The sequence below is a fragment of the Specibacter sp. NPDC057265 genome, assembly GCF_042668835.1.
Lineage (GTDB): Bacteria > Actinomycetota > Actinomycetes > Actinomycetales > Micrococcaceae > Specibacter.
The window spans coordinates 57,672-114,181 of record NZ_JBHUYE010000002.1; the positions used below are offsets into that span (position 1 = coordinate 57,672).

Annotated in this window: 54 protein-coding genes and 1 tRNA gene (2 of these 55 cut by a window edge); 12 read left to right on the forward strand and 43 right to left on the reverse strand. The window is 64.0% G+C overall.

From position 1 onward, the window contains the following. The 3 genes from ACFUCV_RS02210 to hisS form a co-directional block, all read right to left on the reverse strand. Positions 1–355: the 5' portion of a GNAT family N-acetyltransferase gene (locus tag ACFUCV_RS02210; protein WP_380811580.1), read on the reverse strand. The gene continues 251 nt to the left of window position 1, outside the view; only the first 355 of its 606 coding nucleotides appear in the window; its start codon is at positions 353–355; the stop codon falls past the left edge of the window. Positions 356–518: 163 nt separating this feature from the next. Further along, entirely contained in the window at positions 519–2,294 is a 1,776-nt protein-coding gene (aspS, locus tag ACFUCV_RS02215; protein ID WP_380811582.1) for an aspartate--tRNA ligase, read from the reverse strand. A 101-nt stretch (positions 2,295–2,395) separates the two neighbouring features. Next, entirely contained in the window at positions 2,396–3,742 is a 1,347-nt protein-coding gene (hisS, locus tag ACFUCV_RS02220) for a histidine--tRNA ligase (RefSeq protein ID WP_380811584.1), read from the reverse strand. Positions 3,743–3,989: 247 nt separating this feature from the next. Here hisS and ACFUCV_RS02225 point away from each other — a divergent pair, with 247 nt between their 5' ends. The 3 genes from ACFUCV_RS02225 to ACFUCV_RS02235 all read left to right on the forward strand — a co-directional run bounded on the left by ACFUCV_RS02225 (position 3,990) and on the right by ACFUCV_RS02235 (position 7,250). Next, the gene (locus tag ACFUCV_RS02225; protein WP_380811586.1) at positions 3,990–4,844 is read left to right on the forward strand and encodes a peptidylprolyl isomerase; all 855 of its coding nucleotides are present in this window, start codon (positions 3,990–3,992) and stop codon (positions 4,842–4,844) included. A gap of 119 nt (positions 4,845–4,963) precedes the next feature. Beyond that, positions 4,964–6,556, forward strand: a complete 1,593-nt coding sequence (locus ACFUCV_RS02230) for a DUF349 domain-containing protein (RefSeq protein ID WP_380811588.1) — start codon at positions 4,964–4,966, stop codon at positions 6,554–6,556. Positions 6,557–6,668: 112 nt separating this feature from the next. Next, the gene (locus ACFUCV_RS02235; RefSeq protein ID WP_380811590.1) at positions 6,669–7,250 is read left to right on the forward strand and encodes a hypothetical protein; all 582 of its coding nucleotides are present in this window, start codon (positions 6,669–6,671) and stop codon (positions 7,248–7,250) included. Positions 7,251–7,270: 20 nt separating this feature from the next. Here ACFUCV_RS02235 and ACFUCV_RS02240 read toward each other — a convergent pair whose 3' ends face one another. The 9 genes from ACFUCV_RS02240 to pdxT form a co-directional block, all read right to left on the reverse strand. Next, positions 7,271–9,640 (reverse strand): RelA/SpoT family protein, encoded by a 2,370-nt coding sequence (locus tag ACFUCV_RS02240; RefSeq protein ID WP_380811899.1) that lies wholly within the window; start codon positions 9,638–9,640, stop codon positions 7,271–7,273. A gap of 151 nt (positions 9,641–9,791) precedes the next feature. Beyond that, entirely contained in the window at positions 9,792–10,799 is a 1,008-nt protein-coding gene (gene secF, locus ACFUCV_RS02245) for a protein translocase subunit SecF (RefSeq protein ID WP_380811592.1), read from the reverse strand. Next, positions 10,799–12,580 (reverse strand): protein translocase subunit SecD, encoded by a 1,782-nt coding sequence (gene secD / locus ACFUCV_RS02250; protein WP_380811594.1) that lies wholly within the window; start codon positions 12,578–12,580, stop codon positions 10,799–10,801. Before secD ends, secF begins: the two co-directional genes overlap by 1 nt. Positions 12,581–12,674: 94 nt before the next feature. Continuing rightward, entirely contained in the window at positions 12,675–13,130 is a 456-nt protein-coding gene (gene yajC / locus ACFUCV_RS02255) for a preprotein translocase subunit YajC (protein ID WP_380811596.1), read from the reverse strand. Between the two features lie 157 nt (positions 13,131–13,287). Continuing rightward, on the reverse strand, positions 13,288–14,412 hold the full coding sequence (gene ruvB / locus ACFUCV_RS02260) for a Holliday junction branch migration DNA helicase RuvB (RefSeq protein WP_380811598.1): 1,125 nt from the start codon (positions 14,410–14,412) through the stop codon (positions 13,288–13,290). Between the two features lie 2 nt (positions 14,413–14,414). After that, positions 14,415–15,050 carry a Holliday junction branch migration protein RuvA gene (gene ruvA, locus ACFUCV_RS02265; protein ID WP_380811600.1) on the reverse strand — a complete coding sequence of 212 codons (636 nt, stop codon included), beginning with the start codon at positions 15,048–15,050 and terminating at the stop codon, positions 14,415–14,417. Between the two features lie 79 nt (positions 15,051–15,129). Continuing rightward, entirely contained in the window at positions 15,130–15,717 is a 588-nt protein-coding gene (ruvC, locus tag ACFUCV_RS02270) for a crossover junction endodeoxyribonuclease RuvC (RefSeq protein WP_380811901.1), read from the reverse strand. A gap of 3 nt (positions 15,718–15,720) precedes the next feature. Beyond that, positions 15,721–16,476 carry a YebC/PmpR family DNA-binding transcriptional regulator gene (locus ACFUCV_RS02275; RefSeq protein ID WP_380811602.1) on the reverse strand — a complete coding sequence of 252 codons (756 nt, stop codon included), beginning with the start codon at positions 16,474–16,476 and terminating at the stop codon, positions 15,721–15,723. A gap of 2 nt (positions 16,477–16,478) precedes the next feature. After that, positions 16,479–17,165: a pyridoxal 5'-phosphate synthase glutaminase subunit PdxT gene (gene pdxT, locus ACFUCV_RS02280; protein ID WP_380811604.1), complete on the reverse strand. Its 687-nt coding sequence runs from the start codon at positions 17,163–17,165 to the stop codon at positions 16,479–16,481. A gap of 132 nt (positions 17,166–17,297) precedes the next feature. Here pdxT and asnB point away from each other — a divergent pair, with 132 nt between their 5' ends. Further along, on the forward strand, positions 17,298–19,982 hold the full coding sequence (gene asnB, locus ACFUCV_RS02285; RefSeq protein ID WP_380811606.1) for an asparagine synthase (glutamine-hydrolyzing): 2,685 nt from the start codon (positions 17,298–17,300) through the stop codon (positions 19,980–19,982). Between the two features lie 90 nt (positions 19,983–20,072). Next, positions 20,073–20,765: a GNAT family N-acetyltransferase gene (locus tag ACFUCV_RS02290; RefSeq protein WP_380811608.1), complete on the forward strand. Its 693-nt coding sequence runs from the start codon at positions 20,073–20,075 to the stop codon at positions 20,763–20,765. A 43-nt stretch (positions 20,766–20,808) separates the two neighbouring features. Here ACFUCV_RS02290 and ACFUCV_RS02295 read toward each other — a convergent pair whose 3' ends face one another. The 7 genes from ACFUCV_RS02295 to ACFUCV_RS02325 all read right to left on the reverse strand — a co-directional run bounded on the left by ACFUCV_RS02295 (position 20,809) and on the right by ACFUCV_RS02325 (position 29,878). Next, complete coding sequence (locus ACFUCV_RS02295; RefSeq protein WP_380811610.1) at positions 20,809–21,711, reverse strand: dihydrodipicolinate synthase family protein; 903 nt, start codon at positions 21,709–21,711, stop codon at positions 20,809–20,811. A 42-nt stretch (positions 21,712–21,753) separates the two neighbouring features. Next, positions 21,754–22,656: a pyridoxal 5'-phosphate synthase lyase subunit PdxS gene (gene pdxS, locus ACFUCV_RS02300; RefSeq protein ID WP_380811612.1), complete on the reverse strand. Its 903-nt coding sequence runs from the start codon at positions 22,654–22,656 to the stop codon at positions 21,754–21,756. 101 nt (positions 22,657–22,757) lie between these two features. After that, the gene (pgsA, locus tag ACFUCV_RS02305) at positions 22,758–23,384 is read right to left on the reverse strand and encodes a phosphatidylinositol phosphate synthase (RefSeq protein ID WP_380811614.1); all 627 of its coding nucleotides are present in this window, start codon (positions 23,382–23,384) and stop codon (positions 22,758–22,760) included. 11 nt (positions 23,385–23,395) lie between these two features. Beyond that, positions 23,396–23,962, reverse strand: coding sequence for an HIT family protein (locus tag ACFUCV_RS02310; RefSeq protein WP_380811616.1), 567 nt, complete (start codon positions 23,960–23,962; stop codon positions 23,396–23,398). Beyond that, positions 23,959–25,971 (reverse strand): threonine--tRNA ligase, encoded by a 2,013-nt coding sequence (gene thrS / locus ACFUCV_RS02315; protein ID WP_380811618.1) that lies wholly within the window; start codon positions 25,969–25,971, stop codon positions 23,959–23,961. Before thrS ends, ACFUCV_RS02310 begins: the two co-directional genes overlap by 4 nt. A gap of 9 nt (positions 25,972–25,980) precedes the next feature. Then, positions 25,981–29,532 carry a DNA polymerase III subunit alpha gene (locus ACFUCV_RS02320; protein ID WP_380811620.1) on the reverse strand — a complete coding sequence of 1,184 codons (3,552 nt, stop codon included), beginning with the start codon at positions 29,530–29,532 and terminating at the stop codon, positions 25,981–25,983. Next, positions 29,525–29,878 (reverse strand): hypothetical protein, encoded by a 354-nt coding sequence (locus tag ACFUCV_RS02325; RefSeq protein WP_380811622.1) that lies wholly within the window; start codon positions 29,876–29,878, stop codon positions 29,525–29,527. Before ACFUCV_RS02325 ends, ACFUCV_RS02320 begins: the two co-directional genes overlap by 8 nt. Positions 29,879–30,153: 275 nt before the next feature. On the opposite strand from ACFUCV_RS02325, the gene ACFUCV_RS02330 reads away from it, so the two are divergent. Further along, complete coding sequence (locus ACFUCV_RS02330; protein ID WP_380811624.1) at positions 30,154–30,660, forward strand: GNAT family N-acetyltransferase; 507 nt, start codon at positions 30,154–30,156, stop codon at positions 30,658–30,660. A gap of 11 nt (positions 30,661–30,671) precedes the next feature. On the opposite strand, the gene ACFUCV_RS02335 is transcribed toward ACFUCV_RS02330, so the two are convergent. Further along, complete coding sequence (locus tag ACFUCV_RS02335) at positions 30,672–31,397, reverse strand: SOS response-associated peptidase (RefSeq protein WP_380811626.1); 726 nt, start codon at positions 31,395–31,397, stop codon at positions 30,672–30,674. A 129-nt stretch (positions 31,398–31,526) separates the two neighbouring features. Here ACFUCV_RS02335 and ACFUCV_RS02340 point away from each other — a divergent pair, with 129 nt between their 5' ends. From ACFUCV_RS02340 to ACFUCV_RS02350, 3 genes are all read left to right on the forward strand, one after another. Next, a complete protein-coding gene (locus ACFUCV_RS02340; RefSeq protein ID WP_380811628.1) occupies positions 31,527–31,784 on the forward strand; it encodes a mycoredoxin in 258 nt (85 codons plus the stop codon). A gap of 80 nt (positions 31,785–31,864) precedes the next feature. Then, the gene (locus ACFUCV_RS02345; RefSeq protein ID WP_380811630.1) at positions 31,865–32,953 is read left to right on the forward strand and encodes an S-(hydroxymethyl)mycothiol dehydrogenase; all 1,089 of its coding nucleotides are present in this window, start codon (positions 31,865–31,867) and stop codon (positions 32,951–32,953) included. Beyond that, a complete protein-coding gene (locus ACFUCV_RS02350) occupies positions 32,950–33,570 on the forward strand; it encodes an MBL fold metallo-hydrolase (RefSeq protein ID WP_380811632.1) in 621 nt (206 codons plus the stop codon). Before ACFUCV_RS02345 ends, ACFUCV_RS02350 begins: the two co-directional genes overlap by 4 nt. 81 nt (positions 33,571–33,651) lie before the next feature. Here ACFUCV_RS02350 and ACFUCV_RS02355 read toward each other — a convergent pair whose 3' ends face one another. Genes ACFUCV_RS02355 through ACFUCV_RS02365 form a run of 3 tightly spaced genes read right to left on the reverse strand, consistent with a single transcriptional unit; the run spans position 33,652 to position 35,165 of the window. After that, the gene (locus ACFUCV_RS02355) at positions 33,652–34,386 is read right to left on the reverse strand and encodes a biotin/lipoate A/B protein ligase family protein (RefSeq protein ID WP_380811634.1); all 735 of its coding nucleotides are present in this window, start codon (positions 34,384–34,386) and stop codon (positions 33,652–33,654) included. Next, complete coding sequence (locus ACFUCV_RS02360) at positions 34,383–34,580, reverse strand: hypothetical protein (protein ID WP_380811636.1); 198 nt, start codon at positions 34,578–34,580, stop codon at positions 34,383–34,385. The genes ACFUCV_RS02355 and ACFUCV_RS02360 overlap by 4 nt, the downstream gene beginning before the upstream one ends. A gap of 45 nt (positions 34,581–34,625) precedes the next feature. After that, the gene (locus ACFUCV_RS02365) at positions 34,626–35,165 is read right to left on the reverse strand and encodes a DedA family protein (protein ID WP_380811638.1); all 540 of its coding nucleotides are present in this window, start codon (positions 35,163–35,165) and stop codon (positions 34,626–34,628) included. Between the two features lie 231 nt (positions 35,166–35,396). Between ACFUCV_RS02365 and ACFUCV_RS02370 the strand changes: the two genes are divergently transcribed. Further along, positions 35,397–36,395, forward strand: coding sequence for an alpha/beta hydrolase (locus ACFUCV_RS02370; protein ID WP_380811640.1), 999 nt, complete (start codon positions 35,397–35,399; stop codon positions 36,393–36,395). Between the two features lie 53 nt (positions 36,396–36,448). Here ACFUCV_RS02370 and ACFUCV_RS02375 read toward each other — a convergent pair whose 3' ends face one another. The 6 genes from ACFUCV_RS02375 to nrdH form a co-directional block, all read right to left on the reverse strand. Continuing rightward, on the reverse strand, positions 36,449–36,991 hold the full coding sequence (locus ACFUCV_RS02375; protein WP_380811642.1) for an NUDIX domain-containing protein: 543 nt from the start codon (positions 36,989–36,991) through the stop codon (positions 36,449–36,451). Positions 36,992–37,096: 105 nt separating this feature from the next. Then, complete coding sequence (locus tag ACFUCV_RS02380; RefSeq protein WP_380811644.1) at positions 37,097–37,564, reverse strand: hypothetical protein; 468 nt, start codon at positions 37,562–37,564, stop codon at positions 37,097–37,099. Further along, positions 37,564–38,553, reverse strand: a complete 990-nt coding sequence (nrdF, locus tag ACFUCV_RS02385) for a class 1b ribonucleoside-diphosphate reductase subunit beta (protein WP_380811646.1) — start codon at positions 38,551–38,553, stop codon at positions 37,564–37,566. The genes ACFUCV_RS02380 and nrdF overlap by 1 nt, the downstream gene beginning before the upstream one ends. Before the next feature lie 134 nt (positions 38,554–38,687). Next, on the reverse strand, positions 38,688–40,808 hold the full coding sequence (nrdE, locus tag ACFUCV_RS02390) for a class 1b ribonucleoside-diphosphate reductase subunit alpha (protein ID WP_380811903.1): 2,121 nt from the start codon (positions 40,806–40,808) through the stop codon (positions 38,688–38,690). A 14-nt stretch (positions 40,809–40,822) separates the two neighbouring features. Beyond that, positions 40,823–41,299: a class Ib ribonucleoside-diphosphate reductase assembly flavoprotein NrdI gene (gene nrdI / locus ACFUCV_RS02395; RefSeq protein WP_380811648.1), complete on the reverse strand. Its 477-nt coding sequence runs from the start codon at positions 41,297–41,299 to the stop codon at positions 40,823–40,825. Between the two features lie 130 nt (positions 41,300–41,429). After that, a complete protein-coding gene (nrdH, locus tag ACFUCV_RS02400) occupies positions 41,430–41,678 on the reverse strand; it encodes a glutaredoxin-like protein NrdH (protein WP_380811650.1) in 249 nt (82 codons plus the stop codon). 426 nt (positions 41,679–42,104) lie between these two features. Here nrdH and ACFUCV_RS02405 point away from each other — a divergent pair, with 426 nt between their 5' ends. Continuing rightward, positions 42,105–43,037, forward strand: a complete 933-nt coding sequence (locus ACFUCV_RS02405) for a LysR family transcriptional regulator (protein WP_380811652.1) — start codon at positions 42,105–42,107, stop codon at positions 43,035–43,037. 9 nt (positions 43,038–43,046) lie between these two features. On the opposite strand, the gene ACFUCV_RS02410 is transcribed toward ACFUCV_RS02405, so the two are convergent. The 9 genes from ACFUCV_RS02410 to ACFUCV_RS02450 form a co-directional block, all read right to left on the reverse strand. Beyond that, positions 43,047–43,205 (reverse strand): hypothetical protein, encoded by a 159-nt coding sequence (locus ACFUCV_RS02410; protein ID WP_380811654.1) that lies wholly within the window; start codon positions 43,203–43,205, stop codon positions 43,047–43,049. Between the two features lie 258 nt (positions 43,206–43,463). After that, positions 43,464–45,779, reverse strand: a complete 2,316-nt coding sequence (metE, locus tag ACFUCV_RS02415; RefSeq protein WP_380811656.1) for a 5-methyltetrahydropteroyltriglutamate--homocysteine S-methyltransferase — start codon at positions 45,777–45,779, stop codon at positions 43,464–43,466. A gap of 52 nt (positions 45,780–45,831) precedes the next feature. Next, complete coding sequence (locus ACFUCV_RS02420) at positions 45,832–46,788, reverse strand: methylenetetrahydrofolate reductase (protein ID WP_380811658.1); 957 nt, start codon at positions 46,786–46,788, stop codon at positions 45,832–45,834. Between the two features lie 390 nt (positions 46,789–47,178). Beyond that, positions 47,179–47,904: a hypothetical protein gene (locus tag ACFUCV_RS02425; protein WP_380811660.1), complete on the reverse strand. Its 726-nt coding sequence runs from the start codon at positions 47,902–47,904 to the stop codon at positions 47,179–47,181. After that, the gene (locus ACFUCV_RS02430) at positions 47,901–48,896 is read right to left on the reverse strand and encodes a VWA domain-containing protein (protein WP_380811662.1); all 996 of its coding nucleotides are present in this window, start codon (positions 48,894–48,896) and stop codon (positions 47,901–47,903) included. The genes ACFUCV_RS02425 and ACFUCV_RS02430 overlap by 4 nt, the downstream gene beginning before the upstream one ends. Further along, positions 48,893–49,876 carry a VWA domain-containing protein gene (locus tag ACFUCV_RS02435; RefSeq protein WP_380811664.1) on the reverse strand — a complete coding sequence of 328 codons (984 nt, stop codon included), beginning with the start codon at positions 49,874–49,876 and terminating at the stop codon, positions 48,893–48,895. Before ACFUCV_RS02435 ends, ACFUCV_RS02430 begins: the two co-directional genes overlap by 4 nt. Continuing rightward, complete coding sequence (locus tag ACFUCV_RS02440; RefSeq protein ID WP_380811666.1) at positions 49,867–50,307, reverse strand: hypothetical protein; 441 nt, start codon at positions 50,305–50,307, stop codon at positions 49,867–49,869. The genes ACFUCV_RS02435 and ACFUCV_RS02440 overlap by 10 nt, the downstream gene beginning before the upstream one ends. A 19-nt stretch (positions 50,308–50,326) precedes the next feature. Then, positions 50,327–51,208: a DUF58 domain-containing protein gene (locus tag ACFUCV_RS02445; RefSeq protein WP_380811668.1), complete on the reverse strand. Its 882-nt coding sequence runs from the start codon at positions 51,206–51,208 to the stop codon at positions 50,327–50,329. Between the two features lie 5 nt (positions 51,209–51,213). Beyond that, the gene (locus tag ACFUCV_RS02450; RefSeq protein ID WP_380811905.1) at positions 51,214–52,221 is read right to left on the reverse strand and encodes an AAA family ATPase; all 1,008 of its coding nucleotides are present in this window, start codon (positions 52,219–52,221) and stop codon (positions 51,214–51,216) included. A 139-nt stretch (positions 52,222–52,360) separates the two neighbouring features. On the opposite strand from ACFUCV_RS02450, the gene ACFUCV_RS02455 reads away from it, so the two are divergent. Beyond that, the gene (locus ACFUCV_RS02455; protein ID WP_380811670.1) at positions 52,361–52,558 is read left to right on the forward strand and encodes a hypothetical protein; all 198 of its coding nucleotides are present in this window, start codon (positions 52,361–52,363) and stop codon (positions 52,556–52,558) included. 30 nt (positions 52,559–52,588) lie between these two features. On the opposite strand, the gene ACFUCV_RS02460 is transcribed toward ACFUCV_RS02455, so the two are convergent. The 5 genes from ACFUCV_RS02460 to ACFUCV_RS02480 form a co-directional block, all read right to left on the reverse strand. Continuing rightward, entirely contained in the window at positions 52,589–53,794 is a 1,206-nt protein-coding gene (locus tag ACFUCV_RS02460) for an ROK family transcriptional regulator (protein ID WP_380811907.1), read from the reverse strand. A 203-nt stretch (positions 53,795–53,997) separates the two neighbouring features. Then, positions 53,998–55,164: a class I SAM-dependent methyltransferase gene (locus ACFUCV_RS02465; protein ID WP_380811672.1), complete on the reverse strand. Its 1,167-nt coding sequence runs from the start codon at positions 55,162–55,164 to the stop codon at positions 53,998–54,000. Between the two features lie 36 nt (positions 55,165–55,200). Further along, positions 55,201–55,635 (reverse strand): YchJ family protein, encoded by a 435-nt coding sequence (locus ACFUCV_RS02470; protein WP_380811674.1) that lies wholly within the window; start codon positions 55,633–55,635, stop codon positions 55,201–55,203. Continuing rightward, positions 55,632–56,363 (reverse strand): FadR/GntR family transcriptional regulator, encoded by a 732-nt coding sequence (locus ACFUCV_RS02475; protein ID WP_380811676.1) that lies wholly within the window; start codon positions 56,361–56,363, stop codon positions 55,632–55,634. The genes ACFUCV_RS02470 and ACFUCV_RS02475 overlap by 4 nt, the downstream gene beginning before the upstream one ends. A gap of 130 nt (positions 56,364–56,493) precedes the next feature. After that, positions 56,494–56,510: transfer RNA gene (locus tag ACFUCV_RS02480), tRNA-Ala, on the reverse strand (it continues 59 nt past the right edge of the window).

A 56,510-nucleotide genomic window follows, 5' to 3' on the forward strand; every position in this document is an offset into this window, starting at 1 on the left:
CAACCCCGGCCACTGCAGCCAAGGCCCACCGTCCGGTGCCCACGGCCCGCCCGGAGGTGTCGAATGCCGTGGCATGGATGGCGGGTGCGCCCAATAAAATGCGCTCGGCAATGCTCCTTTCGGCGGGCCCTCCCCTGCCGTCCACACGCCACCACAACTCCAGCCAGGCAGGGGACGGCGCCGCGTCGAGGGTGATGTGAACGCCCGAGGCAACGGCGGCGCTCAGGGCAGCAGACAGGCCGTCCGGGCAGGCAAGGGGCAAAATCGAGTTGGCGCGCCGGGTGACGGAGCCTGCTGATCGGAGCTTCCAAGCATGCAGGGTTGCGCTGTCCAAGGCCGGCCACGCCGCATCCATGAGCCGCTCCAGAATCTGCAGGCGTGCTTGTTCCTGATGGTTGTCAGGACCTGCAAAACCGGGCGTTCCATTGGAGGGCAGGGTTGAAGTTTCGGTGCCCGAACGCGAAGAACCGGCCCTCCATTTTGGAGGGCCGGTTCTGCACTGCTTCCACGAAGGGTGCTTACTTGGCTTCGGGCTTGGCTTCGGGCTTGAAGTCCACCCCGGCTTCCTTGCGCTGTTGGGCGGTGATGGGCGCCGGAGCCGCCGTCAGCGGATCGTAGCCGCCGCCTGACTTCGGGAAGGCAATGACGTCGCGGATGGAGTCAACACCTGCCAGCAGGGACACGGCACGGTCCCAGCCAATGGCGATTCCGCCGTGCGGCGGGGCACCGAACTTGAAGCCCTCGAGCAGGAAGCCGAACTTCTCCTGCGCATCCTCAGGTGAGAGGCCCATGACCTCAAAGACCCGCTGCTGCACGTCACTGCGGTGGATACGGATGGAACCACCGCCAATTTCATTGCCATTGCAGACAATGTCGTAGGCGTAGGCCAGTGCCGATTCCGGATCCGTGTCGAAGGTGTCCATGAATTCGGGTTTGGGCGAAGTGAAGGCGTGGTGCACTGCCGTCCATTTGCCTGCGCCCACGGCCACGTCACCGGAGGCAACGGCGTCGGAGGCGGGTTCAAACATGGGGGCATCCACCACCCAGACGAATGCCCAGTCCTTGGGGTCGATCAGACCGGTGCGGTGGCCGATCTCCACACGGGCGGCACCCAACAGGGCACGGGAGCTGGCCACCTCGCCGGCGGCGAAGAAGATTGCGTCGCCGGGCTTGGCGCCCACGGCGTCAGCCAGGCCGGCACGCTCGGTGTCCGTGAGGTTCTTGGCCACCGGGCCGGTCAGCTCGCCCTCCGCCTTGAACAGGACGTAGGCCAGGCCTTTGGCGCCGCGCTGTTTGGCCCATTCCTGCCAGGCATCCAGCTGGCGGCGGGGCTGTGAGGCACCACCGGGCATGACCACCGCACCCACATAGGGTGCCTTGAAAACGCCGAATTCAGTGTCCTTGAAGAATTCGGTCAAGTCCGTCAGTTCCAGACCGAAACGCAGGTCGGGCTTGTCGGAGCCGTAGCGGGCCATGGCGTCGCGGTACGTCATGCGGCGGATGGGCAGCGGAATTTCGACGTCGATCAGCTTCCACAGCTCTGAGACGATCTTCTCGCCCAGGGCAATGATGTCGTCCTGGTCCACGAAGGAGGCCTCAATGTCCAACTGCGTGAATTCCGGCTGGCGGTCCGCGCGGAAGTCCTCGTCCCGGTAGCAGCGGGCAATCTGGTAGTACTTTTCAAAACCGCCCACCTGCAGCAGCTGCTTGAACAGCTGCGGGGACTGCGGCAGCGCGTACCAGGATCCGGGGGCCAGGCGTGCCGGCACCACGAAGTCGCGGGCACCTTCGGGGGTGGAACGGGTCAGCGTGGGGGTTTCAATTTCGGTGTAGCCCTGCTCGTGCAGCAGGTTCCGGGCCACCCGGTTGGCTTCCGAGCGCAGGCGCAGGTTGCGCTGCATGCCGGGGCGGCGCAGGTCCAGGTAGCGGTGCTTCAAGCGCGCTTCCTCCCCCACCTCCACGTGCTCGTCCACCTGGAACGGCAGCGGCGCCGCCTCGTTCAGCACGACGACGTCATCGGCCATGACTTCAATCTCACCTGTGGCGAGGGAGGGGTTTTCATTGCCCTCTGGGCGACGTGAGACGGTGCCGGTGATCTGCAGCACGAACTCGTTGCGCAGGGAGTGGAAGACCTCTTCCTCACGGACCACAATTTGCGCCACACCCGAGGCATCCCTCAGGTCCAAAAAGGCCACGCCGCCATGGTCGCGGCGGCGGGCAACCCATCCCGAGAGGGTGACGGTTTGGCCAATATGTTCAGCCCGCAGGGAGCCCAGGTCATGTGTGCGCAGCACAGCATTCCTTTCAATGGAGATTTTTCGGCCCACTGGGGGCCGCGTAAAGGGAGTCTGTCTAGAAGTTTACCGTGGGAGCCACGACGGTTATCACGGGCAACTTATGCCAGCAGGATCTGCGGAACCAGGTCCGCGGCCGGGGGCATCCAGGAACCAAGGTCGGCTGCGAGCTGTTCGCCCGAGCGAATGTCCTTCACCTGGTGCGCGCCGTCTTCGTCCGTGAACCACACAAAGGGGATGCCCCGCTTGTCGGCGTACTTGATCTGCTTGCCAAACTTGTCGGCTTTGGCCGCCACTTCCGTGGAAACGCCGCGGGCACGCAGGGCCGTTGCCACGTCCTGCGCCTCGGACCAGCTGTCTTCGTCGGTCAAGGTGACCAGCACCGCCGTGGGCACGCTGCGGGAGGCCTTGGCGAACTCCTGACTCAAAATGCGGGCCACCAGGCGGGTGACACCAATGGACAGTCCCACCCCTGGGAACTTCCGGTTGCCCTTGGCCGCCAGCGCATCGTAACGGCCGCCGGAACAGATGGAACCCAAGGCTTCATGGCCCACCAGAACCGTCTCGTAGACAGTTCCCGTGTAGTAGTCCAGGCCCCGGGCAATGGACAGATCGGCCACCACCGAGCCGGGGGCGCTCTTGACGGCGGCGGCAATGACCTGTTCCAGCTCGTTGAGGCCCTCTTCCAAGAGCTCATTGCTGACGCCCAGGGCGCGCACCGCTGCCACAAAGGAGGTGTCTTCCGTGCGGATGGATGCCAAAGACAAGGCCAGCGCAGCCTGCTCGTCGGTGGCGCCCAGCTCGTTCTTCAGCAACGTAGCCACAGCCGGCGCACCAATCTTTTCCAGCTTGTCGATGCTGCGCAGCACCCCGGCAGTGTCGGCGAGTCCTATGCCGCGGTAGAAGCCCTCGGCCAGTTTCCGGTTGTTCACGCGCAGCTTGAACGCCGGAATGGGCAGCGCGGACAGCGCCTGGACAATGACCAGCGCCAGTTCCACGTCGTAGCGGAAGGGCAGCACGCCGTCGCCCACCACGTCAATGTCCGCCTGCGTGAACTCGCGGGCACGGCCCTCCTGCGGACGTTCCCCGCGCCAGACCTTTTGGATCTGGTAGCGCCGGAAGGGGAAGGAAAGGTGGCCGGCATTTTCCACCACGTACCGGGCAAAGGGCACTGTGAGATCAAAGTGCAGGGCCAGGGCATTGGGGTCGTCCTTGGCAGCGGCGGCCGCGTTGCCGTCGTCGTCCTGCAGGCGGGAAAGTCCGTAGACTTCCTTGTCAATCTCGCCCTTGCGCAGCAACTGGCCCACCGTCTCCACGGCGCGCGTTTCAATGGAGCTGAAGCCATGCAGTTCAAAGGTTCGACGCAGCGTGTCCAGCACATGCTGTTCCACCAACCGCTCCTCGGGAAGCCATTCGGGGAAGCCGGACAAGGAGGCGTTGCGTGCCATGGGTGGTGCTCTCCTAACATTCACCGCCGGCCGGTTCAAGCGACGGGTGGGCGGTGGGACGGGTGGTTGAACAATGCTGCAAAGTTGGCCAGGTCATGCTCGCCGAGGTGCGCGTCCGCATGGGTAAACTGGCTCCGGCTGCCATTTTATAGGGCTTGGCGTCCCAACCCCCAACCGGTCCAGGGCAAAGTGTGGCAGACACCGCCCCCGCTGCGCGGACCATGCGCGCAGCCAAGACGCTTAAACAATGAGGAAAGAGACACAGTTGGTCAACAGCAACAAGCCCGGCCGCGAGGCAAAGCTGCGCGTTGCGCGCATGGAGGCAAACCAGTCACTGCAGCGCGAGCAGCTGCGCAGGCGCAAGCGCGACAACGATGTGGCGCTCATCGTCATGGTTGTTGCCCTGGCTGTTGCCACCGTGTTGGCCCTGACGGTTTTCCTGCCCAAGGACGACGGCGCGGCCGTCACCGACGCGGCCGCCACCGACGCTCCCACCAGCGCGGGCGCCACCGAAACGGCTGCCGGCGGCACGGCACCAGCCAGTGCCGGGCCGTCAACGCCCGCCGAAAGCAACAGCCCCACCGTGCCCGATGCCGCCACGGCAAAGGACCAGGTGTTTACCGGGACGCTTTCCCTGAATGGAAAAACGCTGGACGTGGAACTCGACGGTACCCGGGCGCCCCAGGCAGCAGCAGTGTTCAAGTCCCTGGCCGACAGCGGTTTCATGACGGGCAAAACGTGCCACCGTTTGGCAAACGCCCCCGGATTTGGCCTGCTGCAGTGCGGCTCGGCCAAGGGCGACGGCCAAGGCAACCCGGACTATCAGTGGGGACCGGTGGAGAACAGCCCAGCCGATGGCAAGTACCCGGCCGGAACCATTGCCGTGGCGCGGGCCAGCAGCACCTTCTCCAATGGCACCCAGTTCTTCATCACCTTTGAAGACACCACCCTGCCGCAGGAAACGGGGGGCTACACGATTGTTGGAAAGGTCACCGGAGGCCTCGACGCCGTCACCGCCATTGCGGCCGATGGCATTGAAGGCGGCAGCACAGACGGTGCACCCAAGACCAAGGTGACGATAGACTCGTTCCAGATCAACTAATTTCATGGCGGCCATCCCGGCACAGATCACAGTGTCCACGGGAACCTGCAACACGCGATCACGGCCGGATCCACCTCACAGCATTTACCCTTCTCCCCCGACGCGAAAGACTTTTAGCGGTGACATACAGTCAAGAATCCGACGAAACACTTGCCTCAACCCAGCCGGACGGCGCTGCTGCCGAACAGGACGCTGCCGTAGCTGCGGCTGACCCGGCGCAGGCCCCCGGGCCGGAGGCAGCCAACGAAGCGCCCGCCGCGGAGCTGGAAGCCGCCCCCGCGACGCCCGCTTCCGAGGAGCCCGCCGCCGGCGCGGAGCAGGCAGCAAAGCCGGATGCCGGTGCCGCACCGGCGCCGAAGGCTCCTGCAGGGGCCCCCTCGCCGGCCGCTTTTGCAGCCCGCCCCAAGGGCCCGGCCACCGCGCCGGCTCCGGCTCCGGTTCCGGCCCCCGTGGCGGTGAACCTGGCTGAAGCTGCGAAGTTTGGCCGCGCCGAAGAGGACGGTCACGTCTTTTTGCTGCTCGATGGCGAAGAATTCCCGGTGGGCCAATACCCCGGTGCCAGCAAGGATGAGGCCCTGGCCTACTTTGCCCGCAAATTCGAAGACATCCTGGCCCAGATTGCGCTGTTGGAGGCCCGTGTGGAAGCCAAGGCGCCCACTGCCGACATGACCAAGACCGTGGCGCACCTGCGCGCACAGTTGGCTGAGCGCACTTCCGTCGGTGACGTCAACGCCGCCCTGGCCCGCCTGTCGGCGCTGGAGGAGAACATCAAGGCCCTCACCGCAGCCGAACGGTCCGCGCACGAGGCCGCACGCGGCGTCGAACTTGCCGCCCGCGAGGCCATTGTTGCCGAAGCCGAGGCCATTGCCGCCGGTGATCCGGCCACAATCCAGTGGAAAATCAGCAGCGCCCGCATGAATGAACTTTTCGAGTCCTGGAAGCAGGCACAAAAGTCCGGCATGCGTCTGGGCCGGGCCACCGAGGAGGGGCTGTGGAAGCGGTTCCGCAGCGCGCGCACCATCTTTGACCGTCACCGCCGCGCGTACTTCTCCCAGCTGGACAATGTCAATGCAGCCGCCAAGGCCGCCAAGGAGGCTTTGATTGAAGCCGCCGAGGAATTGGCCACCTCAACCGAGTGGGGCTGGGCGGCCGGGGAATACCGCCGCCTCATGGACCAGTGGAAAGCCTCCCCACGCGCCAGCCGCAAGGACGACGACGCCCTCTGGGCACGCTTCCGCGGCGCGCAGGACAAATTCTTTGCCGCCCGCCAGGAAGCCAACAATGCCCTCGATGAGGAATTTGGCGCCAACCTGCTGGTGAAGGAGGAGCTCATCAAGGAGGCGCAGGCCCTGCTGCCCATCAAGGACCTCACCGCCGCCAAGAAGACGCTGGCCAACATCCGCGACCGCTGGGAGGAAGCCGGCAAGGTCCCCCGCAATGACATGCAGCGGGTGGAAGCTGCCCTGCGGAAGGTCGAGGACGCCGTCCGCGCCGCCGACGAGGACAATTGGCGTCGGAGCGACCCGGAAGCCAAGGCCCGCACCAGCAGCGCCCTCAGCCAGCTGGAAGCGACCATTGCCGGACTCAGGGAAGACCTCGCCAAAGCGGAAAAGGCTGGCGACGCCCGTAAAACCGCCAAGGCGTCGGAGGCCCTGCAAGCCCGGGAACTGTGGCTGGAGCAAATCCAGAAGGCTGCAGCAGACTTCTCCTAGCCTTTCTGCGGAGCGTGTGCCGCTCCTCTTCGGCCAAGGCCCCTGCACCGGGTTGTCCACAATTCGGTGCAGGGGCCTTTTGCGTGCCCGGGCCAGGGTGCAGGCTTGTTCCATGACAGCCCCCACGCCCCCGGCACAGCAGCAGCTGCTGGTGCCGGATGCGAGGTTCAGCCTGGCGGAGCTGCATGCCATGAAGCTCGACGGCGTGCTGCGCCACCTCGACGGCACGGTCTTTGTGCCCGCCGGGATGCCTGAGACCGTGGAGCTGCGGGCGGCCGCGCTGGCGGTGCAGGTGCCGGCAAGCCTGGCACGGCGGGCCATTGTGGCTCAGCTGTCCGCCGCCTGGGTCTACGGCTGCGCGCCGCCGCCGAGTCCCCTGGCCCTGTTTTTGATGCCCGGAGGCAAAAGCGCCCAACTGCCCCCGTTTAGCGGCTGTTCCCTGCGGGAGCTCCAGCTGGCCGCCCACGATGTGTGGGAACTTGCCGGCTGCTGCGTCACCAGCCCCGTGCGCACGGCAGTGGATGTGGCCCGGAGCGCACCACTGCCGCTGGCCGGGCAGGTCTTGGCAGCCCTGATGGGGCATGAAGAGCTGGACTGCGGCAGGGACCGGGTGCTGGCGGCCCTGCTTGCGATGCGGCACGTGCCCGGCCGGACGCGTGCGCTGGAACTTGTCCGGCAGCCCGGTGGCGCATGAGGAGCCAGACGGCCCGGGCCCTAAGCCCGGCGATGGGAGCCGGTGGAACGGTAGACGTCAAAGACCCCGTCAATGCGCCGGATGGCGTTCAGGACGTGGTCGAGGTACTTTGGATCCCCCATTTCAAAGGCAAACTTCGAAATGGCCATGCGGTCGCGGGAGGTGTTGACGCTGGCAGCCAAAATGTTGACATGGGTTTCCGCCAGCACCCGTGTCACGTCCGAAAGCAGGCTCTTGCGGTCAAGCGCCTCGACCTGGATCTCCACCAGGAACACCCCGGACTGGGTGGGCGCCCATTCCACGTCCACCAGGCGTCCGGGTTCGCTTTCCATGTGCTTGAAATTGGGGCAGTCCTGGCGGTGCACTGAAATTCCGGAGCCCTTGGTGACAAAGCCGGAGATCGGGTCTGGGGGCACCGGGGTGCAGCACCTGGCCAGTTTCACCAGCACGTCCCCCATGCCATGGACAATGACGCCGGATTCGGAAATCCTCGAGCGGGCATTGGAGAGGTGGGTGTCGGCCGGAACCGCTGTGTCTTCGAGGTCGTCGCTGACGCCCAGGACGTCCCGAAGCTTTTCCACCACCGACTGGGCCGAGGTGTGACCATCGCCCACGGCGGCATAAAGCCCGGCAATATCCACGTAATGAAAGTGTTCCGTCACGGCCAGCAGGCCGTCATGGGTCATCATCTTCTGCAGCGGCAGGTTTTGCTTGCGCATTGCCTTGGTCAGCAGATCCTTGCCCTTTTCAATGGACTCGTCGCGGCGTTCCTTGGTGAACCACTGGCGGATCTTGTTCCGGGCGCGGGCGCTCTTGACGAAGTTCTGCCAGTCCTGGCTGGGGCCCGCCCCTTCAGCCTTGTTGGTGAAGATTTCCACGGTGTCCCCGTGGGAGAGTTCACTGTTCAGGGGCACCAGCTTCCCATTGACACGTGCGCCAATGGTGCGGTTGCCCACCTCGGTATGCACCGAGTACGCAAAGTCGACCGGTGTGGCCCCTTCGGGAAGGGCAATGATTTTGCCCTTGGGAGTGTAGACGTACACTTCCTTGGAGTTCATCTCATAGCGCAGGGAATCCAGGAACTCATTGGAATCACTGGTTTCCTGCTGCCAGTCCAGCAGTGACCGCAACCAGTTCATGTCCTCCTGGACGCCCACGGGGTTCTTGTTCCCGGACTTGTACTTCCAGTGCGCGGCCACGCCGTACTCGGCCCGCCGGTGCATTTCCAGGGTGCGGATCTGGATTTCAACCAACTTGCCGCCGGGGCCCACCACAGTGGTGTGCAGCGACTGGTACATGTTGAACTTGGGCAGCGCAATGTAATCCTTGAAACGGCCCACCAGCGGGCTCCACAGGGAATGGATCTGCCCCAGTGCCGCGTAACAGTCACCCACGGTGTCCACCACCACCCGCACACCAATCAAGTCATTGATGTCATCGAAGTCCTTGTTGCGGACCACCATTTTTTGATAGATGGAGTAGTAGTGTTTGGGCCTGCCGGTGATGTCGGCCTTGATCTTGGAGGTGCGCAGCACCTCGGCAATGTCGCGCCGGATGATGCTCAGCTGCTTCTCGCGCTCCGGTGACCTGTCCTGCACCATGCGGACAATTTCCTCGTACACCTTCGGATACAAGGCCGCGAAGGACAGTTCCTCAAGCTCCCACTTCACCGCGTTCATGCCCAGGCGGTGCGCCAGCGGGGCAAAGATGTCAAGTGTTTCCCGCGCCTTTTTACCCGAGGACGCCGCCGAGACAAAGCGCCAGGTGCGGGCGTTGTGCAGCCTGTCGGCCAGCTTTATGACCAGCACCCGGATGTCCTGGGCCATGGCAATAACCATTTTTCGGACGGTCTCCGCCTGGGCTGCGTCCCCGAATTCCACCTTGTCCAGCTTGGTGACGCCATCGACCAGGACCCGGATTTCGGCGCTGAAGTCACGCTCCAGCTCGGCAAGGGTATAGGCGGTGTCCTCCACCGTGTCATGCAGCAGGGCGGCGGCAAGGGTGCTGCCGGACATTCCCATCTCGGCAAGAATGGTGGCCACGGCCACCGGGTGGGTGATGTAGGGGTCCCCGCTTTTCCGCTTTTGACCCTCGTGATACTTTTCCGCCACCACGAAGGCGCGCTGGATCAAATCAAAGTCTTCTTTGGGGTTGCGTGCGCGGACAATGCGCAGCAGCGGCTCGAGGATGGGCGAATGGCTCTCCGTCGACCAGCCTGTCAGGCGGGCCAGGCGCGAGCGTGTGCGTTCGCGCCGGCCCGGGAACGTGGGCCGGGGATCCTGCGTTTGCACCTCGGTTTGCGCGGGACTGGCCACGGATTGCCCTGTCCCGCCGCCCGCAGACCCACGGGAGGTTGATTCACCAGCCACCGCACTGCCTCCCTCACGCATTCGAAAGTTCATGCACCCCTACTCGGAGCATTAAACAAGTCTAAGGTGGCGGCGGCAAGTTTTTGACCATAAGGAAGGCCGGGACAAGATGTCATGCATCCCATCCCGGCCCGTCCCATCAGGGCGCTGCCCGGCCACGGCCGGGCAGCTGTCAGCCGGCGTCGACCTTTTCGGTGGCAGCTGCGGCCGCGCGCTGCTGCTGGACCTTCCTGGCCTGTTTGGCCAGTTCCGGTTCACGCTCGCGCAGCCAGGAGTACAGGGGCGCGGCCACGAAGATGGTGGAGAAGGTGCTCACGATGATCCCAATGAACAAGGCCAGTGACAAGTCGCGCAGCGTTCCGGCACCCAGCAACAGGGCACCAATGAACAAAACCGAACCCACGGGGATGATGCCCACCATCATGGTGTTGATGGAGCGCACCAGCGTCTGGTTCACGGCAAGGTTGACCTCCTCCGCAAAACTGCGGCGGGTGGATTTGGTGATGTCGGAGGTGTTTTCCCTGACCTTGTCGAACACCACCACCGTGTCATACAGGCAGTAGCTGAGGATGGTCAAAAAGCCAATGATGGCAGACGGCGTCACTTCAAAGTTGGACGCGCCATAAATGCCGGCCGTCACAATCATGACCACCAGCAGACCCACCACCGCGGCAATGGACATGCGCCAGGTACGGAAATACAGGGCCATAAGCACCGTGGCCAGGACAACAAACACAATGAAGCCAATGATGGCCTGGCGTGAGACGTCCTGCCCCCAGTTGGGGCCCACAAAAGTGGAGGTCACATTGTCATCCGAGACCGCGTAGGCGTCCTGCAGGGATTCCTTGACAGCAATGGTCTGATCGTCGCTGAGACGTTCCGTCTGGACCTGCATGGTGTCACCGGCAATGTTCGTCACCACCGCTTCGGTGCCCGGTGCCGCCGCATTGACCGCTTCCTGGCCAATGGCCACGTTGGTGTCGGCCACCTGCGAAATGGTGAACTGTGAACCTCCCCGGAAGTCAATGCCAAAGTTGAAGCCGCCGCCAAGAAGGGGCAGCAGGATGGACAGCACCACGGCAACGAAGGTGATGCTGAACCAGATCCTGCGCTTGCCCACGAACTCGTAGGAGCGTTCGCCGGTGTACAGCTCGTTTCCAAATGTAGCGAAGCTCTTCATTACTTGCTCTCCTTGGAGTCGTCGCCGGAATCGGAGCGCGCGGCCTTGGCACCGGGGCCGCCGGCCATGGCCTTTTCCGCGCTGGCACGCTGGGCTGCCAAACGACGCTCGGCAATGGTCTGGCGACGCTCGGCTTCGCCGGCGGCACGGGAGTTTTTAAGCTGGAGGACCTGCGCGGTTTCCTCGGGGGTGCGCATGCGTCCGGCACCGCGGTACAGGGGCACAACACCCAAGGTGGCGGGGTCAAGTCCGGAGAAGCGGTGCCCCTCGCCGAAGAACTTGGTCCGTGCCAGCACCTGCAGGGCGGGGTGGGTGAACATGAAGACCACGATCAGGTCGGCCACGGCCGTCAACCCGAGGGTGAACGCAAAGCCTTTGACGCTGCCAACGGAGACAAAGTACAGCACCAGGGAGGCCAGCACGTTGACGGCCTTGGAAGCCAAAATGGTGCGCTTGGCCCGGGCCCAGCCGTTTTCGACGGCGGCCACGAGCCCGCGGCCATCACGAAGCTCGTCCCTGACCCGTTCAAAGTAGACAATGAAGGAGTCGGCGGTCTGGCCAATGGCCACAATGATGCCTGCCACGCCGGCCAACGACAGGCGGTAGTTTTCCACCCAGCCCAACAGCACAATTGCCAGGTAGGTCAAGACACCCGCAATGACCAGGGAAAAGATGGTGACCAGACCCAGGGCGCGGTACTGGAAGAGTGAATAAACCACCACCAGCAGCAGACCTATGAGACCTGCCAGGATACCCATTTCCAGCTGCTGCAGGCCCAAGGTGGCAGAGATCTGGATTTCACTTTGGATTTCAAAGCTGATGGGCAGCGAACCGAATTTGAGCTGATCCGCCAACGCCTTCGCGCTGGCTTCGGTGAAGTTGCCGGTGATGGAGGATTGGCCGTCGGTGATGACCGCCTGGGACCGTGGAGCCGAAACCACGCTGTCGTCCAAGACAATCGCGAACTGCGACTGCGGGTCGTTGGGGTTGGCCAGGTACTTGCCATTGAGCCGCTGGGTGACGGACTTGAAGGCTTCGGCACCTTCGGGCTTGACCAGTTCCAGCTGCACCGACCATTCATTGGTCGTGGCTCCCTGCGCGCCTGACATGAGGCCGTAGGACGCAGTGCTGATCCACTTGCCGGGAATTTCAACCGGTCCCAGAATGTATTTCACACCCGTATCCGGTTCACAGCTGACCAGCGGCTTCTCCGGGTCGGAGGTGGTGGGGCGGTCCGTGAGCGGGGCGATGCAGCTGGTGGCCTCAAACTGCTTCAAAAGCGCAGCATCCACCCAGTTGGGGTCGCTGGCATCCACGGGTTCGGCGGTGGGGACCGGGAGCTGGTCCTCGGGTGTGCGTTCAGCTTCAGCAACCGCTCCTGCCGGAACCTGGGTGGTGAGGATCACGGGGCGGAAGTTCATGTTGGCCGAGGCCTTGATGAGGTTGCGTTCCTCCTCACTGGGGCTGCCGGGCATGCTGACCACCACGTTTTTGCCGCCTTCGGTGGCAATTTGGGCTTCAGCAACACCAGAGCCGTCAACGCGCTGCCTGATGATGGAGACAGCCTGCTCCAATTGCTCGGCCGCAATTTGACCGGAACCCTCCACCTTGGGTGCCAGAATCATCTGCGTGCCACCCTCAAGGTCAAGACCAAGCTTCGGCGCCCAGGTGGTTGCGCCGGAAAGCACGCCGCCACCCACTGCCAAAGTGCAAGCAATGATGAGCGCCGCCAGCCACAGCAAAGTTCGCCGGGCCGTGGACGTGGGACCTGTTCGTGCCATCAAGGGATCCTTCTATAGGTCATGGGTGTAGTGAACATGGCAATGCTGCTGTGCCGGCAAGAATGCGGCCCAGCAGCAGCCAACCCGAATGAGGCTAGTTGTCTTTATTGTTTTCTTTTTTCAAGCGTTCGAGGGATTCCGCGGCGGTTTCGCTCTCGTGGGGGCGCTTCTCCAGTCCCAGTGCCAGCGAGGAGGCATCGTTGGGGACCGTGGCGTCAGGGACCGTGGCGTCGACTTCAGACGGTTCGATGATCTTGGCCACTGTCTGGCGGTGGACAGTGGCGGTGGTGCCCGGGGAGATTTCCAAAACGATCTTGTTCTCCTCCTCGTCAATGGAGATGACCTTGCCGAACAAGCCGAAGTTGGTCATCATTTCCACTCCGGGGGCCAACTGTGAACGGCGCTCCTGGGCAGCAGCCTTGGCCTTTTTCTGCTTGCGCAACATCATGAATATGAGCACGGCAAACAAGGCGAAGAGGACAATGTTGGCGCCGCTGAAGAGCCCTGTCGGGGCTGGTGTTTCGGCGGCTAGAATACTGCTGAAGAGCACAGCTGAGGTTCCATTCTTTAAGTAAAAATTGAAGGGTCTCGGCGCGGTTGAAACGTGCCGGACGTCATACCAGTCTAAAGGGTAAAGCTGGACGCTGGCAGTAAAACATCACCAAAGGCGCAGAAGAGTGCTGCCGGAACCTCAACGGACCCGCAAACTAGCTGTCCAAACCCTCGGCATCCAATGGCAGCATGGCGGCAGCCACGGCATTGCCGGGCATCTTCAAACCCAAGTGCTCCCACGCAGCCGGCAAGGCAATGCGGCCCCGCGGCGTGCGTCCCAGCAGGCCCTCGCGAACCAGGAACGGCTCGGCAACCGTCTCCACGGTCTCGCTCTCCTCCCCCACGGCAATCGCCAGGGTGGAGAGCCCCACCGGTCCGCCATTGAACTTGTTGATCAGCGCATCCAGCACAGACCTGTCCAGACGGTCCAAACCCCGGGCATCCACTTCATACATGTCCAGGGCCGCCGAGGCCGCGCCGGCGTCAATGACTTCCAGCCCATGCACCAGCGCCCAGTCACGGACCCGCCGCAGCAGGCGGTTGGCTATGCGGGGCGTGCCCCGGGACCTGCCCGCTATCTGGGCAAAACCGGCGCTGCTGAGCTTGAGGTCCATCATGCCGGCGGAACGGCGCAAAACCAGCTCCAACTCGGCCACGGAATAAAACTCCAAATGACCGGTGAAGCCGAACCTGTCCCGCAGCGGACCGGGAAGCAGGCCCGCGCGGGTGGTGGCCCCCACCAGAGTGAACGCGGGCAGCTCCAAGGGGATGGCTGTGGCCCCGGCCCCCTTGCCCACAATGATGTCCACCCGGAAATCCTCCATGGCCATGTACAGCATTTCCTCCGCGGGCCGCGACATGCGGTGGATTTCATCCAGGAACAACACCTCACCTTCGGTGAGTGAGGACAGAATGGCCGCAAGGTCCCCGGCATGCTGGATTGCCGGGCCGGAGCTGATGCGCAGGGGGGCGTTCATTTCCGCCGCCACAATCATGGCCAGCGTGGTCTTGCCCAGCCCAGGAGGACCCGACATGAGAACGTGGTCGGCGCTGCGGCCACGGATTTTGGATGCAGCCAGCACCAGGGCCAACTGCTTGCGGACCCGCTCCTGTCCCACGAAGTCGGACAGGTTCCGCGGCCGCAGGGCGGCCTCCAGCTCGCGTTCCTCCGGTTCGCCCACGGGTGCGGCCAGTTCGCTGGCCCCCCGGGGAGCTGCCGGGCCCCGCCCCACACTGATTTGTCCGGGCAGCAGTGTCGGGGATTGGTCGTCGTCAGCCATTTTTACCTCAGTCCGCTCTTTTGGCGGGTGGAGTCCTGCCCCAGCCAGCGCAGCGTGGCCCGCAGCACCGCGGGCACGTTGCCGCCTTCTTCCAGCTCGGGCTCGGTGGCCAAGGTGGCCTCAATGGCCTTGTTGGCATCCCTTTCATTCCAGCCCAGGCTGGTCATGGCTGCCACCACCTGGTCCTTCCACTCCATGGGGGCCGCGGCGGCGGGGGCGCCAGTCTGCGGCGCGGACAGCGGATGCAGCTTGCCCTTTAGTTCCAAGACGATGCGGCCGGCGACCTTGGGCCCCACGCCCGGGACCTTGGTGAAGGCCTTGCCGTCGCCGTTGGCCACCCCCGCGGCAATGCTTTCCGGTTCCAGCACCGACAAGATGGCCAGCGCCAGACGTGGTCCGATGCCGCTGACGGAGGTCAGGATGTCAAAAATTTCCCGCTCCCGCTCCTCGGCAAAACCGTAGAGCGTCATGGAATCCTCACGAACCACCATGGCCGTGACGAGGCTGGTTTCCTCCCCCAGGTGCAGCCGGCCCAGGGTCTTGGGGGTGGCAATGACCAGCATGCCCACCCCATTGACGTCAATGACGGCATGGGAGAGCGAAAGCGAGGCGACGGGGCCGCGGACAAAACTAATCATGCAAGTGCTCCTGTTGAGGTTCCGGACTCTGGGCCAGTCATTGCTGCTACCCAGTGTAGTCGAACATAGTTACGAGCCACTAGTTCCATTTGGCGTCCGGATTTTCCTTGTTCTTGCGGGTTTTGGACTTGGTCTCCGCATCCCGCCACAGCCGCTGGGCCGCTGTGGCGCCTGCCCCGTCAGGGGCAAAGGTGTTGCCGCTGCGCCAGGCGTGGGCAATGGCCAGGGCCAGCGCGTCGGCGGCGTCGGCCGGCCGGGGCGGCGCATCCAGGCCCAGGATCCGCACCACCATGGCCGTGACATTCTCCTTGCCGGCCCGGCCATTGCCCGTCACGGCAGCCTTCACCTCGGAGGGCGTGTGCAGGGCCACGGGAATCCCGCGCCGCGCAGCCGCCACCATGACCACCCCGGAAACCTGGGCCACACCCATGACGGTGCTGAGGTTGGTCTGGGCAAAAACACGCTCAAGGGCCAGCACATCGGGTTTAAAGGCATCCAGCCACTGGTCCACGGCGTCGGCAATGACCAGCAGCCGGGCGTCCAGACCGAGCTCGTGGGAGCTGCCCACCACGCCCACGCCCACCAGGGTGGCCGATCGGTTGGCGGCAACATCCACCACGCCCAGCCCGCAACGGGTCAGTCCGGGGTCGACTCCCAGAACACGCAGTTCCTAGTCCTCTTCAAGTGCCGCAAGAACCTCGGGGCTCATGTCGGCGTTGGAGTAGATGTTCTGGACGTCGTCGAGGTCCTCCAGCGCATCGTAAAGCTTCATGAACTTGCGGGCATTGTCCACATCCAGTTCAACCTGCATGGACGGAACAAAACCCGCCTCGTCGCTTTCGTACTCAATGCCGGCCTCGGCCAGCGCGGCGCGGACGGCGGGCAGGTCCTGGGGCTCGCAAATGACCTCAAAGTTCTCGCCGCTGCCCTTGACTTCCTCGGCGCCGGCGTCGAGGACGGCCATGAGCAGATCGTCTTCGCTGAGGCCGTTCCGGGGCAGGACCACAATTCCCTTGCGCGTGAACATGTAGGCCACCGAACCCGGATCCCCCATGTTGCCGCCATTGCGGCCCACGGCCAGGCGGACCTCGGACGCTGCACGGTTCTTGTTGTCGGTGAGGCACTCAATGAGGATTGCCGAACCCTGCGGACCGTAGCCTTCATACATGATGGTCTGGTAGTCCACGGCGTCGCCGAGCAGTCCCGCGCCGCGCTTGATGGCACGTTCAATATTGTCGGCGGGAACGGAGGTCTTCTTGGCCTTGCTCACAGCCAGTTCAAGGGCCGGGTTGCCCTGCAGGTCGGCGCCGCCGCCGCGGGCCGCTACTTCAATGGTTTTAATGAGCTTGGCGAAGGACTTGGCCCGGCGGCTGTCGAGAATAGCTTTTTTGTGCTTGGTGGTTGCCCATTTGGAGTGGCCTGACATGGTTACGCTTCTCCTTCAATCATGCGGATGAACAGCTCGTGGATGCGGCGCTCCCCCGTCACTTCCGGATGGAAGGAGGTGGCCAGCAAATGCCGCGAACGAACGGCAACGGCACGAACAACTGGTTCAATCCTAGCGTTTTGTCCGTTCTGCGGCAGGCTCACGGTGGCCAGGACCTGAACATCAGGTCCAACACGTTCCACCCAGGGCGCCCGAATGAACACTGCGTGCAGAGGTTTTTCCTGCCCGCCGGCGGGGGCGAGGCCGCGAAAATCAAGGGCCGTTTCAAAGGAGTCCACCTGGCGGCCAAAGGCGTTGCGGCGCACCGTGATGTCCAAACCCCCCAGGGTCTGCTGCGGCGTGCCGGCCAAATCCGTGGCCGGATCCACCAGCTCGGAGGCCAGCATGATCATTCCCGCGCAGCTGCCATAGACCGGCAGCCCGGCGGCAATGCGCTCCTGCAGCGGTTCCCGCAGGCCAAAGCTGCGGCTGAGTTTGTCCATGGTGGTGGATTCACCGCCGGGAATCACCAGACCATCAAGGTGCTCCAGTTCGCCGGGGCGGCGCACGGGCACGGCCCGGGCCCCGCTGGACTGCAGGGCACGAAGATGCTCCTGGACATCGCCCTGCAGGGCAAGCACCCCCACCAAGGGTCCGGAAGCACGGGAAGCGGAGGCATTAAAATTCACTTTCACATCATAGGTGGGCTGCATCTCACACCGTTAACTTCCGGCTCCCACCGGGCGGCGTGAATGGGGAAAGGCCCCTGAGCAAGTAGCATGGTCGGCAGGACTGACGTACTAAAGATGAGGTAAGCAAGTATGTGCGGAATCGCCGGATACTACGGTTACGGGGCTGACGAAGCCCTGTTGCAGCAGATGAATGCGTGCATAGAGCACCGCGGCCCGGATGGTTCGGGCATATACATGCAGGACGGTGTGGGACTGGCGCATCGCCGCCTGTCCATCATTGACGTTGCCCATGGCCAGGAGCCCATGTACAGCGCCGACGGCAAAATCGTCCTCATCTACAACGGCGAGGTCTACAACTACCTCGATCTGCGCGAAGAACTCATCTCCCTGGGCCGCACTTTCGCCACGGAATCCGACACCGAAGTGGTGCTGCAGTCCTACGAAGAGTGGGGCGACGCCGCTTTTGACAAGTTCAATGGCATGTTTGGCCTGGCCATCCATGACAGCGTCAACAACCGCCTGGTGCTGGCCCGTGACCACTTTGGCATCAAACCGCTGTACTACGCCACCGGCGGCACCGCCGCGGCACCCACCTTGCTGTTTGGCTCCGAAATCAAGCCGCTGCTGGCAGCGGACAAGTTTGAACGCCGCGTTGATGAGCGCATCCTGTACCGCTACCTGCAGTTCCGCATCCATGACGAGGAATCGGCCACCTTCTTCGCCGGGGTCCATAAGCTCATGCCCGGTGAGAAGCTCGTGGTGAACACCGTGGACACCGCCGCCGGTCCTGCCGGAACCGCCGTCATCAGCGCCTACACCCGCCTGAAGGAGGAACTGGCCGAGCTGGCAAGGGTAAAGACGCCTTATTCCAAGGCCGTCATTGAGGAGTACCGCCAGCGTTTCACCGAGGGCGTGCGCCTGCGCCTGCAGTCCGAAGTTCCCGTGGGAACCGCGCTCTCAGGCGGGCTGGATTCCTCGGCAGTGGTGGCCACCATCAACAAGCTGATGGCCGAAAAAGCGGCGGCGACCGATTCTTTGGGCGCCAAGCAGCAAACCTTCTCGGCAGTGTTCCCCAATTCGCTCAACGATGAGGAAAAGTACGCGGACGCCGTGCTGGCCCGCTGCGAGGGCAACGTCATCAGCCACAAGATCCGGCCGCAGGCCGCCGAGTTCGTGGCGGACCTGGAGGACTTTGTGCGCACCATGGAGGAGCCCATCATTTCCTCCGGACCGTACGCCCAGTACCAGGTGATGCGTGAAGCATCCAAGCACGTCACGGTGCTGCTGGACGGCCAGGGCGCCGATGAAATGATGGCCGGCTACATCCCCTATTACTTTGCCTACCTGCGCCAGCTGAAAAAGGACGGCCAGAAGGTAAAACTGGCCAAGGAGCTGGTTTCCAGCTCCGACATCCTCTTCCGTCTGGCCCGCTTCCGCATCCAGGGCGCGTTGACACTGAAAAAGGCCCCCGGCATCACGCCGTTGCTGAAAAAGGACTTCACGTCCGCGCACAAGTCGGAGAAATTCTCCAACATTGCCGACAACCTGAAGCTGCGCCTCATTGACGACCTGTTCCACAAGTCCCTGCCGGCCGTGCTGCGCTACGAGGACAAGAACACCATGCGCTTCTCCCTGGAAGGCCGCGTGCCGTTCTTGGACAAGGAGGTGGTGAAGTTCCTGTTCAGCCTTGATGACGAGTCCATCATCAAGGGCGGCTGGAACAAGCGCATCCTGCGCGACGCGACCCGCGAGCTGCTGCCGGAAATGATCAGCAACCGGCGCAACAAGATTGGCTTCACCACCCCGGAGGCGGAATGGTTTGGGCTGATGAAGGAAAAGATCTACGAGATCTTCCTCTCCTCCTCCTTTGGTGCCCGGCCCTACTGGGACCAGAATGCCGTGCTGTACGCCTTCGAGGAGTACCTGAGCGGCAAGAGCGCCGGCTCCACCATGGTGTTCTGGCGCTTGATCAACACCGAGCTGTGGCTGCGTGAATTCTTTGACGAGCCAGAGGTCAGGGCCGGCATCGAAGGCAAGAGCGACTACATCCCCAACGCCGGCAAGTCCCTGGCCATCACCGTTCCGGGCGGCGCCGGCACCTTCCTTCGCTACCCGCTGCGCACGGAGGTCTTTTACAAGGAAACCGATTTTGACCCCACGGTGATGAAGTACGTCAAGCGTTACTTTGACGGCCTGCCCGCCGCCGGCGGCGACCATGCCGAAGCCACAGCCAACACGCCCTGGTACTTGTTCGTCTCGGAGAAAATTGTGGCCATGACCCAGGGCCGCTCCATCCCGGTCTGGGACATCAAGGTCTCCGCCGCTGCCCGCATTTTCAGCAAGTTTGTCACCCGCAATCCCGGCGGCATTGGCCTGGCCAGCCCCTGGTCCATGCAGTTGGCCATTGACGAGGTGGGCCTGCCAAAGATCATGTACGCCTCCGCGCGCAGCGTCCTGGGCAAACTGCAGGGCAAGTCGGGCGTATTTTATGAGGTGGTGGGACACAACATCAACGCCATTGACGGCGCCGCGGGCTACCAGGTGGGCACCTCCACCCACTCGGTGAAGTACGCGCCCATTGATCCCGACGGTGTCGCTGCCCGCCTCAGCGCCCTGGTCAAGGCCACCGTGCCGGCCGAATACGCCGCCACCTTTGCCGGCACCGCCATCATGGACGCCAACGATCTGGGCGTGGTGGCCCTGGGCCATGACACGGCGTTGACCAAGACGGTGTTGGAGGACATTTTCCGCGACAACCCGCAGGGCCAGACCACCGAGACCACCCCGATGTCCGTGGTCTTCACACAAAAGTAGTTCCCCCAGCCAGAACGACGACGGGTGCGCGCGCCTCCGTCGTCGTTCTGGGTTAAGAAAACCGCGCCTTTTTCAAACGGAAGATACTTCATGGTCACCCTCGCCGATTGCCAACGCACACAACATGCTTGGTTCCGGGCACTGGCTGAGGCGACGGGCGGGCGCTCGTTTTCCACGCATCGCATGGACTGGGTGTGGCTGCCAGGCACCCGCCAGATGCTCTGCCTTTTCCCCACCGACATCACGGAGTCGGGGCTGGCCCCGGCGCTGGCAGAGGCGGAGCGCCGGGGCGCTGAAAGCGTGGGCGTGTGGATGAACGCCTCGGTGCGGGCGGGAATTTTGCCGCAGTGGCGTTTTGAACGCGGTTGGCAGCCGTGGTGGATGACCCGTGCGCTGGATGTGGAGACTGTGGCGGCGGCCAGCGAATCGGACGATGCCAGGATCAACGTCAGCCCGGCGGTGGAAAACCAGGTCTGGTTTGCTGCCGCGCACCACGGCCAGGAGGCGGTGGGCAGCGCCTACGCGTACTGCCCACCGGAACAAGGCAGCAAACATTTGGCCGGCATCTTTGACCTTTACGTCAATGCCGAGCACCGGCGCACCGGCATGGGCACCGCCATGGTGAACAAGCTTTCCGAAGCGGCCTTCAACGCAGGTGCCGAGCACCTGCTGCTGCACGCCACCCCGGATGGGCAGCGGCTGTTCCGCAACCTTGGCTTTGAGCTCATTGGCAAGGGCCAGACCTGGTGGTTCCACCTCCCGGCGCAAAACCTGGCGCAGTAAAACACCGGCGCCCTGAGGCACCGCCACGAGGCACCGTCACGCGTCAGCGCGGGCGGCCGGCCGCGGGCTGGCCAGGCCAGGCATCGAGTGCCTGCCGCAACCGGGCCACATCCCCAGCGCCTGCGGCACCAAAAGGTCCGCGGGGCATGGCCGTGGAAATGCCCAGCTCACGGGCCACGGCGTGCAGCGCACCAATTCCGTGGGGTGTCTGCGCCACTTCCCGGGCAAGCTGGAGCAGACGCTCCCGGCTCCCTTCCGGAGACGCGGCCGAATGCGCGGCCGCCCAGAGCCGCGCAAACTCATGGGGCAGCAGCGCCGCCAGCCCGCTGTGCCACGCGTCTACCTGCGGCAGAGCGCTGATCAGGTGCACATCCGAGCTCAGGCCCAGGGAGAAGTCTTCCCCCACGGCCTCGCGCAGCTGCGCCAGGCGCAGCGGAACATTGTCCCGGCGCATGGAATCCTTGACGGCGGCCACGCGGGTTTGCGCGGCCAAAAATGCCAGCGTCCCCGGGGTGACGTCGTAGTGGGTCTGCACGGGCTTGTTGTAAAAGCACAGCGGCAGTTCCGTGGCGTCGCTGAGGCGTTCAAACAGCTCCCTGACCTCCGCCTCGGTCAACGGCAGGTAGGAAAAAGGGGCCAGCACCAGGCCCGCCGCGCCCGCCGCTTCCGCCTGGCGGGCCAGTTCCAGCACCTCCCGCGTGCCCGCCGCCGAGACGGCCGCATACACCGGGGTGTGCCCCGCCGCCGTCACTGCCGCCGCCACCACCGCACCGCGTTCCTGGGCGCTGAACGTCACCCCGGCACCCGAGCTGGCCAAAACCGCCACCCCGGAGACAGCTGCCTCAACGCAGGAGCTGACCAGGCGGGCCAGGGAAGCCAGGTCCAGTTCACCCCCGTTGCTCAGGGGCGTAATGGGATAAGCCACAAGGCCGGTAAATGGGGGCATGGGGAGAAGTCCTTCTCGGTGCGGCGGCGGTGGGGAGGTCAGTTACCAGCCGCGTTCGGCCAGTCGGTGCGGTTCGGGAATGTCTGCGACATTGATGCCCACCATTGCCTCTCCCAAGCCGCGGGAGACTTCGGCAATGACCGCGGGATCGTCGTGGAAGGTGGTGGCCTTGACCACGGCGGCGGCGCGCTGGGCGGGGTTGCCGGATTTAAAGATGCCCGAACCCACAAAAACGCCGTCGGCACCCAACTGCATCATCATGGCGGCGTCGGCCGGGGTGGCAATGCCGCCGGCGGTGAACAACACCACGGGAAGCCTGCCCGCCTGCGCCACTTCCTTGACCAGCTCGTAGGGTGCGGCCAGTTCCTTGGCGGCCACATACAGCTCGTCGGCGGGAAGTGCCGCCAGCTGGGCAATCTGGGTGCGGATTTTGCGCATGTGGCCGGTGGCGTTGGAGACATCTCCGGTGCCGGCCTCGCCCTTGGAACGGATCATGGCGGCACCTTCGTTGATGCGGCGCAGGGCCTCCCCCAGGTTGGTGGCGCCGCAGACGAAGGGAACCTTGAAGTTCCACTTGTCAATGTGGTGCTCGTAGTCGGCCGGGGTCAGCACCTCCGACTCGTCTACATAGTCAACACCGAGGGATTCCAAAACCTGGGCTTCCACAAAGTGGCCAATGCGGGCCTTGGCCATCACGGGGATGGAGACGGCGGCAATGATGGCATCAATCATGTCCGGATCGCTGGCACGGGAAACGCCGCCCTGTGCGCGGATGTCGGCCGGGACCCTTTCCAGTGCCATGACGGCCACGGCGCCGGCGTCCTCGGCAATCCTGGCCTGCTCCACGTTGACCACGTCCATGATGACGCCGCCCTTGAGCATGTCAGCCATGCCGCGCTTGACCCTGCTGCTGCCGGTTACGGGTGTTACCTCAGATGTTGACACAAAAAACCCCTCTGCAAAGGAACAATGGAATACACCCGCCACTGTGTTTGCGCGGGGTATGGCGAGTCTATTCCGGGCCCTTCCAGGCAGATAAATGAGTGTTACTGCCCCATGTGCGCCACCGCGTCATGGGCCTGGCGGCGGACGGTGCCCACGCGTTGAAACACCGTGATGAGGCTGGCCAGGGCCAGCAGGACCAGCACCACCGCCAGCACCACCTCCGGCAGGCCGAGCCCCACCAGTCCGGTCGCCACCAGGACGACCACGAGCCGGTCGGAGCGTTCGGCAATGCCCACATTGGCAGTCATTCCCAGGCCCTCGGCACGGGCCTTGGCGTAGGAGACTATGGAGCCCAGAACCAGGCACAGCAGGGCCATGACGGCAATGAAGTGATTGTCTCCGCCGGTGTAAAACCACACCACAATGCCTGCGAAGACGGCGCCGTCGCCCACCCGGTCCAGGGTGGAGTCCAGGAACGCGCCCCAGTTGCCTTTGCGCCCGATCATCCGGGCCATGAGCCCGTCGATGATGTCGGAGAAGACAAAGACGGTGACAACCACCGTGCCCCAGAACAGCTCCCCCAGCGGATAGCCGATGAGGGCGCCGGCGGCCACGCCCAGCGTGCCGATGACAGTGACGGCGTCGGGGGAAACCTTCATCCTGACCAGCAGGGCGGCCACCGGGGTGAAGATGGCGGCAAACAGCGCCCGGGCATATTTGTTCAGCATGGGAAGCCTTCTTAGACGCTGTCCCATGCGGCAGAAACCTGCGCACGGACATCGTCGAGGGTTTGGGTGATGGCTTTGGTTCCGGCAATGATGGGCATGAAGTTCCCGTCCCCGCCCCAGCGCGGCACCACGTGCTGGTGCAGGTGGGCGGCAATGCCGGCGCCGCCGGTCATGCCCTGGTTCATGCCCAGGTTGAACCCGGACGGGTTGGCGACCTTCCGCAGCACCCGCATGGCCTGCTGCGACAGCTCGGCGAACTCGGCCGTTTCCGCCACCGTCAGATCGCTGTAGTCGGGCACGTGCCGGTAGGGGCACACCAGCAGGTGGCCGGGGTTGTACGGATAGAGGTTCAGCACCACAAACGCCAGTTTCCCGCGGAAAACAATCAGGGATTCGGCGTCGCTGCGGTCAGGTGCCGCACAAAACGGGCAGTTGTGGGTGCCTGTGACCTTCTCCTGGCCGCCCTTGACGTAGGCCATCCGGTGGGGCGTCCACAGCCGTTGGAAGGCGTCAGGAACTCCGGGGAGTTCAAAATCATCAACATCAACGGGCTGGGGCGCCCCACCGGATTCACTCATGCCGCGCGGTTCCTGACGGCTTCGACAATGCGGCGGACGGCTTCATCCACCGGCACTGCATTGTCCTGGCTGCCGTCCCGGAATCTAAAGGACACGGCGTTGGCTTCGGCGTCGTCCCCGCCGGCAATCAGCACGAACGGGACCTTGTCCTTGCTGGCGGTGCGGATCTTCTTCGGGAACCTGTCGCTGGACATGTCCACCTCCGCCCGGATGCCCTGCTCCTTGAGCTTGGCGACCACGTCGAACATGTAGTCGTTGAACGCCTCCGCCACGGGGATGGCCACCACCTGCACGGGTGAAAGCCAGGCCGGGAAGGCGCCTGCGTAGTGCTCGGTCAACACGCCCATGAAGCGTTCCACGGAACCAAACAGTGCCCTGTGGATCATGACCGGGCGCTGGCGGGTGCCGTCGGCGGCCTGGAATTCCAGCTCAAAACGCTCGGGCAGGTTGAAGTCCAGCTGAATGGTGGACATTTGCCAGGTGCGGCCCAGGGCATCCTTGGCCTGCACGGAGATCTTCGGACCGTAGAACGCGGCGCCGCCGGGATCGGCCACAAGTTCCAGGCCGGAGGCCGTGGCCACTTCTTCCAAGGTCCTGGTGGCTTCCTCCCAAATCTCGTCCGAGCCCACAAACTTTTCCGGATCCTTCGTGGAGAGCTCCAGGTAAAAGTCCTCCAGGCCGTAATCCTTGAGCAGGGACAGGACAAAGTTCAACGTCTCGGTGAGCTCATCCTTCATCTGCTCCTTGGTGCAGTAAATGTGCGCATCGTCCTGGGTCATGCCGCGCACGCGGGTCAGGCCGTGGACCACGCCCGACTTTTCGTAGCGGTAGACGGAACCGAATTCAAACAGGCGCAGCGGCAGTTCCCGGTAGGAGCGTCCGCGGGAGCGGAAGATCAAATTGTGCATGGGGCAGTTCATGGGCTTGAGGTAGTAGTCCTGCCCGGGCTTGCGCACCGTGCCGTCCCCGTTCAGCTCCGCATCAACGTGCATGGGCGGGAACATGCCGTCCTTGTACCAGTCAAGGTGCCCGGAAACCTCATACAAATTGGCCTTGGTGATGTGCGGGGTGTAGACGAACTCGTAACCGGCCTCGACGTGGCGCTTGCGGGAGTAGTCCTCCATCTCCTTGCGGATGATCCCGCCCTTGGGGTGGAACACCGGCAGGCCCGAGCCCAGCTCGTCGGGGAAGGAGAACAGGTCAAGTTCCACGCCCAGCTTGCGGTGGTCGCGGCGTTCGGCCTCGGCAATGCGCTCCTGGTAGGCCTTCAGGGCCTCCTTGGTGGGCCAGGCCGTGCCATAGATGCGCTGCAGCTGCTGGTTGTTTTGATTGCCCAACCAGTAGGCGGCGGAGGTGCGCGTCAAGGCGAAGGCGTTGGAGATCAGCTTGGTGTTCTGCAGGTGCGGGCCGCGGCACAGATCGCACCAGAGCTCTTCGCCGCTCTTGCGGTCAACGTTGGCGTAGATGGTGATTTCCCCGGCACCCACCTCCACGTTCACGCCCTCGGCGGCGGTGGCGGCGTCGTCGTTCTTCTTGCCCAGGAGCTCCAGCTTGTAGGGCTCCTGGGCCATGGCGGCGCGGGCCTCATCTTCGGAGACCACGCGGCGGACGAACTTTTGGTTTTGGTTGACGATCTTGAGCATCATCTTCTCAAGCGTCTTCAGATCCTCGGGGGTGAAGGGCTCGGCAACGTCAAAGTCAAAGTAGAAGCCGTCGGTGATGTAGGGGCCAATGCCCAGCTTAGCGTCGGGGCGCAGCGCCTGCACGGCCTGGGCCATGACGTGGGCGGTGGAGTGGCGCAGCACATTGAGGCCGTCCGGGGAATCAATGGTGACGGCTTCCACGGATTCACCGCCGCTCAGTTCAGCCGAGAGGTCCTTCAGGGCACCCTCCACACGCATCAGCGCAACCTCGCGGCGTTCAAAGAACAGTTCCGCGCCGGTGGTGCCGGTGGCCACCTCAGCCGCAACGCCGTCGACCTTGATGGTGATAAGTGAATCCACTGGCACGTTTAACTCCTAGGTATTGATCTGTCCGGCCCCATGTTTAAGCAACATACGGGGGTTGCTGTGGGCCTCCTTGATGGTATCGGTTTGCGCGGGCCCCAACCAACCCGGTTCCGGGGTCCGCGGCAGGGGCAGTCCGGCGGTGTCCTGCAGGTCCCACGCCTCCAGGGCCTGCACCGTCATGCCGCGCGGACCGGTCCGGCGGGTCAGCCCCCTGATCAAGAGCATCCGGGTGCCAAAAAGCAGCGGCCCGGATTTTTCCTGCGCCTGGGTAAAGAAGGTGGCATCCACGCAGCCGGTGCCGTCATCGACGCTGATGAACACCACCCGCTTTCCGCTGCGCATGGGCGGGGTCTGCGTGGCCACCCGCACCCCCGCCACCAGCACTTCGGTGTTGTTGCGCAGGCCCAGCAGCTCACTGGCCCGGCGCACGCCCAGGCTGTTCAGCAGCGGAACGTAACTGTCCATCAGGTGGGCGCTGACATCCATGGACAGCAGGTCCAGCTCGGTGCCCAGGGTCTGCGCCAGATCATCCTCCGGGTGGGTGGCTGCGAGCGCACCGAGTTCCAGATCCTCCATGGGCAGGGCCAGCTGCCCGGCGATGGGTTCACTGCGCCGCCCCTGTTTGGCCACGGGCAGGCTGTTGACATGGGCCACCAGGTCGGCGCGGTTGGCGGTGTTCCCCGTAAGGTTTTGGGCATTGCGGTGCAGTGAGTCCAAGGCGCCGAGCTGTGCGAGCCGTTTGAGGGTGGGCCGGCTGAGCCTGGCACGGTCCCGCACATCGGCCAGGGAGGCATAGGGCTGTCCGGCCAGGATGCGTTTGAGCTCGGTTTTGGACAGTCCATAGACTCCGGCCAGGCTCAGCCGGACCCCGGTGGCGCCGGTGGGTGTGCGTTCGGCGAGGTATTGGCCGCTGCTGGCGTTGATGTCCAGGGGCAGGATGGGGATGCCCATGCGCCGCGCCTCGGCAACGAGCAGCCGGCGCGGGTACATGCCGGGATCGTGTTCCCACAATCCGGCCATGAACTCGGCCGGATGATGGGCCTTAAGCCATGCGGACTGATAGGTGGGCACGGCAAAGGCGGCGCCGTGGGCCTTGCAGAAACCAAAGCTGCCGAACGCTGCCAGGGTTTCCCAGACCGTGTCAATCACGGCCGCACTGTAGTTCCTGGCGGCGGCGTGGTCCCTGAAGTAGGCCTCCACTGCGCCCTGCCCGGTGGGATGGCCCAGCCGGCGGCGGAACTCATCGGCCTTGGACAGGCTGCAGCCGGTCATGGTGCTGAAGGTGTGCAGCACTTGTTCGTGGAACACCGTCACCCCGTGTGTTTGGGCCAATACCGGGATCAGATCCGGGTGGGCGTAGTGCGGCTTGGCGAAACCGGCGCGGCTTTCCAGGTAGGGCTTGACCATGTTGGACTGCATGGGTCCGGGCCTGAACAGGGAAATGTCAATGACCAGATCGCTGAACCTTTCCGGGGCCATTTTTCCCACGAGTTCCCGCTGTCCCGGGGATTCAATTTGAAAACATCCCAGTGTGTGGGTGCTGCGGATCAGTTCAAAGGTGGGTTCGTCATCCAGCGGGATGGCGTCCAGGTCAATGGCGCCGTTGTCCGCGATGAAGGGCGCGTCCCGGGGGTGCCCGCCCCGGGCTGCCACCTCCGCCTTGGTGGGGCTGAGCCGGATGACCTCGCGCACGGCATGGGCCATGGCGCTTTGCATGCGCACCCCGAGCACATCGAGTTTAAGCATCCCCATGGCGTCCATGTCGTGCTTGTCGAACTGGCTCATGGGCAGGCCCAGTCCGCTGGGCTGCACGGGGGTGCGCGCCAACAAGGTGGAATCCCCCAGGATCACCCCGCAGGGGTGCATGGAGATGTGCCGCGGGAGCCTGTCCAGGCGTTCGGTGAGATCCACCAGCAAATCCAGCTGGCCGCCCCTGCGCCCGGCCCGCCCGTCTCCGGCGTCGCCGCTGAACCCGGCCCCGGCGTCGCCGGTGTCCCCGCTGAACCCGTCCCCAACATCACCGCGGGAACTGCGCACCTGGGCGGCAAAGTCGCGCAGTTCAGGCTTTTCCGCCAACGCCTCCCGGAAGGACCCGGCCGAGAACCGCCACAGCTGCTTGGCGATCCTGTCGATTTCCTCCGGCTCCATGCCCAGGGCCAGACCGGCGTCGCGCACGGCACCGCGGGCACGGTAACTGTTTTGCATGCTCATGAGCGTCACCCGCTGGGGCCCGAACCTGTCAAAGATGCGCCTGTACACGTTGTGGCGTTCGGCACTTTCAACATCCACGTCAATGTCGGGCAGCGTGGATCTGTCCAGGGACAAAAAGCGCTCAAAGAGCAGTTCGTTGGCCACCGGGTCCACGGCGCTGATGCCCAGGAGGTAATTGACCAACGACGACGCCCCGGAACCCCTCGCCGCGCGGCGCACGCCCATGCCCTTGATCATGTCCGAGACCTCGGCCACCGTCAGAAAGTAGGAGTCAAACCCCAGGCTGCCAATGGTGGCAAGTTCGGTGTCCAAGCGGTGGCGCACCCGCCCCCGTTCGTTCCCTGACAGGTGGCCAAAACGCTGGCTGAACCCCGATTCGGTGCGTTGGCGCAGTTCCCTGCCGGGGGGCTGCGTCAATCCCAGGACATCCAGCTCGGGCGTGCGGGGTGTGCCCCAGCCCAGGTCAGCGGCAGGGTCCAGGCGGCATTTGTCGGCAACCGCGGCGGTGTTGGCCCACAGCTGGCCCAATTCAGCTGCGCCATATCCGCCCTGGCGCACAATTTCCTGCGCCACCAGCTCCATGCGGGCGGCGCCCTTGAGCCATGCCTGCGCCGTGGGCTGCATCTCGTGGAGCTGTTTCAACGGGGCAATGTTGCGGGCGGCATCCAAAACGTCGGCGGTGGCCGCGTCCTCCTCGTGGGCATAGCGCACGGCGTTGCTCAGCACCGCCGGGACATTGAACTCCTGCGCCAATTTCAGCATGCGCACCGCGTGGGCTGTGCTGAGGGGATCGCCCGGGGCGCTGAGGTGGCTGACCAGCTCCACCACCAGGGATCCCGGGGGCATGATGCGCCGCCAGGCAATGAAGCGGGTCCGCGGCACCAGGTACCGGCGGCCACCCAACTCCCGCGCCACCGGGGAAAAGGGCCCCAGCAGCACCGTCAGGGCGTTGCTCCCCGTCCCGGGATCAACCACGGCGGCGGCCAGTTCCTCCAGCGTCACCCCCACCTGGGTGCGGGTGTGGGCCAGGGACACCAGCCGGCACAGAGCCGCGTAACCCGCCGCCGGGGCTGGAAAACCGCTCCCGTGGGCCAGGACCACCACCCGGCCGCTGGCAACCAGGCCCTGGGGGCCTTCCTCCACAATGGCAACATTGACACCCACAATCGGATCAATGCCCGCCTCCATGCAGGCTTTGACGTGTTTAACCATCCCGTACAGGCCGTCCCTGTCCGCAATGGCGAGCGCATCCCCGTCCACCGCCGCGGCCTGGGCCAGTTCCGCAGGCCACGACACGCCGTAGTGGGCGCTGTACGCCGAAGAACTATGCAAATGGACAAACTTAGGCACTGTCTTGATCCTTATAGACATCATCGACGGCGTCATGGATCTTGATCACGCGCCACTGGTTGCTGGGGCGCTGCTGCACCACATCCAGGGTCAGCCCGGGCGGCGCCCCCTGGCTGCCGCGTGCAGGGGGCCCCTCCGGGGTGATCTGCAGCCGCCATATCCGGATGTCCACCTTGCCGATGCCTTCCCCCGGAGGCATGCGCACTTCCCGCTCCCACCAGGGTTGGCGTTCATACCAGCACAGCGGATCCGGGGCCACAGTCCACCACTGTCCACGCCACAGCAGCTGTTGCGGAGTTCCCACCGGGGAACACTGCACCGTGACGCCTTCCGTGAACATTCCCATGGGTGCCACCTTCCTCGCCGCGGTCCGGAAGGAGGAACCATGATGCACGTTCCGATCCAAACGGTTGTATTAGTACATATATTCTAATGGGATTAAGTGTACGCTCAACCTCACGCGGAAAGAACCGCGCCCGGGAAAATGGGCCGTGGAAACGTTACAAGTTTCGTACAAAGCTGCAGCTAAATGGCTGCGCCCTGCCTTGGGGGATAGCATGGCCTAAAGGTCATCCGCCCAGCGGCGCTGCCTGAAAAACTTCGAACTTTAAGGAGCGTTCCATGACTGACATGGTCACCCTCATCGCCAAAACCTCCCCTCTGGAACGGGACCTGAAGATCGCCTACCGCAATGTTCAGGATTCCGATGTGGCACGTCTGGGCGAACTGTATTTCACCGCCTACGACGCCGGCGTTGCCGGTGACACCTTGGAAGCGGCCATGGCTGACATGCAGGACTCCCTGGCGGGCAAATATGGTCCATTCATGCCCGAGGCGTCCCATGTGGCCCTGGATGAGGCGGGCAACATTGTGGCCGCGGCGCTCGTGGTGGAACATGCGGCGGGGGCCGACACTCCAAAAGGTCCCTTCATTTTTGAACTGGTCACCGACCGGGGGCACCGCAGAAAGGGCATCGCCGAGGACTTGGTGCTGGCCACCTTGGATTCCTTATTCAATGAAGGCAGGGAGATGCTGGCGCTGCGGGTCAAGGAGACCAACTCAGCAGCCCTGGCCTTGTACCTGTCCCTGGACTTCCGCCGCTGGTCCCCGGAGGAACTGGACGACTAAACACCTGGTTTTCAGGGCGCCACGGCCGCAATCAATTCGGGGCCGTTGTTGCGGACATTTCCCACCGCTGCAGCCACCGGATCCAAAACCCACGCTGCGGCCAGTTCCCATGCCTGGTCCAACGCCGCATCAAGCAGCGGCCCCGGGGTTTTGTTTTCCGGGTCCAGCCATTGCCCAAGCCCCTCGCCGCTAAGGGGCACGGGCAGCCGGTCGTGCAGGCTGGCCAGCTCCCCCGAGGGGGGTGAGGCCATGGTGAGAATGGAGCAGGAGAGCAGCCACTGGTCGTCGGCGCCGTCGTCCTTGCCCGGATCCTTCCACCACTCATACAGGCCGGCAAAGGTGATCAGTTCCCCTCCGGGGGTGTGCACAAAGTACGGCTGCTTGCTTTTGCCGTCAGGAAGTTTCTTCCATTCGTAATAACCCTCCACAGGCACCGCGCAGCGCCGGGATTTGATGGCGGCCCTGAAAGTGGGCTTTTCCAGCACCGTCTCGCTGCGGGCATTGAAGGCGCGCACGCCCACCGCGGGGTCCTTGGCCCAGCCAGGCACCAGCCCCCACTTGGCCACGTGGATCTGACGGTGCACGGCGCCGTCAATGATCCGCTCCAGGACAATGGGCACATCGGTGGTGGGCGCCACATTCCACGAGGCCCGCAGTTCCAGGGAGGCGTCGGCCTCCGCTTCAAGTTCAGCCACCAGGTCGCCGGCGGCCCGGGCCATGACATAACGTCCGCACATGCAATCCATGGTTGCACATGTACGGGAATATGCACCCCTGCCGTGGACGTTATCCACCATTAAAGGCACGGCAGGCAATGCCGCCTGGGTTTTTTAAGACAGTTCAGCCAAGCACAAGGAGCATTTACCGTGGATTTCACCCCCGACGCCGGCACCATCACCATGTTTTCCACCACCTGGTGCGGCTACTGCAAGCGCCTGAAGAAGCAGCTTGACGCCGCCGGCATTGGCTATGCGGAAATCAACATTGAAGAGGTTGCCGGCACGGCCGAACTGGTGGAAAGCCTGAACAACGGCAACCAAACAGTCCCCACCGTGCTGTTCCCCGACGGAACCGCGGCCACCAACCCGTCCTTGAACGATGTCAAGGAACGCCTGGCCGTCTAACTTCCCAGCAGCCGTGTACCCTGTCAGGAACCCCATGTGTCCGACGGGGACACGGCCATTTTTTTACAAGGAGCTTGTTCATGGTTCACAAAGTCGTTGGTGCAGTGGTTCTGAGCAAGAACGCACCGGTCACCCTCGAAACCATTTTGGTGCCCAATCCCGGCCCCGGCGAGGTGCTGGTGGACATCCTCACCAGCGGCGTCTGCCACACCGATCTGCACTACAAGCAGGGCGGCATCAGTGATGATTTCCCCTTCCTGCTGGGCCATGAGGCCACGGGCGTGGTCCACACCGTTGGTGAAGGCGTCAGCAATGTGGCTCCCGGCGATCGCGTCATCCTGAACTGGCGCGCGGTCTGCGGCATCTGCCGCGCCTGCGCCAAGGGCCAGCCCCAGTATTGTTTTGACACCGCCAACGCCACCCAAAAAATGACCCTCGAAGACGGCACGGAACTCTCCCCCGCCCTGGGCATTGGCGCGTTCATTGAAAAGACCCTCGTCGCCGCCGGCCAGTGCACCAAGGTCGACGCCGATGCCGACCCCGCCGCCGTCGGCCTGCTGGGCTGTGGGGTCATGGCCGGCATTGGTGCCGCCATCAACACCGGCGGCGTCAAGCGCGGCGATTCCGTGGCGGTCATTGGCTGCGGCGGGGTGGGCGCTGCAGCCATTGCCGGCGCCGTCCTGGCCGGGGCCACCACTGTCATTGCCGTGGACCGCGATCCGCAGAAGCTGGTGGCCGCCAAGGCGTTGGGCGCCACCCACACGGTGGACTCTTCCCAGGCGGACGCCGTGGAAGCCATCCAAAACCTCACTGGCGGCTTCGGTGCCGATGTGGTCATTGACGCCGTGGGGCGTCCCGAGACGTACAAGCAGGCCTTCTACGCCCGCGACCTGGCCGGCACGGTGGTTCTGGTGGGGGTGCCCACCCCGGAGATGACCCTGGAACTGCCGTTGCTGGACGTCTTTGGCCGCGGCGGCTCCCTGAAGTCCTCCTGGTATGGAGACTGCCTGCCGTCCCGGGACTTCCCCATGCTGGTGGAACTGTACAGGCAGGGCAAGCTGGACCTGGACGCCTTTGTCAGCGAACGCATCACCATCAATGACATTGAGGCCGCGTTCACGAAGATGGGCCAAGGATCGGTGCTGCGTTCGGTGGTGGAATTCGCATGAGCGCGCGCATTGAACGCCTCATCACTTCCGGCACCTTCTCCCTGGACGGGGGCACCTGGGAGGTGGAGAACAATGTGTGGCTTGTGGGCAATGACGAAGAGTGCCTGATCATTGACGCCCCGCATGATGCCGGGGCCATCATTGCCGCGGTCAAGGGGCGCAAGGTGCTGGCCCTGCTGCTCACGCACGCCCATGACGACCACATCAAGGCCGCCCGCCAAGTGGCTGCCGCCACCGGCGCGCCCATCCACCTGCACCCTGCGGACACCATGTTGTGGGAGGCCGTGTACCAGGACTCGGCGCCGGATCATGAAGTGCACGACGGGGACATCTTCAGTGTTGCCGGCACGCAATTGACAGCGCTGCACACCCCGGGCCACTCCCCCGGCTCCACCTGCTATTACGCGCCGGATCTGGCCACTGTCTTTACCGGGGACACCTTGTTCAACGGGGGTCCGGGAGCCACGGGGCGCTCCTACAGCGACCACCCCACCATTGTGCGCTCCATTGCGGAGAAGCTCATGACGCTGCCCGGCGACACCGTGGTCAACACCGGCCACGGCGATTCCACGACCGTGGCCGCCGAGGCCCCGGGAATTGCCGCTGCCCAGCAGTAAGGCCCCACGGCCCCGTAGCCAAAGAGCAGCTGATGCAAGGATCCTTGCCGCAGCTGCTCTTTGGCTGGGCCGGGTGGCCGGCTAGGGATCGATCAGCTCCGTGTGCTGTGCATAGGCTGCCAGGACCGCCGCTTCCACGGCGTCAACTGTGATGCCCGGAAGCAGGTCCTCGGCTGCGCCGGCCGTGGCTGGATCCCACGCCAGGCCAAGGGCTGCATAGCTGTCGGTGAGGACCTTGCGGATCGGCGCGGACCCTTCCACAACAATGACCGAGCTGAACAGCCAGGCTCCCGCCACCACGCGCTGGGCAGTGCCAATGAGCTTGATGCGGGCCTCCTGGGGCGCACCGGAGCCCGTGGGGCCGCGGCCGTAAACACTGAATTCGCCCGGACAGTACTCCCCGGGGATCTCCCCCACACCGGCATCCACGCCCAACGAGCCCAGGGCGCCGGCAAACAGCCCGCCAAAGAAGCCAAAGCGCTCCTTGGCCCCTGCGATGGCGTCCTCGGCAGGCTGGATGTGGTCAACCACCAGGGTGCCCCGATGATAGGCCGCGGCCCTGCCACCGGCACGCCGCACGGCCGGCACATAGCCGTTGTCCCGTGAGGCTTGTTCGGCGGCAGCGAAGCCGGCCAGGCGGGTGTCACGTTGACCAAAGGCCACTGTGGGTTCGGGACGGTAAAGGCGCAACATGGCGTTCCGCTGTCCCGTTTTGACCTGGTTCAACAATTCCAGCGCAAAGTTAAGGTCAGCTTCGGCGCCTTGATTGACCCATTGCCTGTGGACTTCCAGCGGGCTCGCCAGCACCACGCTCACGGGGCGGCCGTGAGGGGTTGAGCCGTGGGGATCTGTGCCAGGGGTCCAACGGATCCCTGGGCACGTGCGGGCGGCGGGGGGATCAACCCCGGCAGACGCACGGCGGCGGACGCTGCCCGCGCGTCCAGTGTGCGGCCACGGTGGCGACGGGACGCTTTGGCGGCGGCGGTGGTGCTTGTGGTGGTCTCCGGCATGGCTAAGACTCTACCGGCTGCAGCGGCCGGCGCCCCACCATCCCGTCAGGCTCCGGGCACCACGGGATGGACGGTTTCCTGCCCCATGACGGGGCAGTCCGCCAAGGCGCTCCGGTCAAGCCTGCGGCTGCGGGAGACGCGGAACAGGTGCAGGGCCAAAGCTGCGGCCGCTGCCAGCAAAAGCAGTGCCAGCAGGGCCAGCGGCGAGCCGGCGGCGGCTGAAAGTGCGGCGTCAAAGGCGGCCAGTCCAATGGTGGCGTAAATGCCGGCCCAGGCCAAGGAGCCAACAACAGTGGCGGGAATGTAGCGGCGCAGGGGCATCCGGCCCAGCCCGGCTGACATGTTCACAGCTGTCTGAACGCCAATGGTCAAAAAGCTCACACTCACGGCGGGCGCGCCCCAGCGGGCAATGATTTTCTCCGCACGCAGCATTGCCGGGGAATCGAGGTGTTTTTGCAATGTGGTTTTGCGTCCACCGGCGGCCAAACCGCGGCCGGCCCAGTACGTGGCATTGGCACGCATCATGACAATGCAAAACAAGGCCAGAAAGGCCCAGATGAAGGGAAGGGAGGTGATGCTTTCCATAATGTGCGCCGCCCCTGGGTAGAAAAATAATATAGCAACAAAACACTGCGCTATTAGCCTTCCATCATCCTATCGAAAGCGGCCGCACCAGCCCTAATTTGGCCACGCCGATCCGGGTCCGGATCGACGTGACAATTCTCTTATCCAGGCCGTGGGCACGGCACCGCCCCAGCGGCTGCCCCCGGGGAATAATGAAGTCTTGGCCCAAGCCCTCAATGTGGAGTGAAAAAAATGACAGCCGAGGAATCAAATCCCGCCACTGAAGCAGCAGCGGAAGGCGGCCGGACCAACCGGCGCAGGGACGTGCTCCTCTTCTGGACAGTACGCTGCGTATCCGCCCTCGGGGTTGCCCTCACCCTCTGGGCGGCCATCTCCACCGGTGACATGCTGGTCCATGGCCACCTGGCGTATGCAGTTTTGTTGGGGCTTGCGTTCCTGGCCTGCCTGGTTGCCGCCGTGCGTTCCTGGCGAAGGCCGGCTCCCACGCGAGGTGGATTTGTGTTCCTGAGAGGAATGGCTGTGCTGGCGTCGTGCGCGGTGTTGGCCTTGATTTGGTGGCTGGTTCCCTACAGCGCAACAACCGCGGCTTTGGTGGCCATGACATCCGATGACAAAGTCACGGTCACGGAGACCCCCACGCGGATCGTGATGACCGCTGCGGGCACTCCCAGCACGGTGGGGGTGTTCTTCCAGCCCGGAGCCCTCGTTGACGCCCGGGCCTACGCCGCGATCCTGCGGCCGTTGGCTGAAAACGGCCACACGGTCGTGATTCCCAAGCAGCCCTTGGGCATCGCCTTTCTGTCCACCGGCAGTTTTACGGCAGCGCAAAACCAGTACCCGCCGGTACAGCGCTGGGTGCTGGGCGGGCATTCACTCGGGGGCGTGGTGGCCGCCCTTGATGCGCAGTCCTTTGCCGAGGAAAAGGACGACGCCGTGGCCGGTGTCTTGTTCTTTGCGTCCTACCCGGCCGCTGACATGAGCACTGTGCCGCTGCCCGTGCTTTCCGTCTCCTCCGCCAACGACCAATTGGCCACAGCCGAAAAACTTGAAGCTGCAAGGGCCACGCTGCCAGGGCACGCCGTCTTCACAACCATTGAAGGTGGCGTGCACGCGGACTTTGGTGACTACGGGCCACAGCGGGGCGACGGCGAACCCACAATTTCCCATGACGATGCCCGAGCCCAAATTTCCCAGGCCAGCCTGGCTTTTGTTGCCTCGCTGGGCCAATGACACCTCCGTCAAGGACGCTGCGCCCGCAGCTCCGGGGACGCACCGCGGCACTGTCAGTTGCCGGCAGCCAAGCGGGCATGCAGCATGGGCCATGCCTTTGCAAAACCCGGGTGCAGCGGGCGGGTGGCCACATCCTTCAGTGGCACCCATTCCAGCGCCAGGCTTTCCGGATCACTAATGACAGGCTCAAAGGGGACGTCCACAGCGACCGCCACGGTGGTGTAGCTCCAATAACCCACGTCCCAGACGGAGGTGAAAAGCACTGACACATTGGCCGCAGGCACCCCCGCCTCCTCCCACGACTCCCGCAGTGCACCATCAATGGCGGCTTCGTTCGGACGCAGCGCGCCGCCGGGCAGACCCCACGTCCCGCCGTGGTGGGACCAGAGGGCCCGGTGTTGGAGCAGGACCCCCCGGCCGGCGTCGTAGGCCAGCAGTCCGGCGGAACCGCAACGGCCCCAAAACTTTCCCGCAGGCCCCTCCACCCAGGCTTCACTGGGCTCTGGTGAACTCTGCAGGTGTCCCGGCCGCACAGCCGCCGCGGCATCTTGCGCAAAACGGGCCGCAGCACCCTCGTTTGGAGGTGTTCCCACCATGTCCTCCCCTTTACCAGTTACAGAGCAACAACTATGGATTGGCTACAGCACCTGCACCGGGATCCCTGCCATGCATTTTCTCGGGACCGGCTGTGGATGCACACATCACGGCACGTTGGCTGCCACAAGCGCGGCCGCCAACGGTTCATCAAAATACTTCTGCAGTCCATTACCCGTCCGCAGGGCAGGCAAATCGGGGATCAGCTCCAAAGGGCTGTTCCTTTTCAAATTAAACTCCGTCACCAAACCGGCCTTCTTCAGCGACGTCACATCAACCTTCAACGACGCAAGGGCTGCCAGCACCACACCTTCCACCTGCGCGCGGGCAAGAACGGATTCGTTGTTGCTTTTAGCCAGCGCACCCTGGATCACACATGCTGAAGCGATGCCCAGTGGCCCGAAGGTTTCAATGACATTCGCATAAGTCCAGGCCAACTCCAGGTCCCGGCGGCCCAGCTGCGGAATTTCGACCTTTTTGCTCGAAACATGCGCCACTTCACCCCGGGGTCCCCGCTCCAGGATGAGCCATTTGAATTCATTCTTGGCCGGGAGCAGCCCCAGGTGGCAGGACACTAGAAGTCCCAGTCGTCGTCTTCGGTGTTGACGGCCTTGCCAATGACGTAGGAGGAGCCGGAGCCGGAGAAGAAGTCGTGGTTCTCATCCGCGTTCGGGGAGAGCGCGGACAGAATCGCCGGGTTCACATCCGTCACCGCGGAGGGGAACATGGCCTCGTAGCCTAAGTTCATCAGCGCCTTGTTGGCGTTGTAGTGCAGGAACTTCTTCACGTCCTCGGCCAGGCCCACGGAATCGTACAAATCGTGGGTGTACTGGACCTCGTTTTCGTACAGTTCAAACATGAGCTCGAAAGTCCAGGCCTTCAGCTCTTCCTTGCGCTCCTCGGAGACGCCCTCAAGACCCTTCTGGTACTTGTAGCCAATGTAGTAGCCGTGCACTGCCTCGTCGCGGATGATCAGGCGGATCAAGTCGGCGGTGTTCGTCAGCTTGGCCCGTGAGGACCAGTACATGGGCAGGTAGAAGCCGGAGTAGAACAGGAAGGACTCCAACAGCGTGGAGGCAATCTTGCGCTTGAGCGGATCGTCGCCGTAGTAGTAGGACTCAATGATCTGGGCCTTTTTCTGCAGGTTCGGGTTTTCCACCGACCAGCGGAAGGCCTCATCAATTTCCTTGGTGGAGCACAGGGTGGAGAAGATGGAGGAGTAGCTCTTGGCGTGCACCGATTCCATGAACGCAATGTTCGTGTAGACGGCCTCCTCGTGCGGGGTGAGGGCGTCCGGGATCAGCGAGACGGCGCCCACCGTGCCCTGCAGGGTGTCCAGCAGCGTCAGGCCGGTGAACACGCGCATGGTCAGCAGCTGCTCCTCCGGGGTCAGCGTGGCCCACGACTGGACATCGTTGGACAGCGGCACCTTTTCCGGCAGCCAGAAATTGTTCACCAGGCGGTTCCAGACTTCAACGTCCTTCTCATCCTGGATGCGGTTCCAGTTGATGGCCGTTACGTGGCTCGCCAACTTCAGCTTGTCCGGTGTCATTGCTCTCCTCATAAAACATTTAGTGACCGCGCAGGGCCCAGTCAATCTTAAGTCAAAGGCACGACGGCGGGAGCCACCCGCCGTCGTGCTCTTCAGTTGTGGTGCGCCAACCTACCCACTAAAGGACAGGCTTAATGCCAAGGTTGCTACAGCATGCAGCTGACGCAGCCCTCCACCTCAGTGCCCTCCAGCGCGAGCTGGCGCAGGCGGATGTAGTAGATGGTCTTGATGCCCTTGCGCCAGGCGTAGATCTGGGCCTTGTTGATGTCACGCGTGGTGGCGGTGTCTTTGAAGAACAAGGTCAGGGACAGGCCCTGGTCCACGTGCTGGGTGGCAGCGGCGTAGGTGTCGATGATCTTCTCAAAACCAATTTCGTACGCATCCTGGTAGTACTCCAGGTTGTCGTTCGTCAGGTAGGGGGCCGGGTAGTACACGCGGCCCAGCTTGCCTTCCTTGCGGATTTCAATCTTCGAAGCCACCGGGTGGATCGAGGACGTGGAGTTGTTGATGTAGCTGATGGAGCCCGTGGGCGGGACGGCCTGCAGGTTCTGGTTGTAGATGCCGTGCTCCATCACGGAAGCCTTCAGCGCGCTCCAGTCCTCCTGGGTGGGGATGTGGATGCCTTCAAACATCTGCGCCACCTTGGCAGTGGCCGGAACCCACGCCTGGTTTGTGTACTTGTCGAAGAACGCGCCGCTGGCATAGGTGGACTTCTCGAATCCGGCGAAGGTGGTGCCGGTTTCAATGGCCAACAGGTTTGAGGCCCGGATGCAGTGGTAGACCACCGAGTAGAAGTAGATGTTGGTGAAGTCCAGGCCCTCTTCGGAGCCGTAGTGGACCCGCTCGCGGGCCAGGTAGCCGTGCAGGTTCATCTGTCCCAGGCCAATGGCGTGCGACTGGTCGTTGCCCTTGGCGATCGAGGGGACGCTGGTGATGTTGGACATGTCCGACACCGCCGTCAAGGTGCGGATGGAGGTTTCAATGGTCTTGCCGAAGTCGGGCGAATCCATGGCCTTGGCAATGTTCAGCGAACCCAGGTTGCAGGAGATGTCCTTGCCGGTCTCGGCGTAGGAGAGGTCGTCGTTGTATGCGGTGGGGGCCGAAACCTGCAGGATCTCCGAGCACAGGTTGCTCATGATGATCTTGCCGTCAATGGGGTTGGCGCGGTTGACCGTGTCCTCGAACATGATGTACGGGTAGCCGGACTCAAACTGGATCTCGGCCAGGGTCTGGAAGAACTCGCGGGCCTTGATCTTGGTCTTCTTAATGCGGGCGTCGTCCACCATCTCGTAGTACTTCTCGGTGACCGAGATGTCGGAGAACGGCATGCCGTAGACCTTTTCGACGTCGTACGGGGAGAACAGGTACATGTCCTCGTCGCGCTTGGCCAGCTCAAAGGTGATGTCCGGAACCACAACGCCCAGGGAGAGGGTCTTGATGCGGATCTTCTCATCGGCGTTTTCACGCTTGGTGTCCAGGAAGCGGTTGATGTCCGGGTGGTGGGCGTGCAGGTACACCGCCCCGGCGCCCTGGCGCGCGCCGAGCTGGTTGGCGTAGGAGAAGCTGTCCTCGAGCAGCTTCATCACGGGGATGACGCCGGAGGACTGGTTCTCGATCTGCTTGATGGGCGCACCCACTTCGCGGATGTTGGTCAGCGCAAAGGCTACCCCGCCGCCGCGCTTGGAAAGCTGCAGGGCCGAGTTGATGGAGCGGCCAATGGACTCCATATTGTCTTCAATGCGCAGCAGGAAGCAGGAGACCAACTCGCCGCGCTGGGCCTTGCCGGCGTTCAGGAAGGTGGGGGTGGCGGGCTGGAAGCGGCCGTCAATGATTTCATCGACAATGTTCTGGGCCAGCTCCTCGTTGCCGCGCGCCAGGTGCAGGGCCACCATGCAGACGCGGTCCTCGTAGCGCTCTAGGTAGCGGTTGCCGTCAAAGGTCTTCAGCGTGTAGGAGGTGTAGAACTTGAACGCGCCCAGGAAGGTCTCAAAGCGGAACTTCTTCTTGTACGCGCGCTGGTACAGCCCGCGGATGAAGTCCATGGAGTACTGCTGGAGCGTTTCGGGCTCGTAGTATTCGTTCTCCACCAGATATTCAAGCTTTTCCTCAAGATCGTGGAAAAACACCGTGTTGTTGTTCACGTGCTGCAAAAAGTACTGGCGGGCTGCGGCGCGGTCGGCGTCGAACTGGATCTCGCCCTGGGCGTTGTACAGGTTCAGCATGGCGTTGAGCTCGTGGTAACCCAGGCCCTCCCACGCTGCCGGCATGTCCTTGGAGGCCTTCACTGTTGAGTCCTTTGCTGAGACAATCGTGTCCAAAATTCTTCCAATCCTGCGCGAACGCGGTCCACATCATCAGAGGTGCCCATGAGTTCGAAGCGGTATAAATGCGGTACCTGGCATTTTTCGGCGACTATGTCCCCGGCCAGACAATAATGATTTCCAAAGTTGGTGTTTCCGGCGCCGATGACGCCGCGGATCAGCCCGCGGTTGCCGGGGACGTTGAGAAACTTAATGACCTGCTTGGGCACTGCCCCGCGTCGTGTCTGCCCGCCGTAGGTGGGAAGGACCAGAACAAAGGGCTCCTGCGCCAAGAGCGTTTCTGCGGCCGTGTAGAGGGGCAGCCGGGCTGCCTCAACCCCCAATTTCACCACGAACCTGTGGGTGTTTTCAGAGGCCGAGGAAAAGTAGATCAACCGGCTGCTGGTTTGCACGCCGCTGGCCGCGTCCACAGCATTTTTTGCTGCAATTGCTGACATCACAATCACTTTCCCACTGCCTGCTGGTGCGGGGCCGGCCGCTGCTTGCACCGGGCCCGCCGGAGCGCCCGAGACGGACATGAACCATGGTGCCGTGCGGCCGACGCCGTCCGCCCGGCACGGCGGTGGATCAGGCTACGCTGGCGTCTTCGAGCGCGGCGGCCAGTTCAGCGATCTTGTCGGGGCGGAAACCTGACCAGTGGTCTGCATCGGTGATGACCACCGGTGCCTGCTGGTAGCCCAGGCTCAACACATGCGCCAAGGCTGCAGGGTCGGTGGAGATGTCCACACTCTCGTAGGAGATGCCCTTTTTATCCAATGCGCGGTAGGTGGCATTGCACTGGACGCACGCAGGTTTGGTGTAAACCGTGACGGTCATGATTGTTTCCCCTTGTTCTCTAACTGCCTCTGGCGGCCCGGCTGGCTGTCTGCGGTTCCTGGCGCTTTTGCGCGGGTTCCGGGCAGCTTCGGGCCATTTTGGCGGCTCCCTGGGGAACCGCTTGAATCATGTATAGATACTACATGTAGTGCAGGGGCCCGAGGTTGACCCCTACATGATGTATTACAAGTATGTCATTTAACACGGTGCCAGTCCACAGCCGGAAAATTTTAAAAGCCCGTGAACTCAAGGTTAAAACCAAGATGTCCACAGCTTGTGGAGGAGTTGCACACATTAAATTTTGCCCGCGTGTCGCTTTCTCCGGCGTGTCGCAGGCACCGCCGCCTCCGGCCTGCTTTGGCGCGCCAACATCACAGCTTACGTCTAAGCTGGGCGGAGCCACCTACAGCAGCAAAGGATGCGGCAGTGATTAATCCCATGCATTTGCACACCCTTCTGGAAGTGGTGCGCCGCGGCTCCTTTGCCGCCGCCGCCACGGCCCTGGGGTACACGGCGTCGGCCATTTCCCAGCAAATGTCCACGCTGGAGCGGGACAGCGGCGTGGTCCTTTTTCAGCGTTCGGCCCGCAGCGTGAAGCCCACCGAGGCGGCCCTGATCATGGCCCGGCATGCAAGCAAGGTCCTCACTGACATTGACGCCCTGCTGGCTGCGAGCGCAGGCACCGGCGAGGGGGCCGAACATGAACTGCGCCTGGGCATTTTTCCCTCCCTGGCCACCCATGTGCTGCCCCGTCTGCTGGCAAGCAGCGCCTGGTCCGGGCTGGGCATCAAACTGCACGTGTCGGTGGGTGAGCCGCAACAGACCATTGGCGGGCTGCGCAGCGGCGGGGAGCTGGATGTGGCGCTGGTGTACCAGGTGGGCCAATCGGGTCTGGCCTGGCCCAACAAGCTGGGCCGGCAGTGGATCGGCGACGACAATTTCCGCGTGGTGCTCCCCCGGTCCTGGGGCATCAGGCCCGGTTCCGTCATGGCGGCGGCACAGCTTTCGGACATGCCCTGGATCATGCATCATCCCGGGACCAGCGATGCATCCGTCATTGAGCGCCTGTTCGCCAGCTGCAACCTCCACCCGCGCGTGGTGGCCTACAGCGACGACTTCAATGCCAGCCTGCAGCTGGCCAGTGTGGGCTTGGGTGCGGCCCTGGTGCCCGAGCTGGCGCTGCAGGGATGCCCGGAGAATGTGGTGGTGCTGGACGTGCCCGACATCCGCCTGGCCAGGAATGTCTTTGCCTTGCTGCTCAATGACAACCGCACGGCGCGGGTGGAGTTGTTTGTGGACAAGCTCGCGGCCATCATGCAGGAGCTGACGCAGCAAAGCCGGGTGGACGCCACCTTGTAGCGGGCCCGGTCAGGGCGTGCCGGCATCCGGTGCCGGCATCTGCGCCGGCGCGGGCCCCGGGCCCCTGCCCCTGGGCCGCTTCGGGGTCTCCGGCGCCAGGGGCTTGTCCACCCTTGACTTCCGGTGCAGGTTGCCCACACCGCGGTGGCGCCCGTGATGGCTGCCCATGCCGCTTTCCTTCACGCCCCAAAGGGCAGGCCCGGGATGGACAGATACGCCGCCGGCACCCCCAAGTTCAGGGGCCTCCGAGGACGTTTGGCTCCCAAAGTCCGCCCGGCCCCATTCAGCTTCGCTAAAGACGAACAGTGGCAACGGCTTGTCCCCGGCATTGCTGAGGGGCGGCCCGGGCGGCAAAAAAACGTCCCGGGCCCACCGGCAGGGGTGGGCCCGGGACGCTGTCACCAGGTTTGGTGTGGGGGATTGCCCCTAGACCAGCTGCGCGCGGACTTCCTTGGTGGCCTTGACCAGGTTGCGCAGCGACTCCTCGGTTTCGGCGTAGCCGCGGGTCTTCAGCCCACAGTCGGGGTTGACCCACAGCTGGCGGGCGGGCACGTGCTTGACGGCGGTGCCCAGCAGTTCGCTGACCTCGGCCTGGCCGGGGACGCGGGGGCTGTGGATGTCATAGACCCCGGGTCCCACGCCGCGGCCAAAGCCGTGGTTTTCCAGATCGTTGACCACTTCCATGCGGGAGCGGGCGGCCTCAATGCTGGTCACGTCGGCGTCGAGCCCGTCAATGGCGTCAATGATGACACCAAATTCGGAGTAGCACAGGTGGGTGTGGATCTGGGTTTCATCAGCGGCACCGGCGGTGGCGAGCCGGAAGGAGTTCACCGACCAGTCCAGGTAGGCGGCCTGGTCGGCACGGCGCAGCGGCAGCAGCTCACGCAGGGCGGGCTCGTCGACCTGGATGATCTTAATGCCGGCGGCTTCAAGATCGGCAATTTCATCCCGCAGGGCCAGGCCCACCTGGTTGGCGGTGTCGCCCAGGGGCTGGTCGTCACGGACAAAGCTCCACGCCAAGATGGTCACCGGGCCGGTGAGCATGCCCTTCATGGGCTTGTTGGTCAACGATTGCGCATACCTGGCCCATTCCACCGTGATGGCCTGCCCGCGGGTCACGTCACCCCAGAGGATGGAGGGGCGGGTGCAACGGCTGCCATAGGATTGCACCCAGCCGTGGACTGTGACGTCAAAGCCTTCCAGGTTCTCGGCAAAGTACTGCACCATGTCATTGCGTTCGGGCTCGCCATGGACCAGCACGTCGAAGTCCAGTTCCTCCTGGAGCTCCACGACCCGCTTGATTTCATCCTTCATCAGCTGGGCGTAGTCCGCCGCGGTGATGGCCCCCTTGTTGGCGCGGGCCCGGGCACTGCGGATCTCACCGGTCTGCGGGAAGGAGCCAATGGTGGTGGTGGGCAGCGCAGGCAGGTCCAGGGCCGCCGTTTGGGCCGCTTCCCGGACCGGGTACGCGGCACGGTTGAAGTCCTCCGGCTTCAGGGCTGCCAGGCGGGCACGCACCTCGGGGCGCTTGACGCCGGGGGCCACCGCACGGGAGGCAATGACGGCTGTGGCTTCGGCAATGGCGGCAGCGGACGACGCCGGGTCCTTCAGGTGGGCGGCCAGTGTCACCACTTCGACGGCCTTTTGGTCGGCGAAGGCCAACCAGCTGCGCAGTTCCGCCGGGAGCTGGACTTCCTCCTGAACGTCGTGTGGGACGTGCTGGGTGGAGGTGGAGGTGGAGACCGCCACCTTCAGGCCGGCGGCCTGGATGGCTTCGAGCCGGGAAACGGACTCGGCCAGGTCGTTGCGCCAAATGTTGTGGCCGTCCACCACTCCTGCAACCACCGTCTTGCCGTTCAGCAGTGCCAGCTGCTCCGCGGCGGGCACGGCGCCCTTGAAGGCATCAAGGTGCAGGGCCTCGATGGGTGCGGCAGCCAGTGTGGGCAGCAAATCGCTCAGCGCACCGAACGGCGTGGACACCAGGATGGCGGGGCGGCCGGGCGCGGCGGCAAGCACTTCGTAGGAGCGTGCCACGGCGGCCTGGATGTCCGCCACGGGCACGTCCTGGTCGGCCACGAGGGCCGGTTCGTCAATTTGAACCCAGCTGGCTCCGGCGGCACCGAGGCGGCTGAGCAGTTCGGCATAGACCGGCAGCACGTCCTCCAGGCGGGAGAGGGGGTTGAATCCGGCCGGGGCGTCATCGCTGGCCTTGCTCAAGAGCAGGAATGTCACCGGTCCCACCAGGTAGGGACGGGTTTCAAAGCCGTTGGCCAAAGCCAGTTCAAACTGCTCCACCACCCGGGTGGAGCTCAGTGAAAAGTTGGTCTCCGGACCAATTTCCGGCACCAGGTAGTGGTAGTTGGTGTCGAACCACTTGGTCATTTCCAGCGGCTGCTGCTCGGCAGTGCCCCGGGCCAGGGTGAAATAGGCGTTGATGTCCAACTGGCCCTGGGCATTGTGCAGCTCGCCAAAGCGTGCCGGCACAGCTCCCAGGTGCGTTGCGGCGTCGAGCACCTGGTCGTAGTAGGAGAAGGTCCCGGGAATTGCCGCCGGCTCGGTCAAGCCCAGCCCGCTCAGGCGGCGGGCAATGCCCAGCTGGATGCTGCTGGCGGCGGCTTCCAGCTCGGCGGCGTCAATGGTGCCGGCCCAAAAAGCCTCAATGGCCTTCTTTAATTCGCGGCGGCGGCCAATGCGGGGGTAGCCCAGAAGCGAGGCGGAGGGGAAAGACGCTGTATGTGACATGGAAAATCCTTTGAATTGGGAAAGCAAGATGAAAAAAGTTCACTCACACGGGCTAGGCCGTGACAAGACCGCGGGCTGCAGGGGGAACGGCTGCGGGGCGCAGCAGCTGCAATTTGTCGAGCACGTCCAGGGCTGCGGCATGTTCATTGAAGGTGTACAGGTGGATGCCGGGGGCGCCGGCATCCAGGGCTGCACGGGCCAGATCCACCGTCGCCGCCACCCCAATGCGCCTGCTTTCAGCGGCATCGCCGGCCCGGCCCAGCGCGTCCAGGAGCGCCGGCTCCGGCGCCACGCCCGTCATGTCCCCCAGCCGGAGCACCCGGCGCAGGCTGGTCAGTGGCATGAGCCCTGGAATGATGGGAATGGTGACCCCGGCGCGGCGGGCCCGGGCCACTAAATTGCTGTAGTGCCCGGGGTGGAAAAACACCTGCGTGATGGCGAAGTCCGCCCCGGAGCGTTGTTTGGCCAGAAGCACCTCAATGTCATGTTCCTCGGACGGCGATTCCGGATGGCGTGCCGGGTAGGCCGCCACACCAATTGCCACCTTTCCGGCACATAGAAGTGCCGAGCGGCGTTGTTCCACCCGGCGAATGAGTTCAATGAGGTCCTGGGCATAGTTCAGGGCGCCGGGGCGGGGCTCGGCCGGCGCATTGCCGGGCAGATCCCCGCGCAGGGCCAGGATCCCGCGCACGCCGCGCTCCAGGAGTGTGGAAATGGTGCCGGCCAGTTCATCGGCGGTGTTTCCCACGCAGGTCAAATGTGCCAGGGGCCGCAGGGAGGTTTCGGTGAGCAGCCGGTCCAACAGGTCAACGGCGGTGTCGCGGTTGCTGCCGTTGGCACCGTAGGTCACCGCCACGTAGTCGGGGTTGGTGCTTTCCAGCTCCCGAATGGTGTTCCACAAGGCGGTGGCCGCGGCCTCGTTGCGTGGCGGAAAAAGTTCATAGGACAGGGCTATGGGCGCCGGGTGGGAGACAGGAGCGGTGCTTTGAATAAGGCTGGGTGGGGACATTTGCGCATCCTTGAGAAGGGGTTGGCCTCGTCGCGGAGTGTCTAGAACACACGGCGGCAAGGACAATCTTTTGTCATGAGAACTTCAGATGAAGGCGGCGCATGGCGACTGGGTCAACAATTGTTGCCCGTCCCGCGCGGCTCCACCGGCAAATGTCAGGCCCACATGGGGGCACCCACACCTCCAAGTGCTTCTGGAAGTCGCTGACACACGTTGAGGAACTAACGTTGTCATCATCCTAAGCAGTCAGGACACCCGGCAGCAAACCCCGGACCGAATTACGACGCAACTTTACGGCCCATTTGCGCAATCCGTTCGACGGCGGCCCCGGGAAACAGTGAATATCGAACGATCCACACCGTGGCCGCGGTCCGCCAGTGCCGGGTGGAACTACCAGGGCTTGGCGTACTGATCCGGTTCCTGGGCCTCAAGGGCCTCTTTAAGCTTCTGGCCCTGGCTGCGCTCGTGCTGGGCCTGCTGCCCGGACTTTTCCAGTTGTTCCAACTTATCCGCCGCTGGAGGTGCTTGTTCCTCCTCTTCGGCGCCCTCCCCGGGGCTTTGCTGTTCCTGGCCACCCTGTTGCTTCTGCGCCAGCCGTTGGGCCGCCTGTTTCAGCGCCTCGCCCTCGCCCTGGACGTTATTGGGGTTGTCGGCGGCAAAACAGTCACGCGGTGCCTGCGCCACCAGCGTGCTGCCCTGGGCAAACAGCTCCGTGGCTGCGGCCTGATCCCCGGCCTGCATTTTTTCAGTGCCAAGTTTTTCCAGACTGAGCACCAGGTTCACGCGCACCTTGCACGATTGCCCGTGCGGCACCAGTTCCAGGGCAGTGGCAAATTCGTCCCGGGCCAGCTCAAAGTTGCCCTGCAGCACGTGGCCGTCCCCCAGCGCAAAATGGGCCTTGTACCGTTCCACCACGTTCAGGGTCTCCAGGACCTTCCCGGCAGCCAGGGTTCGATCACCATTGCCGGCATCAAAGGCTTCAGTGGCCTGCCCGGCAGCAAACGGAAGGCTCAGCAGCTTCACGGCAAGAACCACCGTGGCCAGCACCGCCGGCGCGGCAGCGCCCAGCAGCCGTTGACGCCGGCGCATCCTTGCTGCAGTGTCATGGGCCGTCAAGGCTGGTCTCCTGCCCGGTGCTGTAGAGGCCCCCGCCACAGCAGGAACAGGGAAGCAAGTTCCCACAGCGCCACGCCAAAGGCGGCCACGGCCAGCAGCCAATACAGTTCCCAGCGCCCGGGCGCAGTATTTTGGCTCTCGCTTTGGGAACTGGTGCTGGGCGCGGATTTGACCATGGCCGGGGCAATGTCCGTGTTGCCGGCGCGGTGCACATAAGGCACGTCCAGCTCCGAGGCCACCTTTCTCAGCGCCTGTTCATCAATTTTGGATACGGCCGGGGCGCCGGCTGCGCTTTTGTCCACAATCCATTCACCGCCGGTGGCGGAACCAAAACCCTGTTCACGCATTTTTCCGCCGGCCGCGGTGCCGTAACCGAGCACCGCTCCCCCGTCCACCAACGCCGTTGATTTTGTAAAGGGGGCGGGGGCCTGCGCTGCCGTCTGCTCGCCGTCACCGAAGTAAAACACCAGGCGGGGCCGTTCGGGATGGCTGCTTTCCACCGCCGCCAAACGCTCGGCGAGCAGGGAATCAGCGACGCTGATGCTGCTGCCCTGGGAGTTGTACGTGATCCGTGGGGACAGCACTTCGCTGAGGGTGCGCAACGCAGTGGTGTCGGTGGTCAGGGGAAGCTCCACCACAGCATTGCTGTCAAAGCTCAGGAGTGAAAAACGGGCCCCGGCCAGTTCTTCGGCAATGGCCGAAATGTCGGCCTTGATGCCGTCGATGCGCCGCCCGCTGCCGTTGTGGTCTTCGGCCGCCACGCTGGGGGTGGTGTCCACAACAAAAAAGACATTGAGATCCGTGGCGGCAACGGGCACCGACGCTCCCGGGATGCCGGGACGGGCGGCGGAGAAGACCACCAAAACCACCAGGGCGGCGTACCGCCAGCGGGCAGCGCTGGGCGACTTGTGCAGCAGCGACGCGGCAGCGGCGATCATGAGCAGCGCCACGGGCCAAAAAAGCCACGGGGTCACCAGGGGCAGAAAGTTCATCGATGCAGCCTCCATCCGGCGGTTCCCAGCACCAGCAAGGAAACCAAGGCCGCCCCCAGCGGCCAGGCGGGCTGGTCCTGCACTGTCCTCCGGGGCGCCCCCTGCAGCCTGGAAGCCTCCGTGGCCTGGACGGCATCCACAATTGACTTCACCGCCGTCTGTGACTGAAGGGAGTAATACTGCCCGCCGGTGGTGGAACTGGCCTGCTTCAAGCCTTCCGCCGCGTCACCAAAAAGGGTTGATGAGCCAAAGTCGTTCGGGTTCAGCGAGTACACCCGGATGCCTGACCGTTGTGCCAACGCCGCCGATTCGGCCAGGGAGAACAGGGACCTGCCGGCCAGCATGTTGTCGGTGGCAAAAACAATGGACCGCGAGCGCTGGGTCTGGTCCACTGCCGGGAATCCATTGGCGCAGCTGGCCAGGCCGTCACCAATGAGGGAGGAACCTGCCGATTCGTAGGTACCGGCAAAAAATTCGTAACCGCCCCCGGCGCCGCCAAGTGATTTTTTGGCCACCGTGAGCTGCTCGGCCACAAAGTCGTAGTCGTCAGTGAGGGGAAACACCGTCACGGCGCTGGAATCAAAAATGACCAGCCCGATCCGCTCGCCCCGGAAGCTGCCCACCAGCTCGGAAAAGACACCGACAATAGCTTCATCCGTTTCCAGCATGGACCCGGAAACGTCCAGGCACAGCATGATGTCCCGATTGACGCTTTCCGGGGCGCTGAGGGTTTCCGTGACCGGCCGCGCCGCCGCAACGGCCAGGGAGAGCCCCAGCACACCCGCGCCAGCCAGCGCCACGGCCAGCCATCTGCGCCTGCGGGCCACCGCTGCCCGGTAGCCGGCCAGCGCCGTCAGCCGGTCCGCATGGGCCACGGGTGTAAACGGGACACCGGGGGTTCGGTGGCGCCACAGAAAAAGCAGCGTCCCGGCCATCGCCAGCACGGCCAGCGGCAGCAGCCACCAATGGCTCAACGCCATGACTGCACCACGCCCCGGGCCAGGTGCACGGCTTGGGACGCGGTGAGCTGCCCGCCGTAGGCGGAAAACTCACCCGGATACAACAGCTCCACGGCATCCCCCACCAGGGGCAAACCATGGGTGCGCAACTGGGCCAGGGTCATCCGCTGGGTCTGCAGGCCGGTCATCTCGTACACGAAGGTCCGCACTGCCAGGCTCAGCTCCAGGTGGCAGTCACGCCCGCCCAGCTCCCCGGCGTCGTGCCTGCTTTCAATGCCGCCGATCAACTGCAAATAGCGGGCCCGCACCGATTCCGGGTTGCGGGGGGCCACAAAACCGGGCACGGCTGTTTCACGCGGGGGCCGGGTGCTGATCCAGATCCACGCCACCGCGCCCAGGCACAGCAACAGCAGGGCGGCGCCGAGCAGCGGCCACCATATTGAGTAACCCACGGGGCCGTAGAACGTTCCTTCATCGGGCACGGCGATGCCTCTCCAACAGGGCAAAGACCTGCCCCACCGCTTCATCGCTGTGGGCAATGGTGGCGGTGGCAATGCCGCGGCGGCTCAGCAACTGCGCCAGCTCCTGGCTGCGCCGGGCCACGGCGTCCGCATAGCTGCGCGCCAGGCGCGGATCCTGCGCCAACAGCACATGCACCTGCTCCAGCCCGGCGGCACCCACCGCATGGCCCTGCACGGCCTCGGCACCGGCCAGGGCCGCGTCGGCAAGCTGCACCCACAGGACCTCATGCTGGGCAGCAAGCCGGCGCAGCACCGTGGCCAGGCGTTCGGAGGCAGGGACGTCATCGGCAATAATGACCAGGAGCATGCGCCGGCGGTAATGGGAGGCGGCATATTCGAGCCTGGCGCACAGATCGCTGGGTCCATGTGTGAGGGACGCGGCGTCCACACAGCGCAGCAACTGCTCCAGATGGCTTTCGGTTCCCTTGGCCGGAAACGCCACGGAGTCTGCCCCGGCCCCATGGACCAGCGCCACCGAATCACCATGCGCCAGGGCCAGGGATCCCAGCACACCCATCGCCATGACTGCCAGGTCCTTCTTGGCTTCACCGCCGCGGGCCACGGCAGCCATGTTCCGCCCGGTGTCCGTGACGAACAAAAGCTGCTGGCGGCGGGTGGCCACATAACGCTTGATCAGCGGCGTGCCGGTGCGGGCGGTGGCCTTCCAGTCAATGTCACGCACCTCGTCCCCTGGCACGTAGGCGCGCAAATCATCAAAATCCAGGCTGCGGCCACGGAAAATGGAGGCGTATTCGCCATCCAGCATGCCCCGGGCACGCCGATGGGCGAAGATGTACATTTTGGTCTTGACCGCCGTCAACAAGCTGCCCATGGCGGCTAGGGCGTCTGGACGGAATCGAGCACCGCGGCAATGACCGTCTCCACCTTGATGTTTTCCGCGACCGCCTCAAAACCTAAAATGATGCGGTGGCGCAACACCCGTTCCGCCAAGGCCTTGATGTCCTCCGGGATCACGTGGTCCCGGCCCTGCAGCAGGGCCAGGGCGCGGGCAGCCTGGGTGAAGGCAATGCTGGCACGCGGGCTGGCCCCGAATTCCACCACCCGGGCCAGGGCCGGGTCGATGTACGCCCCGGCGTGCCGGGTCACATACACCAGGCCCACAATGTAATTGATCAACGACGGATCCAGGTACACCTTTTTTGCCGTGGCCTGCAGTGCCCGCACCTGGTCCAGCTCCGCAACGGGCGGCGGGGTGGATTCGGGCCGAAACACGCCGGCGTCGAGGCGTCGGATCACTTCCGCCTCCTCCACGGGGCTGGGGTAATCCAGGACGTCCTTGAGCATGAACCGGTCCATTTGGGCTTCCGGCAGCTGGTAGGTGCCTTCCTGCTCGATCGGGTTTTGCGTTGCCATGACCATAAAGGGCGAAGGCAGCGGGTGCACTTCCCCGCCAATGGTGGTCTGGCGCTCCTGCATGGCCTCCAACATTGCCGACTGTGTCTTGGCGCTGGAGCGGTTGATTTCATCGAGCAACACAATGTTGGCGTGCACCGGGCCCAACTGGGTCACAAAGCTGCCCTTGGCCGCGTCATAGATCTGCGTGCCCACAATGTCGCTGGGCAAAAGATCGGGGGTGCATTGAATGCGGTGGAAACGGGCGTTGATGGAGTCAGCCAAGGTTTGGGCGGCGGTGGTTTTGGCCAGGCCAGGCACGGATTCCAACAGCACGTGCCCTCCGGTCAACAGCGAAATCAGCAGGGTTTCACGCAGCCGTGCCTGACCCACCACCTTGTTTTCGAAACTGCGGGCAATCCCGGCAGCCACATGCTGTGCCCCGGCCAGCTCATCAGGTGAAATCGGGGAGCCGGTGGCGGTGGAAAGCACGGGGCGGAACCTTTCGAGAGAACTGGGGGAACTGTTGTCCAAGGTACCAGCCAGTCCGGACGCCGGCAGTGTGTGCGCCATGGGGAGATCTTCCCATGGGCCTTGCGCACGCCCTGGTCCTTGTGGCTACGATGGGGCCATGAACCAGTTGCCAGCATCCTATGAAGCGTATCTGTCCGGCAAGAATGCTGACCTTGTTGCCACTTTGCGGCCCGTGCTTCAGCAGTCGGCGGCGGAGATGAGCCATGGCGTGCGTGTGGTCATCACCCTGGACGAGGTCCAGGCCCATGCGGACCCGACCATCCCCTTTGGGGAAATCCGCGAAGAGCTGCTTTAGACCCCGGTGCCGGCTGCCGGCAACTGCGCCCTACCCTTTGGCGTCCAGCAACAGGTGGGCTGCGTTGGGGCTGAACGTTTTTTCCATCACCAGGCAGGCGGCGCCAAAGGCCTCCTCGCCAATGCTCACAGCCGTGCTGCTCACCTCCACCGAGTGGACGCTGCTGGTCACCGACATCTGTTGGAGCAGCAACGGAATGTGGGCCATGTGGGTGGGTGCCAGGGACGGCCAAAGGGGTCCGCCAAACACCACCCGGTCCACATCGAGCAAATTGGTCAGCACTGACACGGCGGTGGCCAGGCGGTGCGCCGAGCGGGTCATAATGGTTGCCGCCACCTCGTTGCCGTCGGCAGCCAACTGTGCCAGGGCCGCCAGCTGGTCCACCAATTGACATACCGAGCCGCCCGTACCGGCAGGCAGGATCCCCGCCCCCTGCGCCTGGGCGACCAAAACCTCCGGCATGCAGGTGACCTTCAGGCAGCCCCGACGGCCGCAATCGCACTCCGGGCCGTCCGGATCGGTGACGATATGGCCAATTTCGCCCACATTTCCGGAGGAACCCCGGACCACTTCATCATTGATCACCAAGCCGGCACCAATGCCGGTGCCCACATAGACATAGATGAAATTACCGCCCCCGTTGGCAGGCCCGGCCCACAACTCGGCCACCGCGGAGGCTGTGACGTCCTTGTCCATGACCACTGGCAGGCCCGTTGCCGCCTGCAGCCACTCGCTCAGCGGAACGTGGTTCCACCCCGTCATGTGCGGCGGGTCCACCACGGTGCCGCTTTGCACATCCACCGGCCCGGGGGTGGCGACCCCCGCGCCCACGATTCTTTCGCCGTCGATGCCGGCCCGGGCAACAATGCGCCGGATCCGTGCCCCCATGGCTTTGACTGCGGCTTCCGGCGGGCTGGCCAGATCAGTTGCCTCCGCCACTGAATCCAACACCGTGCCCACCGCATCCACCAACACATAGTGCGTCAAGGATGGATCGATGTGCACCCCGACCGCGTACATTCCGCCCGGATTGAGGCGCAAAATGGTGCGCGGCTTGCCGGGGCCGGAGGTTTCCTTGCCGGCTTCAATGATCAGTCCGGCGTCCAACAACCGGCGGCAGATATTGGACACGGTCTGGGCTGCCAGCCCGGCCGACGCCGCAAGCTCGACCCTGCTTAGCCCTTCCGGCGAGCGTCTGATGGAATCAAGAATGACAGCTTGATTGAAATCCCCCATTTTGGGCAGGTTTGTACCACGCCGACGCTGCGGCAAAGCAATCTGGGGCTCATCCAAGAGCATTTCTCCTTGACACATTCACGATGAAGGCCGTAGCCATGCTTAACACTACCGCCCAGTACAGCGGCCCCGGGTTCCGCGTTGTGCGCAGCTGTCAGGCCAGCCCAGCCGGCCGTACGTGGCTGATGTGCGGCCATCCCTGCTCAGGCAGCGGCCTTGGTGCTGACGGTCACTGTGAATTTGCTGTTCTTGCCTACTGCGCGGGTCTGCCCCACAGCAGCTTGCAGCGCGCCCCGATAGTCCAAATGGCGGTTGTAGACGCACCATAGTTCACCCCCCGGAGCCAACACCCGCGCGGCCGCGGCGAACAACTTGTGGGCGATGCCGGCATGAACCGTGGCACCCACGTGGAAGGGCGGATTGAGCACAATCAGCTGGGCCGAGTTGCCGGCAAAGGATGCCAGCGCGTCATCGCGGACGGCCGTAACTTGAGCGGTTAGGCCATTGGCTTCCACAGTGGCCAGTGTGGACGCAACCGCGGCCGCCGACTGGTCGCTGGCCAGCACGCGCAATCCGGGCCGGGCCGCGGCCAAGGCTGCGGCAATGGTGCCGTTGCCGCAGCCCAGATCAATGGCCGTGCCGGCACCGGGACGCATCTCCGGCAGGAAGTCCAGCAGGAAGCGGGTCCCCACGTCGATCTTGGTGCCGCCAAAGGTGGCGCCATGTGCACAAAGCCACAGCTTCAACTCCGGGTGGTATTCCCGTTTGGGAAAGTCCGGCGCGGGGGCCTCCGGACGGGGCCCGCCCACGCGCAACGGGCGGGATTTGCGCCACGCCCGCCCGGCTTCCACCTGGGTAAAGTACTTGCCCAGCACCGCGTTCATCCCCAACGTCATGTGCTTGACCCGGCCGGCTGCAAAAATCTGCACCTCAGGGGCCGCGTGGGCCTTCATGAGTCCTGCCAGCTCTTCGATTTCCTCCAGGCCGCGCGGCAATTGCCACACAATGACCTTGGCGCCGGCAAAGAGTTCCGGGCCCAGGGGCAGCGGGGAATAGCATCCGCCCAGGTGCAGGCGTGCTGCGTTGTTCTCCAGCGCCAGTTCCCCTGACAACCCGTCTTGATGGACGCGCAGCCCGGAGAGGCCGTGAACGGCGGCGGCACCGAGGGTCAACGCCCCGTAACGGTCCCCCACCACGACGGCTTCAGCGCCCCGGACGGCAGCCAACGCCGCATGGGCTTCGGTGAGGATCAACTCGTCGGTGGCATCATGGGCAAACAAGTTCCCGGCTTCGACGTCGGGGAAGCGCCGCAGCAAACCAAAATCAAAGTGGGGCTGCCCCTGCGCGGGCTGCGGGCTATTTTCCTTCACCACGACACTCTACCGTGCGGTGTTTCCCACCACGGATCAGGAGATTTCCAACGCAGCCACATACAGCCACTGGCCACGGACGCGGGTGAAGCTGCTTGTCTCCACGAATGAGCCGCGCTCCCTGCGGTTTGACGCCTGGCGGTAATGGGCCCGGAAGGTCACCACGGCTTCCCCGTCAAAGGGACCACCCTTATGGGTGCTGAGAATATCCAAGCGATACCACTGCTGCTCCGGGTCCAAATCCAAGTCCTCCGGACACGTGTCAGGGTGCCAGGTGCGCAGCAGGTGCTGGGCATTGCCCAGGGCGAAGGCGCTGAAGCGTGAACGCATGAGTGCCTCCGCGGTGGGTGCCGCCAAGCCCCTGCCCGCGGGCGGCGCAAAATACCGGCCACAACAATTGCCGAATTGTTCTCCGCTGTGGCAGGGGCAGCGCAGCGCCGGGAACTCTGCGGGTGAGGATTTCCCGGTCATGACCCACTCTTTGTTTGGCTGGCATGGAACCACTGGATGTGTTCGATCAGGGCGGCAGCCGCCGCATCGCCGTCGTCGGCCAAGACAGCGGCCAGAATGCGGCCATGTTGTTCACGCAGGGTGGGGACAATCCGCTCCCAGAGGGAGTCGCTGCCAATCGCCGCGCCTACATAGCCTTGGATCGCCGAACGCAGCGACTCCATCATGGAGGTGATGACGGCGTTGCCTGCCAGCGAACTGAGCATGACATGGAAGGCGGCGTCGAGGACGTGGAACTGCTCGCGGTCCAACTGCGGCTCCGCCATGGCAGCGAGCAATTGGCGCAGGCTTTCCTCCTGCGCCGCCGCACGGGGTTTGCCTGCCGCTTCACGGGCGGCCCAGGTTTCCATCATGATGCGGGTCTGCACAATGTCGGCAACGGGAAAATGGTTGGTGGCCATGTGCAGGCGCAGGGTTGAGGCCAACCCCGCACTGGGATTGCTGACAATGACCGCCCCGGATTGTGGGCCTGAACCAACTGCGGTGCGTACCACTCCCATGGCACCGAGCACACGGATGGCATCACGGACCGAGGCCCTGGACAGGCCATGCTGTTCAGCGAGGGCACGCTCCCCAGGCAACTGGTCCCCCACCTTGATTTTGCCCTCACGCAGGTCATTTTCAATGCTGCGCAGCACGGCCTCATAGCTGCGGGGGGTTATGGCGAAGTCAGGTTCTGGGGTGGGCACTGCAATATTGTCGCACCTTTTACCGGCCCGTGCCCCGGGCCGACGATCCGGATACCTGCGCGGTCCGTGCCGGCCGGACGGGACCATGAAAAAAGGTCCAGCCACGTGGAGTGGCTGGACCTGATTGTTTTGGTGGAGCTGAGGGGA

Excerpts from the sequence above, each read along its gene's own strand:
- pgsA (WP_380811614.1), bottom strand. The coding sequence starts at position 23,384 with ATGCTGAACAAATATGCCCGGGCGCTGTTTGCCGCCATCTTCACCCCG.
- ACFUCV_RS02370 (WP_380811640.1), top strand. The coding sequence starts at position 35,397 with ATGACAGCCGAGGAATCAAATCCCGCCACTGAAGCAGCAGCGGAAGGC.
- ruvB (WP_380811598.1), bottom strand. The coding sequence starts at position 14,412 with ATGGCTGACGACGACCAATCCCCGACACTGCTGCCCGGACAAATCAGT.
- ACFUCV_RS02420 (WP_380811658.1), bottom strand. The coding sequence starts at position 46,788 with ATGTCCCCACCCAGCCTTATTCAAAGCACCGCTCCTGTCTCCCACCCG.
- ACFUCV_RS02460 (WP_380811907.1), bottom strand. The coding sequence starts at position 53,794 with ATGGGGGATTTCAATCAAGCTGTCATTCTTGATTCCATCAGACGCTCG.
- nrdE (WP_380811903.1), bottom strand. The coding sequence starts at position 40,808 with ATGCCGGCAGCGTGGGAGGGCCTGGGTTACCACGAGCTCAACGCCATG.
- ACFUCV_RS02330 (WP_380811624.1), top strand. The coding sequence starts at position 30,154 with ATGACTGACATGGTCACCCTCATCGCCAAAACCTCCCCTCTGGAACGG.
- asnB (WP_380811606.1), top strand. The coding sequence starts at position 17,298 with ATGTGCGGAATCGCCGGATACTACGGTTACGGGGCTGACGAAGCCCTG.
- ACFUCV_RS02290 (WP_380811608.1), top strand. The coding sequence starts at position 20,073 with ATGGTCACCCTCGCCGATTGCCAACGCACACAACATGCTTGGTTCCGG.
- ACFUCV_RS02240 (WP_380811899.1), bottom strand. The coding sequence starts at position 9,640 with ATGCGTGAGGGAGGCAGTGCGGTGGCTGGTGAATCAACCTCCCGTGGG.
- nrdI (WP_380811648.1), bottom strand. The coding sequence starts at position 41,299 with ATGTCAGCAATTGCAGCAAAAAATGCTGTGGACGCGGCCAGCGGCGTG.
- secF (WP_380811592.1), bottom strand. The coding sequence starts at position 10,799 with ATGAAGAGCTTCGCTACATTTGGAAACGAGCTGTACACCGGCGAACGC.
- ACFUCV_RS02430 (WP_380811662.1), bottom strand. The coding sequence starts at position 48,896 with ATGAACTTTCTGCCCCTGGTGACCCCGTGGCTTTTTTGGCCCGTGGCG.
- nrdH (WP_380811650.1), bottom strand. The coding sequence starts at position 41,678 with ATGACCGTCACGGTTTACACCAAACCTGCGTGCGTCCAGTGCAATGCC.
- ACFUCV_RS02225 (WP_380811586.1), top strand. The coding sequence starts at position 3,990 with ATGAGGAAAGAGACACAGTTGGTCAACAGCAACAAGCCCGGCCGCGAG.
- ACFUCV_RS02235 (WP_380811590.1), top strand. The coding sequence starts at position 6,669 with ATGACAGCCCCCACGCCCCCGGCACAGCAGCAGCTGCTGGTGCCGGAT.
- ruvA (WP_380811600.1), bottom strand. The coding sequence starts at position 15,050 with ATGATTAGTTTTGTCCGCGGCCCCGTCGCCTCGCTTTCGCTCTCCCAT.
- ACFUCV_RS02350 (WP_380811632.1), top strand. The coding sequence starts at position 32,950 with ATGAGCGCGCGCATTGAACGCCTCATCACTTCCGGCACCTTCTCCCTG.
- ACFUCV_RS02360 (WP_380811636.1), bottom strand. The coding sequence starts at position 34,580 with ATGCCGGAGACCACCACAAGCACCACCGCCGCCGCCAAAGCGTCCCGT.
- ACFUCV_RS02345 (WP_380811630.1), top strand. The coding sequence starts at position 31,865 with ATGGTTCACAAAGTCGTTGGTGCAGTGGTTCTGAGCAAGAACGCACCG.
- ACFUCV_RS02470 (WP_380811674.1), bottom strand. The coding sequence starts at position 55,635 with ATGACCGGGAAATCCTCACCCGCAGAGTTCCCGGCGCTGCGCTGCCCC.
- ACFUCV_RS02375 (WP_380811642.1), bottom strand. The coding sequence starts at position 36,991 with ATGGTGGGAACACCTCCAAACGAGGGTGCTGCGGCCCGTTTTGCGCAA.
- ACFUCV_RS02445 (WP_380811668.1), bottom strand. The coding sequence starts at position 51,208 with ATGGGCAGCTTGTTGACGGCGGTCAAGACCAAAATGTACATCTTCGCC.
- ACFUCV_RS02335 (WP_380811626.1), bottom strand. The coding sequence starts at position 31,397 with ATGTGCGGACGTTATGTCATGGCCCGGGCCGCCGGCGACCTGGTGGCT.
- ACFUCV_RS02325 (WP_380811622.1), bottom strand. The coding sequence starts at position 29,878 with ATGGGAATGTTCACGGAAGGCGTCACGGTGCAGTGTTCCCCGGTGGGA.
- hisS (WP_380811584.1), bottom strand. The coding sequence starts at position 3,742 with ATGGCACGCAACGCCTCCTTGTCCGGCTTCCCCGAATGGCTTCCCGAG.
- ACFUCV_RS02275 (WP_380811602.1), bottom strand. The coding sequence starts at position 16,476 with ATGTCAGGCCACTCCAAATGGGCAACCACCAAGCACAAAAAAGCTATT.
- ACFUCV_RS02410 (WP_380811654.1), bottom strand. The coding sequence starts at position 43,205 with ATGGGCAGCCATCACGGGCGCCACCGCGGTGTGGGCAACCTGCACCGG.
- ACFUCV_RS02365 (WP_380811638.1), bottom strand. The coding sequence starts at position 35,165 with ATGGAAAGCATCACCTCCCTTCCCTTCATCTGGGCCTTTCTGGCCTTG.
- secD (WP_380811594.1), bottom strand. The coding sequence starts at position 12,580 with ATGGCACGAACAGGTCCCACGTCCACGGCCCGGCGAACTTTGCTGTGG.
- ACFUCV_RS02310 (WP_380811616.1), bottom strand. The coding sequence starts at position 23,962 with ATGAGTGAATCCGGTGGGGCGCCCCAGCCCGTTGATGTTGATGATTTT.
- ACFUCV_RS02295 (WP_380811610.1), bottom strand. The coding sequence starts at position 21,711 with ATGCCCCCATTTACCGGCCTTGTGGCTTATCCCATTACGCCCCTGAGC.
- metE (WP_380811656.1), bottom strand. The coding sequence starts at position 45,779 with ATGTCACATACAGCGTCTTTCCCCTCCGCCTCGCTTCTGGGCTACCCC.
- ACFUCV_RS02435 (WP_380811664.1), bottom strand. The coding sequence starts at position 49,876 with ATGGCGTTGAGCCATTGGTGGCTGCTGCCGCTGGCCGTGCTGGCGATG.
- ACFUCV_RS02455 (WP_380811670.1), top strand. The coding sequence starts at position 52,361 with ATGAACCAGTTGCCAGCATCCTATGAAGCGTATCTGTCCGGCAAGAAT.
- nrdF (WP_380811646.1), bottom strand. The coding sequence starts at position 38,553 with ATGAGGAGAGCAATGACACCGGACAAGCTGAAGTTGGCGAGCCACGTA.